Annotated in this window: 57 protein-coding genes (2 of these 57 only partly in view); 39 read left to right on the forward strand and 18 right to left on the reverse strand. The window is 60.6% G+C overall.

The genetic code is table 11. The annotated features are described in order from the left end of the window. Positions 1-470, reverse strand: partial view of a YbjN domain-containing protein gene (locus HMPREF3048_RS01020; protein WP_224212667.1) — the 5' portion only. The gene continues 13 nt to the left of window position 1, outside the view; 470 of the gene's 483 nt are visible here — the first part of the coding sequence; it begins with the start codon at positions 468-470; its stop codon lies off the left edge, out of view. Between the two features lie 157 nt (positions 471-627). Here HMPREF3048_RS01020 and pyrR point away from each other — a divergent pair, with 157 nt between their 5' ends. The 11 genes from pyrR (at position 628) to metK (ending at position 12,154) form a co-directional block, all read left to right on the forward strand. Continuing rightward, positions 628-1,188, forward strand: a complete 561-nt coding sequence (pyrR, locus tag HMPREF3048_RS01025; protein WP_070423098.1) for a bifunctional pyr operon transcriptional regulator/uracil phosphoribosyltransferase PyrR — start codon at positions 628-630, stop codon at positions 1,186-1,188. Next, the gene (locus tag HMPREF3048_RS01030; RefSeq protein WP_070423099.1) at positions 1,189-2,127 is read left to right on the forward strand and encodes an aspartate carbamoyltransferase catalytic subunit; all 939 of its coding nucleotides are present in this window, start codon (positions 1,189-1,191) and stop codon (positions 2,125-2,127) included. After that, on the forward strand, positions 2,124-3,407 hold the full coding sequence (locus HMPREF3048_RS01035; RefSeq protein ID WP_070451380.1) for a dihydroorotase: 1,284 nt from the start codon (positions 2,124-2,126) through the stop codon (positions 3,405-3,407). Before HMPREF3048_RS01030 ends, HMPREF3048_RS01035 begins: the two co-directional genes overlap by 4 nt. 4 nt (positions 3,408-3,411) lie before the next feature. Next, positions 3,412-3,873 carry a carbamoyl-phosphate synthase domain-containing protein gene (locus HMPREF3048_RS01040; protein WP_070451382.1) on the forward strand — a complete coding sequence of 154 codons (462 nt, stop codon included), beginning with the start codon at positions 3,412-3,414 and terminating at the stop codon, positions 3,871-3,873. A gap of 22 nt (positions 3,874-3,895) precedes the next feature. Then, a complete protein-coding gene (gene carB, locus HMPREF3048_RS01045) occupies positions 3,896-7,270 on the forward strand; it encodes a carbamoyl-phosphate synthase large subunit (RefSeq protein ID WP_246815432.1) in 3,375 nt (1,124 codons plus the stop codon). Beyond that, on the forward strand, positions 7,270-8,088 hold the full coding sequence (pyrF, locus tag HMPREF3048_RS01050) for an orotidine-5'-phosphate decarboxylase (protein ID WP_070770976.1): 819 nt from the start codon (positions 7,270-7,272) through the stop codon (positions 8,086-8,088). The genes carB and pyrF overlap by 1 nt, the downstream gene beginning before the upstream one ends. Before the next feature lie 231 nt (positions 8,089-8,319). Beyond that, positions 8,320-8,643: an integration host factor, actinobacterial type gene (gene mihF / locus HMPREF3048_RS01055; protein WP_070423240.1), complete on the forward strand. Its 324-nt coding sequence runs from the start codon at positions 8,320-8,322 to the stop codon at positions 8,641-8,643. A 2-nt stretch (positions 8,644-8,645) separates the two neighbouring features. Then, positions 8,646-9,233, forward strand: coding sequence for a guanylate kinase (gene gmk, locus HMPREF3048_RS01060; RefSeq protein WP_070423104.1), 588 nt, complete (start codon positions 8,646-8,648; stop codon positions 9,231-9,233). Between the two features lie 13 nt (positions 9,234-9,246). Further along, on the forward strand, positions 9,247-9,561 hold the full coding sequence (gene rpoZ, locus HMPREF3048_RS01065; RefSeq protein WP_371325710.1) for a DNA-directed RNA polymerase subunit omega: 315 nt from the start codon (positions 9,247-9,249) through the stop codon (positions 9,559-9,561). 73 nt (positions 9,562-9,634) lie between these two features. Then, a complete protein-coding gene (gene coaBC / locus HMPREF3048_RS01070; protein ID WP_141758815.1) occupies positions 9,635-10,864 on the forward strand; it encodes a bifunctional phosphopantothenoylcysteine decarboxylase/phosphopantothenate--cysteine ligase CoaBC in 1,230 nt (409 codons plus the stop codon). 72 nt (positions 10,865-10,936) lie between these two features. Beyond that, entirely contained in the window at positions 10,937-12,154 is a 1,218-nt protein-coding gene (gene metK, locus HMPREF3048_RS01075; RefSeq protein ID WP_070423106.1) for a methionine adenosyltransferase, read from the forward strand. Here the strand turns inward: metK and HMPREF3048_RS01080 are convergent. From HMPREF3048_RS01080 to HMPREF3048_RS01090, 3 genes are read right to left on the reverse strand one after another with little or no spacing between them, the layout of a single operon-like run. Beyond that, on the reverse strand, positions 12,151-12,999 hold the full coding sequence (locus HMPREF3048_RS01080) for a hypothetical protein (RefSeq protein WP_070770978.1): 849 nt from the start codon (positions 12,997-12,999) through the stop codon (positions 12,151-12,153). The genes metK and HMPREF3048_RS01080 overlap by 4 nt on opposite strands. 3 nt (positions 13,000-13,002) lie before the next feature. After that, a complete protein-coding gene (locus tag HMPREF3048_RS01085) occupies positions 13,003-13,398 on the reverse strand; it encodes a hypothetical protein (RefSeq protein ID WP_070770979.1) in 396 nt (131 codons plus the stop codon). A gap of 18 nt (positions 13,399-13,416) precedes the next feature. Next, positions 13,417-14,346, reverse strand: a complete 930-nt coding sequence (locus HMPREF3048_RS01090; protein ID WP_070770980.1) for a polysaccharide deacetylase family protein — start codon at positions 14,344-14,346, stop codon at positions 13,417-13,419. 187 nt (positions 14,347-14,533) lie between these two features. Between HMPREF3048_RS01090 and HMPREF3048_RS01095 the strand changes: the two genes are divergently transcribed. The 18 genes from HMPREF3048_RS01095 to secG all read left to right on the forward strand — a co-directional run bounded on the left by HMPREF3048_RS01095 (position 14,534) and on the right by secG (position 32,921). Continuing rightward, complete coding sequence (locus tag HMPREF3048_RS01095) at positions 14,534-16,543, forward strand: primosomal protein N' (protein ID WP_070770981.1); 2,010 nt, start codon at positions 14,534-14,536, stop codon at positions 16,541-16,543. A 39-nt stretch (positions 16,544-16,582) separates the two neighbouring features. Next, positions 16,583-17,083, forward strand: coding sequence for a peptide deformylase (gene def, locus HMPREF3048_RS01100; protein WP_070423242.1), 501 nt, complete (start codon positions 16,583-16,585; stop codon positions 17,081-17,083). Between the two features lie 2 nt (positions 17,084-17,085). Then, positions 17,086-18,012: a methionyl-tRNA formyltransferase gene (gene fmt / locus HMPREF3048_RS01105; RefSeq protein WP_070423111.1), complete on the forward strand. Its 927-nt coding sequence runs from the start codon at positions 17,086-17,088 to the stop codon at positions 18,010-18,012. Then, on the forward strand, positions 18,009-19,487 hold the full coding sequence (locus HMPREF3048_RS01110) for an RsmB/NOP family class I SAM-dependent RNA methyltransferase (RefSeq protein ID WP_070570384.1): 1,479 nt from the start codon (positions 18,009-18,011) through the stop codon (positions 19,485-19,487). Before fmt ends, HMPREF3048_RS01110 begins: the two co-directional genes overlap by 4 nt. Before the next feature lie 9 nt (positions 19,488-19,496). Then, positions 19,497-20,159: a ribulose-phosphate 3-epimerase gene (gene rpe, locus HMPREF3048_RS01115; RefSeq protein ID WP_070423113.1), complete on the forward strand. Its 663-nt coding sequence runs from the start codon at positions 19,497-19,499 to the stop codon at positions 20,157-20,159. Continuing rightward, the gene (gene ribD / locus HMPREF3048_RS01120) at positions 20,156-21,151 is read left to right on the forward strand and encodes a bifunctional diaminohydroxyphosphoribosylaminopyrimidine deaminase/5-amino-6-(5-phosphoribosylamino)uracil reductase RibD (protein ID WP_070770982.1); all 996 of its coding nucleotides are present in this window, start codon (positions 20,156-20,158) and stop codon (positions 21,149-21,151) included. Before rpe ends, ribD begins: the two co-directional genes overlap by 4 nt. 3 nt (positions 21,152-21,154) lie before the next feature. Beyond that, positions 21,155-21,742 (forward strand): riboflavin synthase, encoded by a 588-nt coding sequence (locus HMPREF3048_RS01125; RefSeq protein ID WP_070423115.1) that lies wholly within the window; start codon positions 21,155-21,157, stop codon positions 21,740-21,742. An 11-nt stretch (positions 21,743-21,753) separates the two neighbouring features. Next, a complete protein-coding gene (locus tag HMPREF3048_RS01130) occupies positions 21,754-23,070 on the forward strand; it encodes a bifunctional 3,4-dihydroxy-2-butanone-4-phosphate synthase/GTP cyclohydrolase II (protein WP_070770983.1) in 1,317 nt (438 codons plus the stop codon). 19 nt (positions 23,071-23,089) lie between these two features. Next, a complete protein-coding gene (ribH, locus tag HMPREF3048_RS01135) occupies positions 23,090-23,575 on the forward strand; it encodes a 6,7-dimethyl-8-ribityllumazine synthase (protein ID WP_070423117.1) in 486 nt (161 codons plus the stop codon). Positions 23,576-23,647: 72 nt separating this feature from the next. Beyond that, positions 23,648-24,181, forward strand: a complete 534-nt coding sequence (locus HMPREF3048_RS01140; RefSeq protein ID WP_224212675.1) for a PH domain-containing protein — start codon at positions 23,648-23,650, stop codon at positions 24,179-24,181. 3 nt (positions 24,182-24,184) lie between these two features. Further along, the gene (uvrC, locus tag HMPREF3048_RS01145) at positions 24,185-26,245 is read left to right on the forward strand and encodes an excinuclease ABC subunit UvrC (protein WP_070451404.1); all 2,061 of its coding nucleotides are present in this window, start codon (positions 24,185-24,187) and stop codon (positions 26,243-26,245) included. A gap of 77 nt (positions 26,246-26,322) precedes the next feature. Further along, positions 26,323-27,231 carry an RNase adapter RapZ gene (gene rapZ, locus HMPREF3048_RS01150; RefSeq protein ID WP_070423120.1) on the forward strand — a complete coding sequence of 303 codons (909 nt, stop codon included), beginning with the start codon at positions 26,323-26,325 and terminating at the stop codon, positions 27,229-27,231. Then, positions 27,231-28,211, forward strand: a complete 981-nt coding sequence (gene yvcK / locus HMPREF3048_RS01155) for a gluconeogenesis factor YvcK family protein (RefSeq protein ID WP_070423121.1) — start codon at positions 27,231-27,233, stop codon at positions 28,209-28,211. The genes rapZ and yvcK overlap by 1 nt, the downstream gene beginning before the upstream one ends. 54 nt (positions 28,212-28,265) lie before the next feature. Further along, positions 28,266-29,255 carry a DNA-binding protein WhiA gene (whiA, locus tag HMPREF3048_RS01160; RefSeq protein WP_070570378.1) on the forward strand — a complete coding sequence of 330 codons (990 nt, stop codon included), beginning with the start codon at positions 28,266-28,268 and terminating at the stop codon, positions 29,253-29,255. Between the two features lie 260 nt (positions 29,256-29,515). Continuing rightward, on the forward strand, positions 29,516-30,526 hold the full coding sequence (gap, locus tag HMPREF3048_RS01165; RefSeq protein WP_070451412.1) for a type I glyceraldehyde-3-phosphate dehydrogenase: 1,011 nt from the start codon (positions 29,516-29,518) through the stop codon (positions 30,524-30,526). A gap of 93 nt (positions 30,527-30,619) precedes the next feature. After that, complete coding sequence (gene pgk / locus HMPREF3048_RS01170) at positions 30,620-31,831, forward strand: phosphoglycerate kinase (protein ID WP_070770984.1); 1,212 nt, start codon at positions 30,620-30,622, stop codon at positions 31,829-31,831. 12 nt (positions 31,832-31,843) lie between these two features. Beyond that, positions 31,844-32,617, forward strand: a complete 774-nt coding sequence (tpiA, locus tag HMPREF3048_RS01175) for a triose-phosphate isomerase (protein WP_070770985.1) — start codon at positions 31,844-31,846, stop codon at positions 32,615-32,617. 67 nt (positions 32,618-32,684) lie between these two features. Continuing rightward, on the forward strand, positions 32,685-32,921 hold the full coding sequence (gene secG / locus HMPREF3048_RS01180; RefSeq protein ID WP_070423126.1) for a preprotein translocase subunit SecG: 237 nt from the start codon (positions 32,685-32,687) through the stop codon (positions 32,919-32,921). A gap of 7 nt (positions 32,922-32,928) precedes the next feature. On the opposite strand, the gene pgl is transcribed toward secG, so the two are convergent. From pgl to tkt, 5 genes are read right to left on the reverse strand one after another with little or no spacing between them, the layout of a single operon-like run. Then, a complete protein-coding gene (gene pgl / locus HMPREF3048_RS01185; protein ID WP_070423127.1) occupies positions 32,929-33,627 on the reverse strand; it encodes a 6-phosphogluconolactonase in 699 nt (232 codons plus the stop codon). Further along, the gene (locus HMPREF3048_RS01190) at positions 33,624-34,544 is read right to left on the reverse strand and encodes a glucose-6-phosphate dehydrogenase assembly protein OpcA (protein ID WP_070770986.1); all 921 of its coding nucleotides are present in this window, start codon (positions 34,542-34,544) and stop codon (positions 33,624-33,626) included. Before HMPREF3048_RS01190 ends, pgl begins: the two co-directional genes overlap by 4 nt. Positions 34,545-34,566: 22 nt before the next feature. Beyond that, the gene (gene zwf, locus HMPREF3048_RS01195; protein ID WP_070423129.1) at positions 34,567-36,084 is read right to left on the reverse strand and encodes a glucose-6-phosphate dehydrogenase; all 1,518 of its coding nucleotides are present in this window, start codon (positions 36,082-36,084) and stop codon (positions 34,567-34,569) included. A 1-nt stretch (position 36,085) separates the two neighbouring features. Further along, complete coding sequence (gene tal, locus HMPREF3048_RS01200) at positions 36,086-37,177, reverse strand: transaldolase (RefSeq protein WP_070451418.1); 1,092 nt, start codon at positions 37,175-37,177, stop codon at positions 36,086-36,088. A 6-nt stretch (positions 37,178-37,183) separates the two neighbouring features. Beyond that, positions 37,184-39,328, reverse strand: coding sequence for a transketolase (gene tkt / locus HMPREF3048_RS01205; protein WP_083316644.1), 2,145 nt, complete (start codon positions 39,326-39,328; stop codon positions 37,184-37,186). A gap of 182 nt (positions 39,329-39,510) precedes the next feature. Here tkt and HMPREF3048_RS01210 point away from each other — a divergent pair, with 182 nt between their 5' ends. Next, positions 39,511-40,428 carry a heme o synthase gene (locus tag HMPREF3048_RS01210; protein ID WP_288870091.1) on the forward strand — a complete coding sequence of 306 codons (918 nt, stop codon included), beginning with the start codon at positions 39,511-39,513 and terminating at the stop codon, positions 40,426-40,428. Between the two features lie 10 nt (positions 40,429-40,438). On the opposite strand, the gene HMPREF3048_RS01215 is transcribed toward HMPREF3048_RS01210, so the two are convergent. Genes HMPREF3048_RS01215 through mptB form a run of 5 tightly spaced genes read right to left on the reverse strand, consistent with a single transcriptional unit; the run spans position 40,439 to position 45,747 of the window. Continuing rightward, positions 40,439-41,416, reverse strand: a complete 978-nt coding sequence (locus HMPREF3048_RS01215; RefSeq protein WP_070484822.1) for a quinone oxidoreductase family protein — start codon at positions 41,414-41,416, stop codon at positions 40,439-40,441. 1 nt (position 41,417) lies between these two features. Continuing rightward, a complete protein-coding gene (locus HMPREF3048_RS01220; protein ID WP_070770987.1) occupies positions 41,418-42,371 on the reverse strand; it encodes a COX15/CtaA family protein in 954 nt (317 codons plus the stop codon). 45 nt (positions 42,372-42,416) lie between these two features. Next, entirely contained in the window at positions 42,417-43,205 is a 789-nt protein-coding gene (locus HMPREF3048_RS01225) for an ABC transporter permease (protein WP_070423134.1), read from the reverse strand. 4 nt (positions 43,206-43,209) lie between these two features. Then, positions 43,210-44,136 carry an ABC transporter ATP-binding protein gene (locus HMPREF3048_RS01230; RefSeq protein WP_070615017.1) on the reverse strand — a complete coding sequence of 309 codons (927 nt, stop codon included), beginning with the start codon at positions 44,134-44,136 and terminating at the stop codon, positions 43,210-43,212. A 6-nt stretch (positions 44,137-44,142) separates the two neighbouring features. Then, positions 44,143-45,747, reverse strand: a complete 1,605-nt coding sequence (mptB, locus tag HMPREF3048_RS01235) for a polyprenol phosphomannose-dependent alpha 1,6 mannosyltransferase MptB (protein WP_141758819.1) — start codon at positions 45,745-45,747, stop codon at positions 44,143-44,145. Between the two features lie 194 nt (positions 45,748-45,941). On the opposite strand from mptB, the gene HMPREF3048_RS01240 reads away from it, so the two are divergent. From HMPREF3048_RS01240 to HMPREF3048_RS01270, 7 genes are read left to right on the forward strand one after another with little or no spacing between them, the layout of a single operon-like run. Continuing rightward, positions 45,942-46,646, forward strand: a complete 705-nt coding sequence (locus tag HMPREF3048_RS01240; RefSeq protein ID WP_070770989.1) for a helix-turn-helix transcriptional regulator — start codon at positions 45,942-45,944, stop codon at positions 46,644-46,646. Beyond that, a complete protein-coding gene (gene sufB / locus HMPREF3048_RS01245) occupies positions 46,639-48,084 on the forward strand; it encodes a Fe-S cluster assembly protein SufB (protein ID WP_070770990.1) in 1,446 nt (481 codons plus the stop codon). Before HMPREF3048_RS01240 ends, sufB begins: the two co-directional genes overlap by 8 nt. Next, positions 48,085-49,248, forward strand: coding sequence for a Fe-S cluster assembly protein SufD (gene sufD / locus HMPREF3048_RS01250; RefSeq protein WP_070770991.1), 1,164 nt, complete (start codon positions 48,085-48,087; stop codon positions 49,246-49,248). A gap of 11 nt (positions 49,249-49,259) precedes the next feature. Next, positions 49,260-50,015, forward strand: coding sequence for a Fe-S cluster assembly ATPase SufC (sufC, locus tag HMPREF3048_RS01255; protein ID WP_070484815.1), 756 nt, complete (start codon positions 49,260-49,262; stop codon positions 50,013-50,015). Then, entirely contained in the window at positions 50,015-51,247 is a 1,233-nt protein-coding gene (locus HMPREF3048_RS01260) for a cysteine desulfurase (RefSeq protein WP_070770992.1), read from the forward strand. The genes sufC and HMPREF3048_RS01260 overlap by 1 nt, the downstream gene beginning before the upstream one ends. Beyond that, positions 51,244-51,693 carry a Fe-S cluster assembly sulfur transfer protein SufU gene (gene sufU, locus HMPREF3048_RS01265; RefSeq protein WP_070770993.1) on the forward strand — a complete coding sequence of 150 codons (450 nt, stop codon included), beginning with the start codon at positions 51,244-51,246 and terminating at the stop codon, positions 51,691-51,693. Before HMPREF3048_RS01260 ends, sufU begins: the two co-directional genes overlap by 4 nt. Before the next feature lie 2 nt (positions 51,694-51,695). After that, on the forward strand, positions 51,696-52,070 hold the full coding sequence (locus tag HMPREF3048_RS01270) for a metal-sulfur cluster assembly factor (RefSeq protein ID WP_083316633.1): 375 nt from the start codon (positions 51,696-51,698) through the stop codon (positions 52,068-52,070). 77 nt (positions 52,071-52,147) lie between these two features. Here the strand turns inward: HMPREF3048_RS01270 and HMPREF3048_RS01275 are convergent, their stop codons facing one another. Beyond that, positions 52,148-52,438, reverse strand: a complete 291-nt coding sequence (locus HMPREF3048_RS01275) for a hypothetical protein (protein WP_141758816.1) — start codon at positions 52,436-52,438, stop codon at positions 52,148-52,150. A gap of 23 nt (positions 52,439-52,461) precedes the next feature. Further along, the gene (locus HMPREF3048_RS01280) at positions 52,462-52,788 is read right to left on the reverse strand and encodes a hypothetical protein (protein WP_070770995.1); all 327 of its coding nucleotides are present in this window, start codon (positions 52,786-52,788) and stop codon (positions 52,462-52,464) included. A 176-nt stretch (positions 52,789-52,964) separates the two neighbouring features. Here HMPREF3048_RS01280 and HMPREF3048_RS01285 point away from each other — a divergent pair, with 176 nt between their 5' ends. After that, positions 52,965-54,593, forward strand: coding sequence for an ABC-F family ATP-binding cassette domain-containing protein (locus tag HMPREF3048_RS01285; protein WP_070484812.1), 1,629 nt, complete (start codon positions 52,965-52,967; stop codon positions 54,591-54,593). A gap of 71 nt (positions 54,594-54,664) precedes the next feature. Here the strand turns inward: HMPREF3048_RS01285 and HMPREF3048_RS01290 are convergent, their stop codons facing one another. Both HMPREF3048_RS01290 and HMPREF3048_RS01295 read right to left on the reverse strand, forming a co-directional pair. Beyond that, positions 54,665-56,203 (reverse strand): HNH endonuclease signature motif containing protein, encoded by a 1,539-nt coding sequence (locus tag HMPREF3048_RS01290; protein ID WP_070770996.1) that lies wholly within the window; start codon positions 56,201-56,203, stop codon positions 54,665-54,667. 33 nt (positions 56,204-56,236) lie between these two features. Continuing rightward, the gene (locus HMPREF3048_RS01295) at positions 56,237-56,896 is read right to left on the reverse strand and encodes a hypothetical protein (RefSeq protein WP_141758817.1); all 660 of its coding nucleotides are present in this window, start codon (positions 56,894-56,896) and stop codon (positions 56,237-56,239) included. A gap of 388 nt (positions 56,897-57,284) precedes the next feature. Here HMPREF3048_RS01295 and HMPREF3048_RS01300 point away from each other — a divergent pair, with 388 nt between their 5' ends. Further along, a protein-coding gene (locus tag HMPREF3048_RS01300; RefSeq protein WP_083279521.1) for a PLDc N-terminal domain-containing protein crosses the window boundary here: on the forward strand, positions 57,285-57,523 show its 5' portion. It continues 7 nt past the right edge of the window; 239 of the gene's 246 nt are visible here — the first part of the coding sequence; the start codon lies at positions 57,285-57,287; the stop codon falls past the right edge of the window.

Here is a 57,523-nt window from a genome sequence, read left to right on the forward strand (position 1 = left end):
TCCTCCCAGTTCACGACGGTCGGGAAAGTGGTTTTGAGGTAGTCGAATGCCTGAAGCGTGGCGTCGATAGACGTCACAATGAAAGAGCCGAGCTGGTTGAATGAGGCTCCATCGGCGATGTTCATCGAGCGAATGGCGCTCACAGCCAGGTTGTCCTCACCGCGTTCGAAGAAACGCAGGGTCGGTGCAAAATGCGTCTGGTTGTGCTCGTTGCAGGCAAACAGCACCTGCGATGCGCTATCGCGGGGAAACTCGCCACGCCACAGGGCCTCGAAGATGAGGTGATCGCCGTCGAGGGCAATGACGATTGCTGCGTTGATAAAACCAGAGCGCACGGCTTGATCTTCGACGCGGTATTCAAGGTTTTCTTCCTCAAAAATCGCGGCGATTGCTTCGGTAGTCACCGGTTCCGGAACGTTGCGTTCTGGGTGCTCGTTGGGCTGGATGGCTTCAGTCTCTTCTGTAGTCACACTTGCGAGAATACCCATCTGGGTGAAACTCCTCGCGATGGCGCGGTGCTGGTGCTAATGTGAAGCGCAGTCTCCGAGACTTCACACGGCCCCGATAGGCGGGACCGCGTCGATATTTCCTTTAAATGCCGCACAGAGAGGCGGGGAAGGAGGTTCGATGAGTGGAAACGAACGGTCGACGGTTGAGCTGCTGAACGCTCAGGACGTCGGTCGCACTGTTGCACGCATCGCGCACCAGATCATCGAGAAGACAACGCTGGACGACAGCGACGGACCGCAGGTCATTCTGCTGGGGATCCCGTCCGGTGGTGTTCCGTTAGCGCAGCGTATTGCGGAAGCGGTTGAAGAATTTTCAGGCGTGAGCGTGCCAGTAGGCAGTCTCGACGTCACTTTGTACCGCGACGATCTCCGCGACAAGCCACATCGGGCACTGCGCCCAACCCACATTCCGGTCGACATCGACGGGGCAATTGTCGTGCTTGTCGACGATGTCTTGTACTCCGGCCGAACCATTCGCGCCGCCCTTGATTCGCTGCGCGACATCGGTAGGCCAGCCGCGATCCAGCTCGCAGTGCTGGTCGATCGTGGCCACCGGGAACTGCCAATCCGCGCGGATTACGTAGGCAAGAACATCCCCACATCGAAGGACGAAGATGTCACTGTCGCGATCGCCCAGCTCGACGGTGAAGATCGCGTGACCCTGGAACGGGAGGCGTAAATGAGGCACCTCATCGATATTGCAGATCTCAGCCGCGAAGAGATCATCGAGCTGATGGATGAAGCGGACCGCTTCCGGGAAGCTCTGGATGGTCGTGAGATCAAGAAGCTTCCGACCCTGCGTGGTCGCACTGTGATGACGTTGTTCTACGAGAACTCGACGCGTACCCGCTCGTCGTTTGAGACAGCGGGCAAGTGGATGAGCGCCGATGTGATCAATCTGTCTGCGTCTTCATCTTCGGTGAAGAAGGGTGAATCGCTCAAAGACACCGCTGCAACCTTGGAGGCAATCGGTGCAGACGCGATCATCATGCGCCACCCTGCTTCGGGTGCGGCACAGCTTCTGGCCAAGTGGTTGCCGAATACAAGCATCGTGAACGCAGGTGACGGCCAGCACCAGCACCCGACACAGGCTTTGCTGGATGCGGTGACCATGCGCCAGCACATTGGCGATGTCGCTGGAAAGCGCGTCCTGATCGTCGGCGATATTTTGCACTCCCGTGTTGCTCGCTCGAACGTGGACCTGCTGCACATCTTGGGCGCAGAGGTTGTGTTGGTTGCGCCGCCGACGCTGCTGCCTACCGGTGTGGAGTTCTGGCCGGCACGTGTCTCGTATGACTTCGATGCCGAGATTGAGCACGCAGATGTCGTGATGATGCTGCGCGTGCAGGCCGAGCGCATGAACGGCGGGTTCTTCCCGTCGCACCGCGAGTACGCCACCTTGTACGGCTTGAGCGTTGATCGAGCCGACCGCATGAAGGATTCGGCGTTGATCATGCACCCGGGTCCGATGCTGCGTGGCATGGAAATTAACTACGACGTGGCTGATCGCGACAATGCTGTCGTCCTTGGCCAGGTCTCTAACGGCGTGTACACCCGCATGGCCGTGTTGTTCACACTGCTCGCCGGCACTGGCGGCGAAGAAGGAGCGATCAAGTGACCAAGCTTGCACTCAACAACGTTCGTCCATATGGCGAGGACGTGACCAGCATTCTCATTGACGTGGAAGACGGTGTCATCGACTCCATTGGGGACAACCCGTTTGACGATGCTGATGAAACCATCGACTGTGGTGGCAACGTGTTGCTTCCTGGTCTCGTCGATATGCACGTGCACCTGCGTGAGCCGGGCCGCGAGGACACCGAAACCATCGCTACCGGCTCGGATGCTGCCGCCAAGGGAGGCTTCACCGCTGTATTCACCATGGCGAATACCAACCCGGTGATCGACCAGCCGTTCCTCGCCGAGGCGGTCTGGGAGAAGGGCCAGACGTACGGTAAATGCGATGTCTACCCGGTGGGCTCGATTACCAAGGGACTCGAGGGCAAGACGCTCACCGAGATCGGTCTGATGGCCCGCAGCGGTGTGCGCATGTTTTCCGACGATGGCAAGTGCGTCAACGACCCGCAGCTCATGCGCCGCGCTATCGAATACGCCAAGGCACACGACGTGATTCTTGCCCAGCATGCGGAAGACCACCGCATGACCGAGGGCGCTGTAGCCCACGAAGGCGAGCAGGCAGCGCGCCTGGGGCTTCGAGGTTGGCCGCGTGTCGCGGAGGAATCCATCGTCGCACGCGACGCGATCATGACTCGTGACTACGGTGGTCGTTACCACCTCTGCCACGCGTCGACCGAAGGCACGGTCGAGCTGCTTCGGTTCGCCAAAGCGCAGGGCATCAACGTTACGGCAGAGGTCACCCCGCACCACCTGCTGCTTACCGACGAAATGCTGTCCACCTACGACGGCCTGTTCCGCGTCAACCCGCCGCTGCGCGAAAAGCGCGACGCTGAAGCGCTCAAGCAAGCGCTTCTCGACGGCACCGTGGACGTCATCGCCACCGACCACGCTCCTCACGGATCTGAAGACAAGTGCGTGGAGTTCGAGCACGCCAAGCCAGGCATGCTCGGCCTAGAAACGTCCATGGCGATCGTGCACCGAGTCTTCGTCGAATCGGGTCTTGCTGACTGGCGCTTCGTGGCCAAGGTCATGAGCGAGCGCCCTGCCGAAATTCTGCGGCTTGAGGACCAGGGCCGTCCGATCGCGGTTGGCGAGCCAGCAAACCTCACCTTGATTGATCCACAGGACACCTGGACCGCAAAGGGCAAGGATATGGCGTCGAAGGCGTCGAACACTCCCTACGAAGGCATCGAATTTAACGCACGCGTAGTTGGCACCTGGCTGCGCGGCACCCAAACCTACTCTGCAAAGAAGGCCTAAACCCATGACACAAACACAGCAGCAGCGCACCCGCGCACAACTCGTCCTCGACACAGGCGAGAAATTCACCGGCTTCGTCTTCGGCGCAGCACCGGAAGGTGACATTGAAGGCGATCTCAAGAGCATCATCGATATGTTCGGTTACGAGCGCGAAATGTGCTCTGCCGATAACGACGGCAAGATCCTGGTGTTCGCTACACCGCACATCGGCAATGTTGGCTGGACAGGTGAAGGAGCAGGGGAGGGACGTACGGCAATCACGGCAAAAGCCGTGGTGATCCGCGATCTCGCTCGCATCGCATCGAACCAGGAAGCAAAGCACAGCCTGGAAGAAGAAATGAAGGCGCAGGGCATTACCGGCATCTGGGGTGTAGACACCCGCAGGCTGGTCCGCCACGTCTCTCAGGCGCAGCACGAGGGTAAGTCGGTGCGCGTGCAGGTAATCGTCGAAAAGCAAGAAGCTTAAAAGAAAGACCAGGAGAAACATTATGAAGCGAGAAGATCTCAACCACGTCCTGGTCATCGGCTCCGGGCCGATCGTCATCGGACAGGCGTGCGAGTTTGACTATTCCGGCACCCAGGCGTGCCGCGTGCTCAAAGAAGAAGGCCTGCGCGTCACCCTGGTGAACTCGAACCCGGCAACGATCATGACCGACCCTGAGTTCGCCGACCACACGTACGTAGAGCCGATCCAGCCGGAGTACATCGACCGCATCCTCGCCCGCGAGGCTGAGCAAGGCCACCCGGTTGATGCGATTCTGCCGACGCTCGGTGGTCAGACTGCACTCAACACGGCCATCAAGCTGGACCGGCTTGGCATTCTGGAAAAGCACGGCGTTGAACTCATCGGCGCAGACATCGACGCGATTGAGCGCGGCGAAGACCGCCAAAAGTTCAAGGACATTGTTGAAAAGATCGGCGGCGAGTCCGCCCGTTCCCGTGTCTGCTACACCATGGAAGAAGTGGAAGAAACCGTCGCGGAGCTCGGCTTCCCAGTCGTCGTGCGCCCGTCGTTCACCATGGGTGGTCTCGGTTCCGGCCTTGCCTACGACATGGACGACTTGCACCGCATCGCCGGCGACGGCTTGACCGCATCGCCAGAAGCGAACGTGCTCATTGAAGAATCCATCCTCGGTTGGAAAGAAATCGAGCTCGAGCTCATTCGTGACTCGGATGACAACTGCATTACGGTTGCGACGATTGAGAACGTGGATGCCATGGGTGTCCACACGGGCGACTCTGTCACGGTGGCGCCGGTGTTGACGATGACCGAGCCCGAGGTCACCAAGATGATCGAACAAGGCAAGGCCATCATCCGTGAAGTCGGTGTCAGGACCGGTGGCTGCAATATCCAGTTCGCCATCAACCCCAAAGACGGCCGCATGATCACGATCGAGATGAACCCGCGCGTGTCGCGTTCGTCTGCACTTGCGTCGAAGGCGACCGGCTACCCGATTGCAAAGGTGGCAACCCGACTAGCTATTGGCTACACGCTCGACGAGATTGCCAACGACATGACCGGTGGCGCGACCACTGCGCTTGAGGAGCCGTCCCTCGACTACGTCATCGTCAAGATGCCACGCTTTACCTTTGAGAAGTTCCCGGGCTCGGACGAGACTCTGGGCACCTCCATGAAGGCGGTTGGCGAGGCCATGGGTATTGGCCGCAACTACATCCAGGGCCTGAACAAGGTCATGCGCTCGATGGAAGACAAGCCAAACGGCTTCTGGACTCGTTCCGACGAGTACGTCGCAGGAGAGCGTGCAAATGACGTCGCAGCGGTGCTCGAAGACCTTAAGGTGCCGACCGACAAGCGTCTCTACGATGTCGAGCTTGCGCTTCGCCTCGGCGCGAGCGTTGATGAGGTCTACGCAGCCTCCGGTATCGATCCGTGGTTCCTCGAGGAAGTCGCTGGGCTGGTCGAGTTCCGCCAGGTGCTTATCGACGCCCCTGTGCTTGACGCAGGTCTCCTGTGTGAGGCAAAGGCTCAAGGCTTGTCCGACGCCCAGATTGCTACGCTGCGCCCAGAACTCGCGGGCGAAGACGGCGTGCGTCAACTGCGATGGACGCTGGGTATCCACCCGACCTTCAAGACCGTGGACACCTGCTCGGGCCAGTACGAGGCGAAGGTTCCGTACCTGTACTCGGCGTACGAACTCGACCCGGCTGCCGAGTCTGAGGTTGACCAGTTCACCGGTGCAAAGGAAAACAGCAAGGGCAAGGTCGTCATCCTGGGCTCTGGTCCGAACCGCATTGGTCAGGGCATCGAGTTCGACTACTCCTGTGTCCACGCCGCCCTGGAACTGTCCCGCGTTGGCTACGAGACCGTGATGGTCAACTGCAACCCGGAGACCGTTTCTACCGACTACGACACCGCGGACCGTCTCTACTTCGAACCGTTGACGTTCGAAGACGTGATGGAGATCTACCGTGCGGAAGCCGCTACCGGTGAGGTCGCTGGCGTTATTGTGCAGCTCGGCGGTCAGACCCCGCTGGGCCTCGCGCAGCGTCTCGCGGATGCGGGCGTGCCGGTCGTCGGTACGAGCCCCGAGGCAATCGATCTGGCGGAGGACCGCGGCGAGTTTGGCAAGGTGCTCGAAGCAGCCAAGCTTCCAGCTCCCGCATTTGGCACCGCAACCTCCTTCGAAGAGGCTCGCGAAGTGGCCAACAAGGTTGGTTACCCCGTCCTCGTGCGCCCGTCTTACGTGCTCGGAGGCCGTGGCATGGAGATCGTTTATGACGAAGACTCCCTGCGCAACTACATCGAGCGCGCAACCGAGCTCAGCCCGGACCACCCAGTGCTTGTGGACCGCTTCCTTGACAACGCCATCGAAATTGACGTCGATGTGTTGTCTGACGGCAACGAGGTCTACCTCGGTGGTCTGATGGAACACATCGAGGAAGCCGGCATTCACTCTGGCGACTCCGCCTGTGCGCTTCCGCCGATGACGCTCGGCCCCGACGACATTGAAAAGGTCCGTCGCTCCGCTGAGGCACTCGCTCACGGTATCGGGGTGAAGGGTCTGATGAACGTCCAGTTCGCATTGAAGGACGACATCCTCTACGTCATCGAGGCAAACCCGCGCGCATCGCGTACGGTGCCGTTCGTCTCCAAGGCGACCGGCGTCCACCTTGCGAAGGCTGCAGCACGCGTCATGCTCGGCGCGACGATCGCTGAACTTCGCGACGAGGGCCTCATCCCGTCCGACTACGATGGCGGATCCTTGCCGCTGAACCACCCGATCGCTGTGAAGGAAGCGGTACTGCCGTTTAGCCGCTTCCGCCGCCCAGACGGGTCGATTCTGGACACCATCCTCGGCCCGGAAATGAAGTCCACCGGTGAGGTCATGGGGCTTGCCCCGTCGTTCGGTGTGGCATTTGCTAAGACCCAGGCCGCCGCTTACGGCGAACTGCCGACGGAAGGCACGGTCTTTGTCTCCCTGGCTAACCACGACAAGCGCACCCTGATCTTCCCGATCCAGCGTTTGTCCACCATGGGGTTCAAGGTGATCGCGACGGCAGGTACAGCGCAAATGCTGCGCCGCAACGGCATCGAATGCGAAGTAGCACTCAAGGGCTCCGAGGTCCGCGAAGGTGCGAAGGGTCGTTCCATCGTGGAGCGGATCTTGGACGGTGAGATCGACCTCATCTTGAACACTCCGGCGGGCTCGACAACCGCGCGCCACGATGGCTACGACATCCGTGCCGCAGCCGTGATCGCGGATGTACCGATCATGACCGATGTGCAGGGTGTTACCGCCACAGTCCAAGGCATCGAAGCAGTGCGCAGCAACTCCATTGATGTGACCAGCCTCCAGGAGCTCGAGCACAGCGTCTCCAAGAACGCAGAGGGTGGCCAGTAGTGGTACAGCCCCATGCCTCCTTCGGGGAGCGTCTCGTTGTCGCTGGTAACGAATATGGCCGACTGTGTGTAGGCATCGACCCGCACGCGGCGCTGCTAGACAAGTGGGGTCTTCCGGACACCATTGATGGTCTGCAACGGTTTTCCTCGGCGTGTGTCGAGGCCTTTGCAGGATCAGTTGCGTTGGTCAAGCCACAGGTTGCCTTCTACGAGCGGTTCGGCTCTGCGGGTTTCGCGGTACTCGAGGAGACCCTCGCCGCACTCCGTGAGAGCGGGACGCTCGTCGTCGCGGACGCCAAGCGCGGCGATATCGGCTCCACGATGGCTGGATACGCCGCCGCGTGGCTGCAACCAGGCTCACCGTTGGAAGCGGACGCGCTCACGCTGACACCGTATCTGGGTGTCGGGTCGCTGGAACCTGCCATCTCACTTGCTGCAGCGCACGGTAAGGGCGTGTTCGTGATGTCTGCGAACTCCAACCCTGAAGCTGAAGCGTTCCAGACGAGTGAAATCGATGGACGCATGGTGTCGCAGTGGATGGTCGATGAATGCGCCACGTACAACCAGGGCGCTGCAGTAGGCCACGTTGGTGTCGTTGTCGGTGCAACTGTGGCGAAGCCGCCGGTGCTCGACGCGCTCAATGCTCCAGTGCTTATGCCTGGGGTCGGAGCGCAGGGAGCGACGATGGAAGACGCGGCGCAGATTGCAGGTGCAAACGCACACCTGGTGTTCCCGAATGTTTCCCGTTCCGTCTTGTCTGCTGGACCGGACGTTACTGAGCTGCGGAAACGTGTCGCTGAACTGGTAAAACAGCCATAACTAGCGGGTCCATTTCATCGGCTGAGAAAAACCCTGGTAGTTTAGGTGCGTCGCAACGGTGACATGGAGAAATGCAGCAAGAATGCGCTCCATTTTCCCGGTGCCAACCAGATGCAGTGTTAGACTGTGTCGGATGCGGTGCGCCTTCTGAAACGCAGAGTGTGGAGGAGGCCCCGCGCCGGCACGAGTCGGCCTGAACATATTGAATGAACTACCTACATGGAGGAACCCGTGGCACTTCCACAGTTGACCGATGAACAGCGCAAGGCAGCCCTCGAGAAGGCGGCTGAGGCTCGCAAGAAGCGCGCTGAGCTGAAGGCCTCCCTGAAGCGCGGCGAGACCACGCTCAAGGACGTGCTGGAGAAGGCTGACACCGACGAGATCATCGGCAAGACCAAGGTTTCCGCTTTGCTCGAGGCCATGCCGAAGGTTGGCAAGGTCAAGGCTCGCGAGATCATGGAGGAGCTGGAGATCGCTCAGACCCGTCGCCTGCGTGGCCTGGGTGAGCGTCAGCGTCGTGCTCTGCTCGAGCGCTTCGGCTTCGAAGAGAACTAAACATGGCTGAGGTGGCGCCCCGCGGGCAGCTGGTCGTTTTGGCCGGACCGTCTGCCGTAGGTAAGTCAACGGTGGTTAGCCGCCTGCGCGGCGAGGTGCCGGACCTCTACTTTTCTGTCTCGATGACAACTCGGGCTCCACGCCCGGGCGAAGTCGACGGCAGGGATTACTACTTCGTCTCCTCGAATGATTTTCAACAGCGCATCGATGCTGGTGAGATGCTGGAATGGGCTGACATTCACGGAGGCCTTCAGCGCTCGGGCACGCCTGCGGGTCCGGTCCGTGAAGCTCTTGCAGACGGGCGCCCGGTACTCGTAGAGGTGGACCTCGCAGGTGCTCGCAACATCAAGCAGCTCATGCCTGAAGCGCGTACAGTGTTCCTTGCACCCCCGTCGTGGGAAGTCCTCGTTGAACGTCTCACGGGTCGTGGGACCGAGACGGAAGCTGTGATTGAGCGCAGGCTCACCACCGCGCGCGAGGAGCTCGATGCGCAAGGGGAGTTCGACACCGTTGTTGTGAATGACGATGTCGACGATGCCGTTGCACACATTGCGCGCATCCTTCTAGGCGCAACATCCGACAACAATTAGCGAGTGGGTTTTAGTGACTGAATCAACCAATGACCTGTCGCAGGACACCGCTGTTGAGGAGACTCAGCAGGAACGTGTCTACGACACCCCGGACGGCATTACCGCGCCCCCGATCGATGAACTGCTGACGAAGGTCTCGTCGAAGTACGCTCTGGTGATCTTTGCAGCCAAGCGTGCACGTCAGATCAACAGCTTCTACCAGAACTCCGAAGATGGTGTTTTCGAGTTCATCGGCCCGCTGGTAACGCCAGAGCCTGGTGAGAAGCCGCTGTCGATCGCGCTGCGTGAGATCGAGGCAGGTCTCCTCGAGCACGAGGAAGGCCAGTAAACGCTTCTGCTAATGACGCCGTTGTGCGAGCCATTGGGGCTTCCGCAACGGCGTTTTTGTATGCTTGGCCCACATGAACGAAGCCACGTCTGCCCCCAAGAACGTTGTGATCGGTGTATCCGGCGGAATTGCTGCGTATAAGGCATGCCACTTAGTCCGTGACTTTAAAGAGCATGGCGATAATGTGCGCGTTATCCCTACGGAAAGCGCGTTGTCGTTCGTGGGCGCAGCAACATTTGAAGCGCTGAGCGGAAACCCAGTTGATACCGGGGTATTCAAGCGTGTCGACGAAGTCCAGCACGTCCGTCTCGGTCAAGAGGCCGATCTCATCGTTGTCGCACCTGCAACCGCTGATCTCATGGCCCGTGTCGCAGCAGGCCGAGCAGATGACCTGTTGGCTGCAACCATTCTTGTGGCCACATGCCCCGTCGTGCTTGCGCCTGCAATGCACACCGAAATGTGGCATAACCTAGCGACGCAACACAATGTAGAGGTGCTTCGTTCGCGTGGGATTACGGTTCTTGAGCCGGCGCATGGGCGCCTGACGGGAAAGGACACGGGTCCGGGTCGTTTGCCGGACCCTGAGGCGATTGCGCAGCTAGCCCGTACGGTGTTGGCAACCGGTCCAATGAAGCAGACGCTCGCAGGAACCCGCGTACTTATTAGCGCGGGAGGAACGCAAGAAAATATTGATCCTGTGCGTTTCATTGGTAACCGATCCTCTGGCAAGCAGGGGTTTGCGCTCGGGGACATCGCAGCGCAGCGGGGAGCACAGGTCACGATCGTGGCTGGAGCAACCGCGGAACTATCTGTGCCCTCAGGGGCGGAGGTGGTGCGTGTGCAATCCACACGTGAGATGAAAGACGCGATGGATGAGCGTGCCGCAGACGCAGACATTATCGTGATGGCGGCCGCCGTGGCCGATTACCGTCCAGAATCGGAAGCTACGACGAAACTGAAGAAGGGCAAGAGCGATGACGCGCTCTCCGTTGTTCGCTTGACCGAGAACCCGGACATCCTTAAAGGTCTCGTCGAAAAGCGAGATGCTGGCGAGACTCATGCCACGATCGTCGGGTTTGCAGCTGAGACGGACAACGAACTTGAGAATGGTCGCGCGAAACTCAAGCGTAAGGGCGCGGATTTGCTCATGCTGAACTCGGTTGCTGGTGGCAATGTGTTTGGCCAGTCAACTAACCGCGGTTGGTTGTTGAGTGCGTCTGGCGAAGAACTGGAAATTGAGGACGGAACGAAACACGAGGTAGCTGCTCGGATCTGGAATGCGATTGAAAAGCTTCGCGCTTAGCTTTGCGTACTTAGACCGCTTGGTCTAGTGTGTTGGAGAATCAGCCTCAAGGCCACGTAAAGGAAAGATCCGTTGTCACTCGACACTTACTACCGACTGTTCACCAGTGAGTCCGTCACTGAAGGGCACCCAGACAAAATCTGCGATGCGATCTCGGACGCGATTTTGGACGACATGCTCGCGCAGGACCCACAGTCCCGCGTTGCAGTGGAAACGCTCGTTACCACTGGACAGGTTCACGTTGTTGGAGAGGTGCGCACGTCTGCGTACTCCAATATTGCGAAGATCGTGCGCGACAAATTGGTGGAAATCGGGTTCACCTCTTCCGAGGTTGGTTTCGACGGCAACAGCTGTGGCGTCAACATCGCAATCGGTGATCAGTCGCAGGAGATTGCGGATGGCGTGACCACCTCCCAGGAGGTGCGCGAACAGGCCTCCACTGAAGAGACTGACCAGTCTGGTGCGGGTGACCAGGGGCTAATGTTTGGGTACGCCTCCAACGAGACCCCTGAGTACATGCCGTTGCCGATTGCGACTGCGCACCGCCTTTCACGCCGACTGTCCCAAGTGCGCCACGAGGGCATCGTCGACGGCCTTCGCCCAGACGGCAAGACTCAGGTCACGTTTGCGTACGACGGTGATACCCCGGCGTTTATCGACACGATCGTGATCTCCACGCAGCACGACCCACACTTCACTGGTGAGGCACTTGAGAAGGCGCTGCGAGAGCACGTTATCGCTTGGGTCATGGAAGATGCCGGTCTGGAGAAGTTCTACCGCGAGGACACCAAGGTCCTGATCAATCCGTCTGGCTCGTTTATCTCCGGTGGTCCGATGGCGGACGCAGGCCTGACTGGACGCAAGATCATTGTGGATACCTACGGCGGTATGGCACGCCATGGCGGTGGCGCGTTCTCTGGCAAGGATCCCTCAAAGGTGGACCGCTCCGGCGCGTATGCGACACGTTGGGTGGCGAAGAACATTGTCGCTGCGGGCCTCGCAGACCGTGTTGAGGTTCAGGTTGCGTACGCAATTGGTCGTGCAACCCCGGTTGGCCTGTACGTGGAGACGTTCGGTACCGCCGCTGAGGGGCAGACCAACGAGTCGATCCAGCAGGCGGTGGAGAAGGTCTTCGATCTGCGACCGGATGCGATCATCCGCGATTTGGATTTGAAGCGCCCGATCTACAGCCAAACCGCTGCCTACGGCCACTTTGGTCGCACAGACATCGATGTGCCTTGGGAGCACACCGACAAGGTGGACGACTTGCGCGCAGCCGCAGGCGTTTAAGTTTCCTTCGAAGCCGCTTGGGGTTTGTCCCAGGCGGCTTTTTGCTGTTCAGACTTCTTGTGGTCGCGCAAGGCCACGATTCCGACAACCACGCCAATGAGGATTGGCAGCCAGATCTTGGAGTATTCGAGCGCAACAAGAACCCACTCGGGCAAGTCCGGGAGGTCTAATTCAGGCCAGTTGATCTGGGGGAGCGGAAGATCCATTTGGGGAAGGTGCGGGACCGGAAGATCCATGTGCGGCAAGGTGATGTCGGGGAGTTCCCAGTCCGGAAGGTAGCGCAGAAGTCGGTCGATGATTCGGCTTACGATCGGACCGAGGACAATCACCGCCAGCGCCCAGCCACCTTTGCCCAAGCCTTCGGCCATAGGGATGAGTGTGCGCTTGAGCGAACTCGATTCCATTGTCCGACGCCGTTTCGCACCGCGTGAGCCTTCTGGAGGGTCGAACTCGACGATGGTGTCGCCCTCCCGAAACTCGACACTGAGCAGTTCGTCGAAGCCACTTGCACGCAGTTTAAGGTGAGGCTTTTGGCGGTCAACGCCGATCCCCATTGGAGTCTCGAGTTTTGCCCCGCCGTTTCCAAAAAGGGGGAGTCGCCCGCTGTTCACGTCGTTGTAGCGGTGCTGCACGGTGCCGTCGACACGCACTTCCATGCGCTCACTCGGATTCTTTGCCCAGAGTTCGACGCGTTCGGGCAGCGTGTGTTTGTCTGTGGCCAGGGTGCCTTCCTTGTCAGTCTCATCTCCGGGCCACTCAGGGTCCTCTGCCGCGAAGTCGCGGTCGAATCCCACACGCAGTTCGATAAGCCCATACTTCGGGTGGTTGAGGCTCCAGGTTTCCATCGGCTACACCTGCGCACTGCTTGTCGACGACACCGGGGCCGGCTGCTTGCGCACCAAAGACATCAGCCATGCGCAAAGTGCCGACACGACAGCCACGCCGAGTGCATAGATGAAGGTGCCGTCATTGAAGTAAAGGATCTTCGCCACCCAGAAACCGCCAGCGGCGGATAGTGGCAATGTCCAAGAGGGACGGAAGCAGTAGCCGTCGACAAGCCCCGCGATGGCAGCGACAGCAAAGATGAAACCAACGAGGAGCCATGGCGTGCCAGCGACGGGAATGAGGAGTGCAGGTGCGATCACATACAGTGCAAAAACGGCATAGGGAAGTGCCTTGAGCCAACCTTCGCGGTCTGCAGTGTCTTCCGATTGCTCGTCTGTATGCTCGCCTGGATCAGTCATGGCGACGAAGTCTAACGGCTAATTCGCGTGGGTGTACACACGCCCCGGGACGGGGTCCTTAATCATCTCGTCGAGGCTTACCGGACGCAGCCCCTTGGCGCGCAGACCATCGATGATGCATTCCGCTGCGTTGATGGTCGGCTCGTGGATGTCGTGCATGAGCACAATCGATCCAGCTTGCGCCTGATTGACCGCTATGGAGCAGGTGCGTGCGGTGTCACGGTGGCTCCAATCCATCGTGTCAACGTCCCAAATTGCCAGCGATAGGCCACGGGCCTTGGAAGCATTGATTACACGGCCGTCGTAGGAACCATAGGGCGGGCGCACCCAGTGCACCTTCACTCCCGATTGCTTCTCAATGGCAGCACTCGTGTCGCTGAGCTGTGACCCGATCGTCGCGTCGGATTGGCGCGCCAGGTCCGGGTGTGAATACGAGTGGTTGCCAATCGTGTGGCCCTCGTCGCGGATGCGGCGCAGGATCTTCGGGTTTGCATTGACGTTGTTACCGACGACGAAGAACGTCGCATGCGCATTCTTGCGCTTGAAGATGTCGAGCAGGCGCTCCGTACCGGGAACCGGGCCGTCGTCGTACGTAATTGCTACGCAATTGCTGCAGTTGGTTGCGTTAGGAGACAACGTTGGCTCCGCTGCCGGGACCACGGTTACCGGCACAGTCTCTTCTTCCTGCGGTGCAGGGCGCAGGTGAGGTGGCACGCTATCTCGAACTTGTTGGGGGAGTTGGTTGTATGCCTTGCGCCAGTTGTCCTGTACGGCTTGCTGTGCGCCTTGCGACGAGCCGTGGATGTAGGCGGATACGTTGTCGATCGGCGAGCCGTTACCTGGACTAAGTATCGGGCCAAGGGAGGAGCCTGCAAAAAGCTGTTGTGTCTGCTTGCTTCCTAGCGAAAGATTTGTGACGTCAACCGCATGTGCTTGGGGAGCAGTCATGGCTCCTGCGGCAACTGCAGCGGATATACAGACGGATAAGACTGCGGGAAGCAGACGTTTCATGGCGGAAGCGGGTCCCTCATCGGCGCGATTGATTTGTGATGCATCTATTACTACCGCACTGTTTCGCACAGCTGAGCCTTAGGCCCGGAGTGTCGTGTCGTGGCGTGGTTTAGAATGCTGCACCATGTCGAACACGCGAGCTGCCAACCTGCCTGTGGCCCGCGTGCTGCCTATGTTGGGGCTCGCGCACCTTGATCGGGCCTTCGATTATCTTGTCGACGAGCAGGATGCCGATGCCGCACAGCCAGGCGTCCGCGTGCGGGTTCGGTTTGCAGGCAGGCTCGTGGATGCGATCGTGCTGGAGCGGGTGTCGTCGACAAGCCATGAAGGCTCACTGCGCTTCATCGAACGCGTTATCTCACCCGAGGTCGTGGCCCCGGAGCACACGCGCATGCTTATCGACGCACTCGCGGACCGGTACGCAGGCATCCGATCCGACATTTATCGCTCTGCAATACCCGCACGACATGCGAAAGCGGAAGAAACGGATACCTCCACACCATGGGTGGAGCTCGGGGAGGTCGCCGAGCCGGACCTTTCCGCATGGACGACGTACACACACGGTGAGTCCTTCGTCGATGCCGTAGTAGAGGGAAAGCTGGCTCGTGCCGCGTGGCAGTTGGTGCCGGGCGAGGATTGGCCTGCCGCGCTTGCCGCACTCGCTGTCAAGGTGGCAAAGGACGGCGGTGGCGCGCTCATCGTGGTTCCGGACCAAGATGCTGTTGACCGTTGCGAGGAAGCGCTACGCGAGCTCGTTGCGGCAAAACAAGTGACGACTTTGACCGCCTCCCAGGGACCCCAAGCACGGTATTCCCGCTACCTGTCCGTTCTGCACGGCCAAGGGCGCATCGTGGTAGGGACCCGCTCCGCCGCGTTCGCGCCGGTCCAGAACTTGCGGTTGATGGTCGTCATGTTCGACGGCGATGACAACCTCGTGGATCCTCGCGCGCCCTACGTTCACGCCAGGGAGGTGCTCACGACGCGCTCGAGCCTTGAGCGCGCATGTTTGGTCATCGGTGGATTCTCACGCACAGCAGAGGCGCAACTGTTGGTGGAATCTGGCTGGATGCACGAACTGGTCGCACCCCGCCAAACGCTTCGTACACGTTCGCCTTACATTCACGCCGCGGGCGATTCTGACTTTGAGCTTGAACGGGACCCGAGGGCTAAACAGGCGCGTCTGCCTTCGTCAGCATTTGCAGCCGCGACGAAAGCCCTTGAGCGAGGCACTCCTGTGTTGTTCCAGGTGCCACGCACCGGCTATATCCAATCTCTTGCGTGTGGGCAGTGTCGTACACCGTCGCGTTGCCGTTGGTGCAACGGACCGCTGGGGTTGCCGTCCGGTGGTGAAGCAGCGGCACCGACATGCCGGTGGTGTGGCCGAATGGACCCTGCACATGTGTGTCCGGCATGCGGTTCCCGGCGTGTGCGGGCTGTCGTACTGGGCACCGAACGCACCGCAGAAGAGCTTGGCCGTGCGTTTGCGAAATATAGGGTCAAAACGTCCGGGGGCGATCGTATTTCGCGCACGATTGACGCGGGGCCTGCGATTGTCGTCGCCACGCCAGGTGCAGAACCTCGAATACCAGGCGGATACGGTGCTGCTGTGCTGCTTGACGCGTGGGCGCTCGTGCAACGCCCTGACTTAAGGGCAGTGGAGGACACGCTGTCGAAATGGATGGCTGCTGCCACGCTTGTCCAACCGCATGCCGATGGCGGAGAAGTCGTAGTGGTAGCGGAGCCGAGCATGCCGGTCGTGCAGCATCTCATTCGCTGGGATGCGCCAGGGTTCGCGGCGGCAGAGCTGGCGCTGCGTCGGGAGGCAAGGTTTCCACCGGCGGTCCACGTTGCCGTGGTTGACGCGCCCCGAGACGCGCTAGAGCCGTTCTTTGAGCGCACCGACCTGCCGGACTACGCGGAGATCCTGGGGCCTGTGGATTTGCCCCCGGGTGTGCGTTTGCCCGGCGAGTGGGATCAGCGTGAGTACGGTCCGGCGCAGCGCATGCTGGTGCGCGCGCCGTTAACTGGGCGGTCTGCGCTGGGCAAGGCGCTGCGGGCAGGGGCAGTCGCGTGGACGACGTCGAAGCAGGAGCTGCCACTGCGTATCCAGGTCAATCCGGTGGATATCGGGTAAGCGAAATTTCGCTTGTCCAGGTCAGTACACTTGGCGTTCATGGCCATACGCGACATTCGTCTATTCGGGGATCCGGTGCTCAACACGGCAGCGGAGGAGGTGGATGTGTTCGACGAACGCCTGCACAGGCTCGTGGGCGACATGCTTGAAACGATGGATGCGGCTGGGGGTGTTGGCCTAGCGGCAAACCAGGTCGGTGTCGCACAGCGAGTGTTTGTGTTCGATTGTCAGGGCCTTCGGGGACACATCGTGAACCCGGTGTGGACGCCGTTGGGCGAAGATACCCAAATTGGTGTGGAGGGATGTCTTTCGGTGCCTGATGTTCGCGGGACTGTTGAGCGGCACAACACCGTGGTTGCCCATGGCGCCGACATGTGTGGGCGCCCGCTGACACTACGCGGCAGCGGATTGCTCGCACGCTGCATTCAGCACGAAGCAGACCATCTCGACGGCGTGATGTTTACGGCCCGAATGTCGCCAGCTGACCGCAAAGCGGCACTCGATGCGATTGCCGCGGCGGAGTGGAATAAGGAGAACTAACTGTGAGACTTGTATTTGCAGGTACCCCTGAGCCGGCGGCAGTGGCACTGGAGCGGCTGCTGGCATCGGAACATGAGGTAGTGGCCGTGCTGACGCGACCCGATGCACGCAAAGGCAGGGGGCGCACGTTGCATCCGTCGCCGGTGAAGGCAGTTGCACTCGAGCATGGCATTGAAGTGCTCACACCCGAGAAACTTGACGACGACACCGCGGCCCGACTGCGCGACATCGCCCCAGACGCGATCCCGGTCGTTGCGTACGGCAACCTGATTCCTGCTGGCATGCTCGATATTCCGACGCACGGTTGGGTGAACTTGCACTTCTCGCTGCTGCCGCAGTGGCGCGGTGCTGCGCCGGTACAGGCCGCGATCCGCGAGGGCGATGCCTCCACCGGTGCGACGACGTTCCGGATCAACGAAGGGTTGGACACCGGCGACATTTTGGACACGCTCACAGACACAATTTCCGACGACGACACCGCCGGTGTTCTTCTCGAGCGTTTGGCGTACTCCGGCGCAGACCTGCTCGTTCGCACCATGGATGGTCTTGAATCCGGCACACTGACGCCGAAAGCACAGCCTGAAGAGGGAACCTATGCGCCAAAGATTCTCACTGCAGATGCGCGCGTTGACTGGGCCGCCGATTCCACGGTCATCGATCGGGCAATTCGTGCGCATACTCCAGCGCCTGGTGCATGGACTATGCGAGGCGAGGAGCGATTCAAGCTCGGGCCAGTAACGTCTGTCGATTCAACCGAGCTCGCCCCGGGCCAGGTTGCATTTGGCAAGAACGAGGTGCGAGTGGGAACCGGCACTCGTGACGTCGTGCTCAGCACGATTCAGGCACCCGGCAAGAAAATGATGAACGCAGCTGATTGGGCTCGAGGCTTGGCCAACGATGTCCGGGCGGAAGGGATGACGTTCGAATGAGTGGTGGATTCCGGTCACGCGCAGCAGGGCGCCGTGAACACCAGCCGAAGCGAAACGGGCGAGCAAACACGCGGCAGGCGCCGAGGCGTCGCAAAGAAGCAGCACCTGTGAACGCAACCGCACGCATCGGTGACCCGGCGCGCGAGGCGGCATTTGAGGTGTTGGTACGCGTCGAGCGCGACGCGGCGTTTGCAAACCTCACCCTGCCGACGGTCTTGCGTGAGCGAAAGATCACCGGTCGTGACGCTGCGTTTGCAACCGAGCTGACTTACGGCACGCTGCGCAGCCTTGGTGTTCTTGACGCTGTGATTGCAGACAACGCATCCCGCGGCCTGGACCGAATGGCTGTTGAAGTGCTGACTTCGTTGCGGCTCGGCACCTACCAGTTGCTGTACACGCGAGTGGAGGACCATGCGGCCGTCGACACCTCCGTACGTTTGGTTGAAGCGGCCGGTCAATTCAAGGCCAAGGGCTTTGTCAACGGCGTGTTGCGCTCGATTACGCGGACTCCAGCGGAGGAGTGGCTCCGCAAGCTTGAACCGGAGGACCCGCTTGCTGCGGTGGCGTTCCGCCATGCGCACCCGGTGTGGATCGCGGAATCGATCCGTGCTGCACTGGGCTCGAGAGACGACGAGCTTGAGGCTGCGCTTGAGGCTGATTCAGCCCGCCCGGTCGTACATCTTGTTGCTCGACCAGGCGAGATGAGTGCGGAGGAGTTAGCGCTGGTCACTGGCGGAGAAGAGGGGCGCTACTCACCGTACGCCGTCTACCTCCCTGAAGGTGATCCAGGACAGTTGCAGCCGGTACGCGAGGGGCTCGCCGCAGTTCAGGACGAGGGCTCGCAGGTGATTGCGCGTGCAGTAGTGGACGTGCCGGTCGAAGACGACCAAGGCCGATGGCTCGACTTGTGCGCTGGGCCGGGAGGTAAGGCGGCGCTCATGGGGGCGCTGGCTGCTATCGATGGCGCAGTAGTTGATGCCGTCGAAGTGAGTCCGCACCGTGCTGAACTCATTCGGAAAACCGTGCGTGATCTTCCTGTGCGCGTCCATACTGCCGATGGTCGTCGTTCTGGCCTTGAGCCGGGCTACGACCGTGCTCTCGTCGACGCACCCTGTTCCGGTCTCGGAGCGCTTCGCCGCCGCCCAGAGGCGCGTTGGACCAAGCGTGAGGAAGACATCGCGGAACTCAACGTGCTTCAGCGCGAATTGCTCTCGGCTGCAATCGAGCTAGTTAAGTCCGGCGGTATTGTCGTCTACTCCACGTGCTCACCCGATGTGCGAGAAACCAGGGGAATCGTCGACACGATCCTCGCTGATGGCAAGGTCGAGGAGCTCGATGCGAGCCAGTACGCAGCGGGCATGGATGACGTTGGCGACTTGCCAAGCGTCCAGATGTGGCCGCACCGACACGGAACAGACGCTATGTTTTTCGCTGTACTGCGAAAACTCGGACCCGAGCCGACCACCGAAGTTTAAGGACACCTCATGATTTACATCGCACCATCAATTCTTGCCGCTAATTATGCAGCGCTTGGCGACGACGTCCGCAAGGTCCCCAACGCAGACCTGATCCACGTTGACATCATGGACGGCCACTTTGTGCCCAACTTGTCCTTTGGTCCCGACGTGACCAAGGCGGTTGACGGCGTGACGGACCAATTCCTGGATATGCATTTGATGATCGAGGAGCCGGAGCGGTGGTTTGAAACCTACGTCAAGGCCGGCGGCGACCGCCTCGTGTTCCATGTCGAAGCGACCGACGACCATGTAGCTGCTGCGAAGCAGTGCCGCGAACTCGGTGTACAGTCCGGCTTCGCCATCAAGCCAGGGACCGCAATCGAGCCGTACCTCGATGACCTCGAGCATTTTGATCAGGTCATGGTCATGAGTGTCGAGCCAGGATTTGGCGGCCAGAAGTTCATGCCCGAGGTCCTGGGCAAGGTGATGACGCTTCGCGATCGCATTGCGGAAGCGGGCCTGGACACAATCATTGGTATCGACGGTGGCATTGCCAACAGCACTATCGCACAAGCGGCAGCGGCCGGTGTGGACGCATTCGTTGCTGGTTCCGCCGTATTCGGCGCTGATGACCCAGCCCAGGCGGTAGAGCGCCTCCGCGAGTTGGCAACTGAGGCTGCGCAGGCGTGACACGTGACAACCCCGCGTTAGCCAACGCGGTTTCTGCGGCCATAGCGGCGGGTGACGCAGTGCGCGGGACGACCTCGCCGAACCCGCCAGTGGGCTGCGCAATCGTGACCGCATCCGGGGAAGTTATCGCGACTGGCGGGACCTCTCCCGCGGGCGGGCCCCATGCTGAGGTCAACGCCCTGCGTGAAGCGGGACCACGGACGAAGGGCGCGACAGCCGTTGTCACTTTGGAACCGTGCAACCACACTGGCAGGACAGGTCCGTGCACCCAAGCGTTGGTGGATGCCGGAATTGCGAGGGTGGTGTATCTGACCGCTGATCCGTTTGAGCCTGCATCCGGCGGCGCGGATTGGCTGCGAACACATGGATTGGATGTGGCCCTACTTCACACCCGTGTGGAGGCACTGCAGCCCTGGCTTCGCTCGGTGCGCAACAACCGCCCGAGTGTGACGCTGAAGTTTGCGTCGACGCTGGACGGGTTTACGGCAGCGGCCGATAAGACGAGCAAGTGGATCACTTGCGACGAAGCCCGCGCCGCTGTGCACGCAGATCGCACGAAACGTGACGCGATTGTCATTGGCACGGGGACCGCGCTTGCTGACAACCCATCGTTGACCGCCCGCCACAGCGATGGCGCTCTGTATGAGCACCAGCCGCGACGTGTGGTCGTCGGTAAGCGGGCTGTTCCCAGCGGCAACCTGACCGAGCTCGGGTTTGAGCAATACGACACTCCACAGGCCGCGCTGACAGCGCTGTGGGATAGCGGCGCGAGAGATGTGCTTGTAGAAGGCGGGGCAACATTGGCGGCGAGTTTCCTGGAACTCGACCTGGTCGACGCGGTGCAGGCCTACATTGCCCCTGCACTGCTGGGGGCCGGACGGGGAGTGCTCGACCGCGAAATCGCGGGAACGATTGGCGACGCTAAACGTTTCCGCACCACTGATGTGCGCCGGATCGGCAACGATGTGCTTATAGAAATGGAGAAGGACTGAACTGTGTTTACGGGACTCGTTGAGGAGATTGGTGTCGTCGACACGCTTGAGCAGCTCGAGGATGCCGTTCGGATCGCGGTACGTGCGCCGAAGGTCACCGAGGATGCATCACCGGGGGACTCCATCGCGGTCGACGGCGTGTGTCTGACGGTGGTTGACAACGTTGCTGGCGTATTCACCGCTGACGTGATGCGCGAAACGCTGGATCGCTCGCGTCTCGGCACCTATAGCGAGGGGAGCAAGGTCAACCTAGAGCGCGCATTGGCTGCTGGCCAGCGCATGGGCGGACATATCGTGCAGGGCCACGTCGATGGTGTCGCGGAAGTAGTCTCTCGTACGCCGTCCCAGCACTGGGAGGTAGTGCGCTTCACCCTGCCCGCGAATCTTGGTCGGTATGTGGTGGAGAAAGGATCCATTACGGTCAACGGAACATCGCTGACGGTTTCCGCAGTCGGAGACGACTTTTTCGAGGTGTCGCTGATCCCCACCACGCTGCGCGATACCACTGCTGGTGACCTTACGGTCGGTGATCCAGTGAACCTCGAGGTGGATATCGTGGCCAAGTACGTTGAGAAAATGGTGCAGGGCTAGGGTTGAACGGTATGACAGCATCCGCCGGTAGCGCCGGTAATCACACCACCGACTTGGACACCGAGTTGAACACTGTGGAGGAGGCGATTGCCGCCATCCGCGAGGGCAAAGCAGTCGTCGTCGTGGACAGTGAGGATCGCGAAAACGAGGGCGATCTCATCTTCGCTGCACAAGACGCCACGCCGGAGTTGGTGGCGTTTATGGTGAGGTACACCTCTGGCTACATTTGCGTGTCCATGTCGGACGAGCGGGCTACTGCCCTAGATCTGCCCCCGATGGTTGCGCAAAACCAGGATCTGCACGGGACTGCCTACGCCGTGACCGTTGATGCAGCAACCGGCACCACCGGTATTTCCGCACGTTCGCGCGCCACGACGATCGCATTGCTTGCCGACGATTCCGCGACCCCAGAGTCGTTTACGAGGCCCGGACACGTTGTGCCCCTGCGGGCGCGTGACGGGGGAGTACTTGTCCGGGATGGACACACGGAGGCAGCGGTAGACCTTGCGACGCTTGCGGGTAAGGCCCCTGTCGGTGCCCTGTGCGAGATCGTTTCTGAAGATGACCCTGCAGACATGGCTCGATTCGACGAGCTCCGCAGGTTCGCGAATACGCACGGGCTTCCGATGATTTCGATCGAGCAGCTCGCTGCGTACCGTCGCCAGCATGAACGATTTGTCGAACGCAGCACTGCTACTCGTTTACCAACGGAGTTCGGTGAATTCACTGCGGTTGGCTACCTGGATACGTTGACTGAGACCGAGCATGTTGCGCTGATCGCTGGGGAACTTGATGCACTGCGCGACGCCGAGGACGTTCTCGTCCGCGTGCATTCGGAATGTCTCACCGGCGATGTGTTTAGCTCCCGGCGTTGTGACTGTGGTCCGCAGCTTCAGGAATCAATGCGCCGCGTTCAACAGGAAGGCCGCGGCGTTATCGTCTACTTGCGTGGACATGAGGGACGCGGAATCGGGTTACTCGCCAAGCTGCGCGCCTACCGTTTACAGGACGACGGGCTCGACACCGTTGATGCAAACCTTGAACAAGGCCTGCCAGTCGACGCACGCGACTATTCCGCAGCAAGCGACATCCTTGCAGACCTGGGTATCGGTTCGGTCGATCTGATGACCAACAATCCCCAAAAAGTCGATGCCTTTGCCGGTCTGATCCCCAAGGTTGCTCACCGCAGTAGGATCGAAGTGGTTCCTAACCACGACAACATCGCCTATTTGCGGACGAAGCGCGACAGGATGGGACACGACCTGCCCGGCATTCTCGGTTGGGCTGAAGAACACAACACACAACACCCACAACACCACACCAACTAGGTATCAAGGAGACCCACCAGTGGCAGCTACTGGAGCACCCGAGGACTATTCCCTGCAAGCGGAGGGGCTTACCGTCGCCGTCGTTTACACCCGCTGGAATGAAAAGATCGTCGAGATGCTGCGCGCTGGCGCACGAGATGAGGCCCGAGAACTGGGCGTTAAAGTCGATGAATATGCGGTAGCAGGCGCGTTGGAGTTGCCAGTTGTGGTGCAGGCATGCGCAAAGCGCTACGACGCGGTAGTGGCCCTCGGCTGCGTCATCCGTGGCGAAACTGCCCACTTTGATTACGTTTGCGACTCTGTCACCGCTGGCCTCACCCGTATTGCATTGGATGAGGAAACGCCGGTAGGCAACGGCGTGCTCACGGTTGAAGAAGAAGACCAGGCTTACGAGCGTGCCGGTGGGGAAGACGCGAAAGAAGACAAAGGCGCCGAAGCGATGCGTGCGGCCGCTGGGGCCTTAGTTGAACTGCAGAAAGTTCGCGCTTTGCCGCTAAAGGGTTAAAGTAGCCGGAGCGAGCGCGGCACGGAGTCGTCGAGAAGCAAGAGCGTTTTCAAGTTGACAAGGAGTGCGGAAGTGACTGATCAACCAGCAGGCACACACATAACGAACGAGCAGGAAGCTGCTTATCTGACTGCGCTTGATCCGCACGCCAACACCTCGACGAAGCCGTGGGAGCTTGAGATTTCGTCGAGGTACCTGCGAACCGTGGCGATCGGCTGGATCATCCTTGTCATGGCCGTGCATTTCTTCATGGCGTGGGCCGTGGACGCGCAATTCTCGGGCATCGCGATTACCAGCGTGGATAAGTTTGCGTTCGTTGGCGTTGGCCTGATTATTTCCGTCCTGTCCTGGATCGCACTGACTCGCCCTCGGGTGCGCGTCAACGAAGACGGTGTCCAGGTAGCCAACATCATCGGCACCCGTTTCTACCCCTGGACCGTCATTTACGGTTTGAGCTTTCCCAAGGGCTCCCGCATGGCGCGACTCGAACTTCCGGAATTCGAGTACGTCACCCTGTGGGCGATCCAATCAGGCGATAAAGAGCGCGCGATTCAGGCTGTCGAGCAATTCCGCAAGCTCGAAGCCAAATACATGCCTAAGGATTAACCCTTGGCTGACCCCCAGTCTTACCGCCCAGCGCCCGGAACGATCCCAACCGATCCGGGCGTGTATAAGTTCCGGGACCGCGACGGGCGTGTCATCTACGTTGGCAAAGCCAAAAATCTTCGTGCGCGCCTGAGCAACTACTTTCAGCCACCGGAGACTCTGCACCCGCGGACCCGGCAGATGGTCTACACCGGCGCTTCAGTCGAATGGACCGTTGTCGCATCCGAGGTAGAGGCGCTCCAGCTCGAATACACATGGATCAAGCGCTTCGACCCATGGTTTAACGTCATGTACCGCGACGACAAGACATACCCAATGCTTGCCGTCAGCGTGCGCGAACGCTACCCGCGCGCGTTCTTCTACCGTGGCCCCAAACGTAAGGGCGTGCGCTATTTCGGCCCGTACTCGCACGCGTGGGCGGTGCGCGAGACCCTCGATCTGCTCACGCGCGTGTTCCCGATTCGGACGTGTTCCAACGGTGTGTTTAACCGTCACGAATCCCTTGGACGCCCTTGCTTGCTTGGGTACATCGACAAGTGTGCGGCACCCTGCGTCGGTCGTGTCGACGAAGCCGAGTACGACGAGATCGTCCAAGGCTTCCTTGGCTTCATGGCAGGTCGTTCTGAGAAGCTTGTCCGTGGCATCACCGCACAGATGGAGGAGGCCGCGGAGAATCTCGAGTTTGAAAAGGCGGCGCGGCTTCGCGACGACCTCGGTGCCGTCGAAAAGGTAATGGAGCGCCAGACGGTCGTCCTCAGCCAAGACACCGACGCGGACATCATCGCCTTTGATACCGACGAGCTTGAAGCAGCGGTACAGATCTTCAACGTCCGTGATGGACGCATCCGCGCACAGCGGGGCTGGGTTGTCGAAAAAACGGGCGATGAGCCCGGAGCAGCAGAACGCCTGGAGGAAGGCCAGACCGACCCAACGTTGCCAACGTTGATGCAGAACTTCCTGGTCCAGTACTACTCGGATGCGGTCGAGCGAGTGAAGCAAGAGCGTGAAGAGGACCGCAAGATCGAAGCGCAGAAGGTTCGTCGCCGAGGCGTAGATCAGGAGTCACGTGCGCAAGCGGCGGCACCGATGCCGGTGCCGCGTGAGATTCTCGTCGAGACGCTGCCTGCGGAACTGCCGGAAGTGACCCAACTGCTCGAAGAACTACGTGGCGGGCCTGTGGACCTTCGCGTGCCGCAGCGTGGGGACAAGCGCGCACTGATGGAAACAGTGCACAAAAACGCCGCCGAAGCGCTCCACCAGCACAAGTTGAAGCGGGTCGGTGACCTGACCGCACGATCGCAGGCCCTGCAAGATATCCAGGACGCGCTCGGGATGGACGAAGCGCCGCTGCGTATTGAATGCACCGATATTTCCCACATCCAAGGCACCGACGTTGTAGCCTCCCTCGTGGTGTTCGAGGACGGTTTGCCCAAAAAGAACGACTACCGTCGATACCGCATCAAGGAGGCAGCCGGCGATGGTCGATCCGACGACGTCGGGTCCATCGCCGAGGTCACACGCCGGCGCTTCAAGCGCTACAACGAGGACAAACTCGCCAACCCTGATGAGGTCGCTGAGGCGCAGACCTTCGAGGACGAGGCCGACGAATCGACCGGTGCGAAACGCTTCGCTTACCCTCCTCAGTTGTTCATCGTCGACGGTGGCAAACCCCAGGTTAATGCCGCACAGGCTGTGTTCGACGACCTCGGCATCGTCGATGTACAACTCATCGGATTGGCCAAACGCCTCGAGGAAGTGTGGGTGCCGGACGACGACGAGCCGGTGATCCTGCCGCGAAACTCCGAAGGCATGTATCTGCTCCAGCAGGTGCGTGATGAGGCCCACCGGTTCGCCATCACCTACCACCGCCAGCAACGCTCGAAGCGCATGCGAGCGTCCGCCCTCGACGCAGTCCCGGGACTAGGCCCCGCGCGGAGAACCGATTTGGTGAAGCACTTTGGCTCGGTGAAGAAGATCAAAGAGGCTTCTATCGAGGAGATCCAGGAGGTTAAAGGCGTCGGTCCGAAACTCGCTGCGACGATCTACGAGCACCTTCATACGTAGCTGGTTGTGAGGCTGGTTGTGAGGCAGCTTTTGCGGAACCGCGACGCGGCTCGCTGCGCTTCGTTAGGATGAGCGCCATGTCGACAGCTTCTGCTCAAGCATTGCCACACGATTTGCGTTCCGCCAGTTGGCGTCCGGTGATCATCACCGGCTTGTCCGGTGGCGGATTGTCCACTGCAGCGAAAGTATTCGAGGACAAAGGTTTCTTCGTTTCTCAGAATCTGCCACCCCAGTTAATTCTGGAGCTTGTGGACCTTGCAGCAGCGGACGATTCCCCAGTGGAACGGCTGGCGGTCGTGTCGGACGTGCGCGCAGACCGGTTCAACGGTTCATTGGCCGACACCCTTGAGGGGCTCCGTCGACGTGGTTACTCACCGTTCGTGCTGTTTCTTGAGGCGCGTGACGATGTGCTGATCCGCCGATTCGACTCCGTGCGGCGCACGCACCCGCTGCAGGGCGATGGTACCTTGCAGGACGGCATCGATCGCGAACGCGAGGAAATGGAAGGCATCCGTTCGGCCGCAGATGTCATCATCGACACGTCCAATTTGTCTGTGCACGACCTACGCCGCGCTGTTGAGGCATCGGTCGGCGAGCTGCCGGTGGAGCGTCAACACGTCACTATTGAGTCTTTCGGATTCAAGCATGGTTCGCCACGTGACGCTGATCTGATCATTGATGTGCGATTCCTACCCAACCCATACTGGGTTGAGGAGCTGCGCGACTTCCGCGGTATCGACGCACCTGTAGCAGACTATGTCCTGTCGCAGGATGGTGCGAAGGAATACGTGGATCATTTCGTTGATCTGTTGTCGAGCACGTTGAAGGGCTACCGCCACGAAGGTAAGGACTTCATCACTGTGGGCGTTGGTTGCACAGGTGGGCACCACCGCTCGGTTGCGGTCGCAGAAGCGATCGGGAGGCGACTGCGACAGCAGGGCCAAGTTGATGTCAATGTCATCCACCGTGATTTGGAGAAGCACTAATGCGCGCGACTGATCCCGCGGCGATGACGTACACATGCCTCGGGGGAGGGCATGGGCTCTACCAGACGCTCACGGCCGCGCGCGTTGCCGGCGCAGCTCGTATTAACGCTGTGGTGACAGTTGCCGATGACGGCGGCTCGTCGGGCCGCCTGCGTCGCGAGATGGAGATTGTTCCTCCGGGAGATCTCCGCATGGCGCTGGCAGCGCTTACCGACGACAGCGGGGACGGCGCAATGTGGCGCGACACGCTCCAGCACCGCTTCGGTGGGCATGGCGCAATGGCTGGACACGCCTTGGGAAACTTGATCATCGCCGGACTTGCGGAGCGCCTTGGTGACACACAAGCGGCGCTGGACCAGGTTGGCAAATGGACCGGCTCCCAGGGACGAGTCATTCCAGTGAGCCCACAACCCCTCGACATTGAAGCTGATGTTGCAGGGCTTGACGACGACCCACGGGTGCTGCGCTCTGTACACGGCCAAGTCGCCGTTGCGACGACACCGGGCACTGTGCGCCGTGTGCGGCTGACTCCGTCCGAACCGCCAGCGAGCCGGGACGCCATCCAGGCGATTATGGACGCGGATCTGGTCACCATTGGGCCTGGTTCGTGGTTTTCCTCTGTGATCCCGCACCTGTTGGTGCCTCAAGTGTGTGATGCGCTGAACGAGACCGAAGCGAAGGTGGTTGTGGTACTCAACCTCTCCCCAGAAGCAGGGGAGACCCATGGGTTTACCACCGAGCGTCATATCCATGTCTTTGCGCAACACGCCCCCAACCTGCGGGTTGATTGCTTCCTGGCGGACAGTGACATGGTGACTACGCACGGTGAACGTGAAAACGTCCGCCGTGCGGCGGAACGGCTCGGCGCGGACGTCGAGTACCGCTCCTTACGCGTCGAAGGCGACGATGGTGTGAAGCGCAATCTTCATGATCCGTTGAAGCTTGCTGCTGCGCTCAAGGACCTCTCGACGAGCAGCTAACAGCTGCAAGCTAGACTGCTCCGGGTTGAAGGGGGCGATGAAAGGACGGAAACATTGGCGCTTACGGGCAAGGTGAAAGAAGAGCTACTCGCCGTATCTTGTGGTACCACCGAGGCTCGGGCGGCGGAAGCCACCGCGCTTATTCGTTTCGCCGGCTCGATCCAGCCTTCCGATAACGGTCTGGCCATCGTCGCAGAATTCGGCGAGAAGCCGGTGGCGGTGAGGCTCGCGGAATCCATTCAAGAACTCTGCGCAGTCCAGCCTGCCATCGAGACCGTACCCCCTGTCCAAGGCAGTAAAGACACCACGTATGTCGTTCGGGTGGAACGTGACGTGGCTGATGTCATCCGCCGGCTGAGGCTTGTGACAGCGTCTGGTCACCCGGTGGTTGGTATGCCGCGACAGGTGATTTCAGGATCAATGGCCGGCGTTGAGGCAGCTTGGCGTGGCGCGTTTCTCGCGCGAGGAAAGCTGATGGAGCCTGGCCGTACCGCGACCCTTGAAGTGGCGTGCCCGGGCCAGGAAGCTGCGCTCGCACTCGTTGGGTTGGCCCGTCGTCTGTCGGTGACCGCGAAGACCCGTGAAACCCGAGGTGTGGAGCGAGTGACTATCCGCGACGGCGAGACCATCGGAATCCTGCTGAGTCGTATGGGGGCACCACTGACCCGCCTGGAGTGGGACCGCAAGCGCGCGGCGAAGGCTGTGACAGCGAAGGTAAACAACCGCTTGGCTACCTTCGATGACGCCAATACGCGCCGTTCGGCGCAGGCTGCAGCAGCTGCTGCAGCACGGGTGGAGCGTGCGATGGACATTCTTGGCGACGATGTTCCTGAGCACCTTGCGGAAGCGGGCTACCTCCGCGTGGAACACCGCCATGCTTCACTCGAGGAACTTGGTCGTTTGGCTGACCCGCAGATGACCAAGGACGCCGTTGCAGGACGTATTCGACGACTGCTGTCGCTCGCTGATCGTCGAGCAGCCGAGATGGGGATCCCGGACACACACGGAGTGGAAACGGCTCCGAATCCTGTGAATTCAGATTAACGCCCAGAACGTGTTCGGAATCACAGTTTCCTCTGGGGTACATGAGATGCCCTGAGCGGGCGGTATTTTCCCCAGGGGGAGTGGGGGTGCTGAGGTGTCGTGGTGTGGGAAACCACATTCAGAATCGGCACGGCGGGGGAATGCTCCCCCTGGTTGCGGGGAGGGGGCCTTGGGGCGAATTTGCGCCCTGCAGGCTGTGAGAGGCGCAGATACACTGGCTTGCGTACGAGGTTTTCTACAACCATCGAGGAGAAAATACAGTGACTACGCGCATTGGCATTAACGGTTTCGGTCGTATCGGACGTTCCGCGCTCCGCATCATCGAGGACGAGTACAAGGGCGAGCTCGAAGTCGTCAAGATCAATGACTTGACGAACAATGAGACTCTCGCACACTTGCTGAAGTACGACACGGCCTACGGCCAGTTCAAGCACGACATCGAGTACGACGACCACTCGATCTCTATCGATGGCCGCCGTATTGAGGTCTCCGCTGAGAAGGACCCGGCAAACCTCGCCTGGGGTGACCTGGATGTTGACATTGTGCTGGAGTGCACCGGCGTATTCCGCAAGGGGCCGGAGGCTCAGGCGCACATCGACGCCGGCGCGAAGAAGGTCATCATCTCCGCACCGGGCAAGGAAGTTGACGGCACCTACGTGTGGGGCGTGAACCACGCCGACTACACGGGCAAGGAGAACATCATCTCCGCGGCATCGTGCACCACGAACTCGCTCGCGCCGGTTGCGAAGGTCCTCGACGAGGCGTTCGGTATCGAGCGTGGCCTGATGACCACCATCCACGCTTACACAGGTGACCAGCGGATCCAGGATGCTCCGCACAAGGACCTGCGTCGCGCCCGCGCGGCAGCGCAGAACATCGTTCCGACGACCACCGGTGCAGCTAAGGCTGTGGCGCTCGTGCTCCCGAGCCTTGAGGGCAAGCTCGATGGCTTCGCAATGCGTGTGCCGACCATCACCGGTTCCGCCACCGACCTCACCGTGACCCTGGGCAAGGATGTCACTGTCGAGGAGGTCAATGCGGCAGTGAAGAAGGCTGTGGAGGACAGCGAGTTCGGCCAGGCGCTGAAGTACACCGAGGACCCGATTGTCTCTTCCGACATCATCGGTGACCCGCACGGCGCTATCTTCGACGCTGGCATGACTCGCGTCATCGACGGCAACCTAGTCAAGATCATCTCGTGGTACGACAACGAGTGGTCTTACACCGCCCAGTACATCCGTCTGACCAAGCTGGTTGCGGACAAGCTCTAAGTTATGGCACCCCCGGGTCCGTGGCGCTTCCAGCGCGGCGGACCCGTTTTTATTAGGTTGGGATGCGTTCACCGAACTAAAAGGAGAGACCCCTTGACTAAGAACTTGCAGCAGCTTCTCGACGAAGGCGTCGACGGCCGCCACGTCCTCGTTCGTTCCGACTTCAACGTTCCGCTCGACGAGAACGGCAACATCACCGATGCCGGTCGCATTGACGCGTCGCTGCCTACGCTGAAGGCGCTTCTCGACGGCGGCGCGAAGGTCATCGTTATGGCACACCTCGGCCGCCCGAAGGGCGAGGTGAACCCGAAGTTTTCTCTCGCACCGGTTGCAGAGGCACTGTCGGAACGTCTCGGGCAGTTTGTCCCGCTGGCAGGCGACGTCAGTGGCGAGGACGCCCACGAGCGTGCCAACGGCCTGACCGAGGGCGAGATTCTGCTCCTGGAGAACGTCCGTTTCGATCCGCGCGAGACTTCAAAGGACGAGGCGGAGCGCGCGGAGTTCGCAGCTGAGCTCGCTGCGTTGGCGGCTGACAACGGCGCGTTCGTCTCTGACGGTTTCGGCGTTGTGCACCGTGCCCAGGCGTCTGTGTACGACGTTGCGAAGAAGCTGCCGGCGTACGCCGGCTTCCTCGTCGATAAGGAAGTAGAGATCCTGTCTGCGGTCAAGGACAAGCCGGAGAACCCCTACATTGTGGTGCTCGGTGGCTCGAAGGTGTCCGACAAGCTCGGTGTGATCGAGGCGCTTGCAGAGAAGGCAGACAAGATCATCATCGGTGGTGGCATGTGCTTTACCTTCCTTGCGGCCCAGGGCCACAACGTGCAGAAGTCGCTGCTGCAGGACGACATGATCGATACCTGCAAGGAGCTCATCGCACGTTTCGGCGAGAAGCTGCTTCTGCCGGTTGATGTCGCTGCGGGTGCTGGCTTTGACAAGGACACCGAGAAGAAGGTCGTCGGCCTGGATGAGATTCCGGAGGGCTGGATGGGCCTGGATATCGGACCGGAGACCGCAAAGAACTACGCCGAGGCAATCAAGGGCTCCAAGACGGTGTTCTGGAACGGCCCCATGGGTGTGTTTGAGTTCCCGAACTTCGCCGACGGCACCAAGGCAGTGGCTGAGGCAATGATCGCAGCGACGAAGGACAACGGTTCCTTCACGGTTGTCGGCGGCGGCGACTCGGCGGCATCCGTGCGCACTCTGGGCCTCGACGAAGAGGGCTTCTCCCACATTTCGACCGGCGGTGGCGCTTCCCTCGAATTGATTGAGGGTAAGGACCTGCCTGGCGTTTCTGTTCTGCAGTAAGGAGGTCTATCCATGGCACGTACACCACTCATCGCGGGCAACTGGAAGATGAACCACGATCACCTTGAGGCGATCCAGAGCGCGCAGAAGCTTGTCTTCGCGTTCCCGAAGGATGGTTACGAGGTAGTCGATATCGCCCTGACCGCCCCGTTCACAGACCTTCGTTCAATCCAGACGTTGGTGGAAGGCGACAAGCTCCAGATCACCTACGGCGCGCAGGACGTGTCTGAGCACGACAACGGCGCGTACACCGGCGACATTTCTGCCGCGATGCTGGAGAAGCTCGGCTGCACCTGGGTGGTCGTCGGCCACTCGGAGCGTCGCGAGTACCACGGCGAAACCAATGAGCAGGTCGCTGCCAAGGCGAAGAAGGCCCTTGAACACGGCATCACGCCAATCGTCTGCGTCGGCGAGCCACTCGAGGTCCGCGAGGCGGGCGACCACCTCGACTTCGTGGTCAAGCAAACGCGTGAGTCGTTAGCTGGTGTGGATGCGTCCAAGGTCGTCATCGCCTACGAGCCCGTCTGGGCAATCGGTACTGGCAAGGTAGCCTCCGCCGCGGACGCCCAAGAGGTCTGCCACGGCATCCGTGAACTTGTCCGTGAGCTTGCGGGCGACGACGCAGCCGATCAGGTCCGCATCCTCTACGGCGGTTCGGTGAAAACGGACACCGTCGCAGAGATCGTGGGCCAGCCCGACGTCGACGGTGGACTCGTCGGCGGCGCCTCCCTGGATGGCCAGGAGTTTGCGAAGCTTGCCGCCGCTGCCGCGAACGCGTCGATGTAAGGTCCCACCAGAAAGTGGTGTAGGCTCAACAGAGTTTGCACCAATGTGATTTGGAAAGGTATCGCAGATGGCTCTTGCTCTCGAGATCGTGCTGGTGATTTCGGCGATCCTCATGACCGTGTTCGTCTTGCTGCACAAAGGCAAGGGCGGCGGTCTGTCCAGCCTCTTCGGTGGCGGTGTTCAGGCGAACCTGTCCGGCTCCACCACCGTGGAGCGCAACCTGGACCGCGTGACCGTGCTGATGGCGATCATCTGGATCGCCTGCATCATCGGTCTGAATCTGATCCAGACGTTCGCGTCCTAACAGCGAATTAGTTCAACGGTCCTGCTGCATCCTCGGTGATGCGCAGGACCGTTTCTTTACGCCCAACTGCGCCGGCGACCGGCCAATCCTGAGCTGCCGTAACACCGTCACCTGCGTGGGAGGCAGCCTCGGCTTTCTCTGCGCCGGAAACGAGCAACCACACACGGTCGGCTGACTGGACCGCAGGCAGGGTCAGGGTTGCCCGCTCGGCTGGTGGCTTGGGGGAGTCAGTAACCGTGACGACCATGGCATCATGTTCGCGCACGGCGCTGGTGTGAGGGAACAGCGAGTTGATGTGACCCTCGCCGCCCATACCGAGCAAGTGGAGGTCGAAGCCATCCGGCGCAAACTCCGCTAAGGCTGCTTCATAACGCGCTACCGCGGCATCCATGGGCCCACCGTCCAACCCGTAGCCGTGGATGTTCGCTTCGGGTATGTCGACATGGTCAAGCAACGCCTCCCGGGCCTGGCCCTCGTTGGACTCGGGGTGGTCTACCGGTACGTTGCGTTCATCGCCGAAAAACACGTCTACGTTTGCCCAGTCGATCGCTTCGGTGCGCAGACGTCGCAGGAGAGCGATGCCCGCGGTTCCGCCGGTCAGTACCACTCGAGCGCGGCCGTCGCCAGAGCGCTGAGCGTCGCGGATGACGGCCGCAACGTCGGCGGCGGTGTCGTCGATAAGAGCCTCGAGATTCGGATAAATCATGCGTGTCGTACCTTTCCTAAGCCGTTCAAAGCGTTGCCGTAGATGGCATCGGGACCGAGGTGGCGAAGTTCTTCGGCAAGACATTCGGCGTCAGTGCGCTCACCCATTGCGACGCGCGAGTCAGCCATGTCTGGTACCGAAATGCGTACCGTGTACTCACCCTCAGCAACGACTTCAACATCGCCGCCGTCAGTGTGGATGATGGTGTGGGCGATGGGGAAGCCGGAGATATGCTCATCGCAACGTATTACCTCCACATCGAGGCTGTCAGCGAGCCAGCCGGCCGCAAGATCCACGCTGGGGTCTCCAGGAGCACCGGCGACCTCTGCACCCGTGATTGTGTGCTCAGGGAACCGGTCAAGCGCCGAAGCGAGAATTCCCCTCCAGGGAGTGATTTGAGACCACAACATATCGGAATCGCCGGGCGTATAGCCTGCCGCCAACTCCGCGAGCGATCCATCGCGGCTCGCACCACGAATGTTGGTAATGCGACGTTGCGCAATGTGTCCCAACTGATCTTCGGCGGGCCGTTTTGGAGCAGCGCCTGGCCAATATGAGACAACGGGGGTGTCGGGAAGCAGAAGGGGTGTCACCACGGCACCGAGGTGCTGCGTCAATTCCCCGCGCAGATGCATGACGACGACCTCGGAGGCGCCTGCGTTAGACGCAACCATCACTTGGGCGTCGAGACGCGATTCCTTAGCCGGGTCGCCGGAGACCAGCACGAGTACACGTGCTGGGTGCTCGAAAGAGGCGTCCCGGAGGGTGGACAAGGTGTCGTCGAGAAGCTCGCTGTCTTCATCTACCGCAACCAAAAGCGTCAGGACGCGACCGGTAGCTAGCGAATGGCTCTCGCGCACGCGTGCGAGTGACGTCTCAATTTGTTTCGTGGTGGTGTTAGGAAGATCGATGATCATACGTCGAACCCTTTCTGTTCCGTTACGGACGACGCCACGCCCGGCCCTCGCGGGCAAGCATCTCATCAGCGGACGCAGGACCCCAGGTGCCTGCCTCATAGTCTTCAGGGGCGCCATGTTCCGCCCAGTAGTCCAACACCGGATCCAGAATCTGCCAACTGCGCTCCACCTCGGCGTTGGTGGGGAACAGGCTGGACTCGTCAAGCAGCGCATCAAGGATGAGACGCTCGTACGCCTCTGGGGACTGTTCCGTGAACGCCTCCGAGTAGTGGAAATCCATGTTCACGTCCCGAAGCTCCATACCCGCACCAGGGACCTTCGAACCGAAGCGCATGAGAACACCTTCGTCGGGCTGGACGCGGATGACCACTGCGTTGTTGGTCAGCAAATCCGTCTGGCCTTCGGTAAACGGCTGGTACGGGGGTTGTTTGAAGACAAGCGCGATTTCGGTCACCCGTCGGCCTAGGCGCTTGCCGGTGCGCAGATAAAACGGCACACCAGCCCAGCGTCGCGACGCGATTTCTAGCGTGCATGCTGCGTACGTCTCAGTTGTCGAATTCGGATCGAACCCGTCTTCCTCCCGCAGCCCTACGACGCGTTCAGAGCCCTGCCAACCCGCGGTGTACTGGCCGCGCGCCGTCGTCTCAGAGAACGGGCCGACAGCGGTGGTGGCACGAAGCACCTTAAGCTTCTCCGCGCGCAGCTGCCGTGGCGAGAACGATGTCGGCTCCTCCATGGCAACCAACGCGAGCAGCTGAATCAGGTGGTTCTGGATAACATCGCGCGCTGCGCCGATGCCGTCGTAGTAGCTCGCCCGACCACCGAGGCCGATGTCCTCGGCCATGGTGATCTGCACATGGTCGATGTAGTGCGAGTTCCACACGGGCTCGAAGAGCTGGTTAGAAAAGCGCAGGGCCAAAATATTTTGGACGGTTTCTTTGCCCAGATAATGGTCGATGCGGAACACGGAGCGCTCGTCGAACACGGCGCCTACCACCTCGTTGAGCTGGTGTGCTGACTGCGCGTTGTGCCCAAATGGCTTCTCGATGATCACGCGCCGCCACTCGCCTTCACCTGCGTGGGCCATACCACTGCGATCAAGTTGGTGGATCACATCCGCGAAAAAATCGGGAGGTACCGACAGGTAGTACGCCCAGTTGCCAGCAGTGCCGCGTTCCGCGTCGCTGCGTTTCAACGTGGCCGCAAGGGCGTCGAAGGCGTCGTCGTCATCAAAGTTGCCCTTGACAAACTGAAGACCTTCAGCGAGGCGCTGCCACACATTCTCGTGAAAGCTAGTGCGCGCGCCCGCATCGATTGCTTCACGGACATAGGCCTGAAAATCAGCCTGTGTCCAGTCCCTCCGCCCGTAGCCGACGAGCGTGAACCCGCCGGGGAGCAGACCGCGATTCGCTAGATCATAGATCGCGGGAAGAAGCTTTTTGCGGGCCAGATCGCCGGTCACACCGAAGATAACCATGCCGGAAGGTCCGGCGATCTTGGGCAGCCGCTTGTCCTCAGGGGAACGGAGTGGGTTAGTCACATTAGGCGAGTTTAGCTGTCATCGAATCGAGCAGCTCCTGCCACGCGTCCACAAACTTCTCTACGCCTTCGCGCTCTAGCGTGGCGACGACATCCTCAACGTCAATGCCAACCTCACGCAGCGCCGCAAACACCTCGCGGGAGACAGCTTCGGTGCCGGTGAGCGTGTCGCCGTGCACACCGCCATCCGCGAGCGCCGCGTCAAGAGTCTTCTCCGGCATCGTGTTTACAGTATCCGGTCCGGCCAGCTCCGTGACGTACATCGTCGCAGGGTACTCAGGGTTCTTCACACCCGTTGACGCCCAGAGCGGACGCTGCTTGTTCGCGCCGTTAGGCAGTTCGTCGATGAGCTCCGCCTCGAACTCCTTTTGGAACAGTGCATACGCCAAGCGGGCGTTCGCAATGCCTGCCTTGCCACGAAGCGCGAGAGCCTCGTCGGTGCCGATGACCTCGAGGCGCTTGTCCACCTCGCTATCCATACGGGATACGAAGAACGATGCCACCGAATGGATAGTGCTGACATCGTGGCCGTTCGCGGCAGCCTGACGGATGCCTTCCTTGTACGCGTCGATGACCTGCTGGTAGCGCTCTACCGAGAAGATCAGCGTCACATTGACCGAAATGCCTTCAGCGAGGGCGGCGGTGACGGCCGGAAGCGACTCGTCGGTCGCGGGAATCTTGATCATCAAGTTCTCCCGGTCGACCTGGTTCCAGAGCTCCTTTGCCTGTTCGATGGTCTTTGCCTCGTCGGCTGCGTAGCGAGGATCTACTTCAATGGACACGCGACCGTCCTTGCCACCCGTTGCCTCGAACGTATCGCGGAACAGGTCGCACGCATCTTGAACGTCCTTGACGCTCATTGCGTAAACCGCTGCATCAGCAGCAGATCCAGCAGCCTTCAACTCGGCGAGTTGCTCGTCGTAGTGTGTGCCCGAGCTCATCGCCGCAGCGAAGATCGCCGGGTTAGTGGTTACGCCGACAATCGATTTCGATGCCTTCACTTCAGCAAGGTTGCCGGTAGCAATGCGTTCACGCGACAGATCATCCAGCCACGTTGACGTGCCTACGTTGTACAGATCGTCGATAGCAGTCATGCACTCCTACTTTCCGTCGCCGCGGGTTGGTTCGGACTCAGTTTCGCCGACACGCTGGCTCGTTGGCACGCTGCGGTTATCTCGCACGCATGCAAGAGTCTCGCGGGCGACGCGAACAACGTTGTCGGTGGTGAAACCAAAGCGTTCGAAGAGCTCCGCGCCCGGGGCAGAAGCACCGAAGTGCTCCAGCGACACAGCGCGGCCGAACTCGCCGAGGAAGCGGAACCACGGCATGGAGGTTGCTGCCTCGACAGACACACGGGCCTTGACCTCGCGAGGCAAAACAGCGTCGATGTAGTCGTCGTCCTGTTCCATGAACCAATCAATGGACGGCACGGAAACCACACGCGTTGCGGTGCCATCTTCCTCGAGCACCTTGGCGGCCTCAACCGCGTACTGCACCTCGGAGCCGGTCGCCATGATGATCAGGTCCGGAGTCTCCTTCGAACCCTCAACCAGGACGTAAGCGCCGCGGGCGACACCGTCGAACGCCTTCTCCTTGGTGCCCTCGAGCACCGGCAGGTTCTGGCGCGACAGGGCCAGGGCCTTCGGCTGTTCCTTCGCCTCGAGTGCCGCGATCCACGCAGCAGAAGTCTCGTTCGCATCTGCCGGACGAATCACTGCAACGTCCGGGATAGCGCGCAGCGCAGCCAGAGTCTCCACCGGCTGGTGAGTTGGGCCGTCCTCGCCGAGGCCGATCGAGTCGTGCGTAAACACGTAGTAGCCATCGATGCCGGACAGTGCGGCAACGCGGATGGCGGGGTAGAGGTATTCAGAGAAGATGAGGAAGGTGCCACCGTATACGCGAGTGCCACCGTGCAAGGCAATGCCGTTCATGACAGCGCCCATCGCGTGCTCACGAATACCGAAGTGGAGGTTGCGGCCGTACGGGTTCGCCGTGAACATCTCCGTAGAGATCGACTCAGGACCGAACGACGGCTCGCCCTTAATGAGGGTGTTGTTGGAACCAGCAAGATCCGCAGAACCGCCCCAGAGCTCAGGCAGCATAGCGGCCGCAGCCTGGATCGCAGCTTCAGAAGCCTTTCGGGTAGCTAGGCCCTTGGCATCCGGTTCCCAAGTGGGGAAGTCCTTCTTCCAATCCGCAGGCAGCTCACGGGCAGTGAGGCGATCCAGCAGCGCCTTGCGTTCCGGGTTTGCCGCAGCCCAGGCGTTGAACTTCTCATCCCACTGGGCACGCTTTTCGGCTGCGCGCTCACGCAGCTTGCGGGTGTGGTTGATCACGTCGGCTTCCTCAGGGAAGTGAACGTCGGTATCGAAGCCGAGTTCAGCCTTCACCGCAGCTACCTCGTCCGCGCCGAGAGCTGCGCCGTGGATAGCACCAGTGTTCATCAGGTTCGGGGCCGGGTAGCCGATGACGGTCTTCACACGGATAATGGTCGGCTTCGTGGTGTCGGCCTTCGCCTCTGCGACGGCTGCTTCGATTGCCACGACATCCTCGCCGGACTCGACGGTCAGCGTCTGCCAACCGTAGGCCTCGTAACGCTTCATCACGTCTTCGGTAAATGCGATTTGGGTGTCGTCCTCAATGGAGATCCGGTTGTCGTCCCAGAACAAGATGAGGTTGCCCAGCTGCTGGGTACCTGCAAGCGAAGATGCCTCTGCGGTAACGCCTTCTTGGAGGCAGCCGTCGCCGGCGATGGCATAGATGTAGTGATCGAACGGGGACTCGCCAGCAGGCGTCTCAGGGTCGAAGAGGCCGCGCTCTCGTCGAGAAGCCATTGCCATGCCCACAGCGGAGGCAAGGCCTTGGCCGAGTGGACCCGTAGTGATCTCCACATGGTCAGTGTGGTTGTACTCCGGGTGCCCCGGCGTCTTTGCACCCCAGGTGCGCAGATCCTTCAAGTCCTGCAGCTCGAGGCCGAAACCGCCGAGATAAAGCTGCACGTACTGGGTCAACGACGAGTGGCCGTTGGATAGCACGAAACGGTCGCGGCCAACCCAATCCTTGTCGGACGGGTCAACATTCATCACACGCTGGAACAGGGTGTAGGCGAGCGGCGCCAGGGACATCGCCGTACCCGGGTGTCCGGACCCGCAGTTTTCCACCGCGTCGGCCGCCAGCACGCGGGCAGTATCAACTGCACGAGTGTCAGTATCGGTCCAATCCGACGGGTAGTTGCGGACAGTCATGGCTTGCAGCTCGGGGGGCAGCGTCACTTCATTCCTCGCTTAAGTTGAGTCTGATGAGGTCTCCCAAGAGCATACTGCGTGACCCTTATGGCGTGTTCGATTCGTGCCTACAGTGGGGGAACGGCTACCATCGTCCAAAGGTATGAGTGCCCTGCGCCACCTGAAGAATAAAAAGGAGAGAGTTGTTGGAGACCATTAAGGCATATTTCGCGTTGACGAAGCCGAGGGTCATTGAACTACTCCTGGTCGCCGCAATCCCGGCGATGCTCCAGGCTGACCGCGGCGAAGTTCACGTTTGGCTCGTCTTCGCAACTCTCCTCGGAGGCTGGATGGGTGCCGGCGCCGCAAACACGTTCAACATGGTGGCCGACTACGACATCGACCAGAAAATGGGGCGTACGCGCGCCCGCCCGCTGGTCCGTCACAAGATCACCAAGCAAAAGGCCGCCATCTTTGCATGGGCACTGCTGATCATCAGTGTGCTGTGGCTTGGTTTGCTCTGTAAGTCCTGGTTGGCGGCGTTCTTCATCATCTTGACCAACGCGTTCTACATCTTCGTCTACACGAAGTGGCTCAAGCGCCGCACGTGGCAAAACGTGATTTGGGGCGGCGCGGCTGGCTGCATGCCGGTGCTCGTCGGCTGGGCCGTGATCCGCGACAACGTCACCGACGGAACGCCAGACCACTGGTGGCAGGCCATCGTGATGTTCCTGATCATCTTCTTCTGGACGCCACCGCACACCTGGGCGCTAGCAATGAAGTACAGGGAAGACTACGCGCGTGCGAATGTGCCGATGCTGCCGGTGGTGGCCTCGCCAGAAGAAACCAGCCGTCAGATCGTGCTGTACTCCTGGCTGACCGTCATTGTCTCGTTTGGCCTCGTGCCGGCTGCGTCGTGGATTTACCTCGTGATTGCCGTGGTATCCGGTGTCGCATTCCTCGTCATGGCGACCAAGCTGCACAACGGCATCGTGCGAGGCGAGAAGGTCAAGCCGCTAAAGCTGTTCATCTTGTCGAACAACTACCTCGCGGCCCTGTTCCTCGGTCTGTCCTTTGACGCCGTGCTTGGCTGGGAGACTATAGGAGAACTGCTCTTCTAATCCCGCTCGATTAATCCCGCTCGATCTTGAGCACTACAGAACCTGTGGTCTTACGCGCCTGCAGATCCTCATGGGCTTTGCGGGCGTTCTTGAGCTCATACGGCGGGTGGACGCGCATCCGGACGGTGCCGTCCTCGATCGCACGGACAACTGCCTGTGCGCGCATGAGGAACTCCTCGTCTGTGGCAACGTAGTGCTTCAGCGAGGGGCGGGTGAGGTACAGTGCTCCGTGCTGGTTCAACTCTTGAATCTTGAACGGCTCCACGTCGCCCGACGCGGAACCGAAGGAGCACACGAGGCCGCGCGGGCCTGTGACCTCAAGGGCGAACTGGAAAGTGTCCCTGCCAACGCCGTCGTAGACCACGTTGACGCCCTTGCCACCGTTGGCTTCCTTGATCTCCTCTGCGAGAGCGGAGCCCTTGTCTCCGTAGCGGAACACCTTGGTCGCTCCGGCTTTGTACGCGAGATCCTCTTTCTCGTCACTAGAAACAATCGAATAAACCGTGGTTTCGAGCGCCGCAGCCATCTGGGTCAGGATAAGGCCGACGCCACCGGCGCCAGCAGTGATGACCATGGTGTCTCCCGGCCTGGTATCTCGAACACCGTGGAGAAGGTAGTGCGAGGTCATCCCCTGTAGAAGCATGGATGCCGCAACCTCGGGCTGCACGCCTTCCGGCACTGCGACGAGACGGTTGCGGTCGACTGCAACCTTTTCTGCGTAGGACCCTGGAGCGTCGTGCCAAGCGACGAGCGTACCCGGCGCGATTTCCCCCAATGGGTCGTCGACCACTCGGCCGCAACCTTCGGTGCCGGGGGTGTAGGGAGGCTCAGAGGCGTACGTTCCGGAGCGGAAGTACGTGTCTATGTAGTTGACGCCGGCATAGTCGACGTCGACAAGCAATTGCCCCTCGCCTGGAACGGGATCGGCGACCTCGGTGTATTCGAGTACCTCCGGGCCGCCATGTTTGGTAACAAGAATTGCCTTCATGTCACACTAGCGTAGGCAAACGACGCTTTCCGTGTGCGAAAAGGAATGCACTAAATGCTACGACCGTTGATGACATGCCGATGTGGGCTGGGATTGTCCAGCGTGGAACACCCATCCTGAACTGGATGACGCCGATGGCCCACTGCACAAAAATCAATGCAATGAGCACCCAGACGGTTCGTTTTGCGTCTGCAGGGGCATCAGAGCGGCGCAAGATGAAAGCGACGACGAAGGTTGCGATTAGGTAGACGTACATGCAGATGGCGTGGACATAGGCGAGCATCCGGGTGTCGAGGTCGAGACGACCTTCCATGCCAACACCGGAATCACCCGAGTGTGGACCCGAGCCGGTAACCATAGTGCCGGTAACGAGGACAAAGCAGAGCGCGACGGCGGCGATGACAGTCCAGGTCTGAGCATGCGCGGGGAAGCGGCGCGTCGGCTCGGCCGCATCGGTTTCTGCGATGCGCATGTAGAGCACTGCCGCAACCCACACGAGCAGCATCGACGGCAGGAAGTGCACCGCGACGGACCACCATTGCAGGTCGAGGCGTACTGAAATGCCGCCGATGACGGCCTGGACAACAACGCCGAGGAAGGAAACCCAAGCCATCGTCTTGATTGCGTCGCTGCGCTTCGCTTTGTATACCGCAATTAGGACAAGGACTGCGGCAGCGGCGACGACGAAGGCGAGCAGGCGGTTACCAAACTCGATTGTCTGGTGAATCCAAGGTGCAGCGCCCGCAACCGGCACGAGTGAGCCCTCGTGGCACAGCGGCCAGGTGTCGCAACCGAGACCGGAACCGGTCACGCGAACAAGCGAGCCGGTGACCGTAATGCCACCTTGGCAGATGAGCAGCACCATGCCGAGAACGCGCTGCAGGTGGAGTGAGGGATCTTCCCAGGCCTCTTTGAAACGGCTTTGGGACTTTGGTTGGGCAGTGGTGGTCGACAAAACTTCTCCAACTTTCGGATGAATAACGGCTTGAGTGTATCGCGGTTAGTCGTCAAAGCGGAACAGGCGCACCGCCCCGATGATCGCTAGGACAGTCCATACTGCGAGCGAGACCCAAGCCGACACGTTAAAACGCAGGTCAACAGCATCTGCCAAAGCGCCGGCTAGCGCGACCGTGGGCACAGCATTCCATACGCCGGCACTAGAAAGGTCCCCGGAATAGACCACCCATCCAACGATGCCCATGAACGCAATCCAGATCAGGTTTGCCAGCGCAAGGACTAGCTCGGAGCTCAACGTGCCGCCCATCAGTAGTCCCATGGCGGTAAACGCCGCCACGCCGAACAGCAGGGTAATCAGGCCGAATCCAGCGCCTGCGACCGAGACCCGCCAGCCCAGGTACAGGGCAATTGCGCCGAGGACGACGATCTGTACCAAAACGGTGGCGAGAACACCGAAGATTTTCCCGGCGACAATGGTCCATGGTGGCACGCCCGAGGCGCCCACGCGCTTGAGCGCTCCGTATCGACGATCAAACGCAAGGGCAATCGCCTGGCCCGTGAAGCCAGCCGAGGTAGCAGCAACAGCAAACACCATCGGAACGAGTGCGTTGAAGTCGGTGTCGTCGCCAAACATCGGCATGTGCGTGGCTGCGATGAGCACCGCAGCAGGGATGATGAGGTTGACGAGGAGCTGCTCGCCGTGGCGCAGCATCAGCCTTGCTTCAACGCGGCCTTGTGCCAGTGCCATCTGTGCAAGTGATGCACGTTGCGGGTTCGGCGTGAAAATACCAGGGGTAAGAGCTCGGTCGGTGGTCTGGGCTTGCGTGGTCATTGCGTTAGCTCCTCAACTCTCGTCCGGTGATATCCAAAAAGACGTCCTCAAGGTCGCGGTGCGACATCGACAAATCCCGGATCAGCACGTTTTGCTGGGCAGCACTTCGCGCAAGCGCTTCGATGACGGCCGGGGAACCGGCGCCAAGAATTCGGTAGCGCTGAGGGCTGACTGCCTCGGCGGTAATGTCGAGCGCTCGGAGTTCGTCGTTAAGCAGGTGCACATCGAGCTTACGGTCCGTGCGGACAGCAACAACCGGGTACTCCTCATGACTGGTCAACTCCGCTGGGGAGCCTTGGGCGACGAGTTTGCCATGGTCAATGATCGCAACGTCGTCGGCGAGCGTTTCCGCTTCGTCCATCAAGTGGGTGGTAAGGAGCACAGTGGTGCCGTCACGCTTCATCGCCTGGATGATGTCCCATACTGCGAGGCGCGACTGGGCATCCATGCCTGCAGTGGGTTCGTCGAGGAAGATTAGTTCTGGGCGACCAATCATCGCGAGCGCGAGCGACAGTCGCTGCTGTTGGCCACCCGACAGGCGGCGGTACGTGGTCTTCGCTACGCCTTCGAGCCCGAGCAGCTCTATAAGCCAGTCCGGGTCGTGAGGATTGGTGTTGTACCGCGCAGCGAGCTGCAGGATCTCGCGAACCTTTAACGACGCATAGGATCCGCCCCCTTGCAGCATGATGCCGATGCGGTCACGGACCTTCTGCGGTTGCGTAACAGGGTCGATGCCAAGCACCCGGATAGACCCGGAGGTTGGTGTGGTAAACCCCTCGCACATCTCAATCGTCGTCGTTTTGCCGGCACCATTCGGGCCGAGCAGTGCCAAAAGTTCACCACGTCGCGCGGTAAACGTCAGCCCGTCGACAGCCCGCTTTTCGCCGTACTCCTTGACGACATTGTCGACTTCAAGAGCAAGATCACTCATGGCCGATCAGTCTAGCCCGCGGCCCCGCCAGTACCGGAAACCCAACCAGGCAACGAGCACCAACGCAGCGAACGCAACAGCAGCAGACCCGTAGATTGTCACCACAGCAAACGGCGGCAGTGCCAGCCCGCGCGGGAGTACAAGGAAACTAAAAACCGCGCTATAAGACGCCACAATCACCCGGAAAAAGAACCGGTTCGCCCAAGCCGCTAGCGGCAAGATCGCCCAGAGCGGATACCAAGGGTGCACCACCGGAAACAGAATCACGAGCACCAGCATGGATACGCCGAGCCCGCCGACGGGGTGGATCGTGCCCTTGAACGTGGCCCACAACATGCGGACCGCGAACGCTGCAGCTACGGCGAGCCCTGCGCCACGCGTAATGACGAGTATCGCCTCGGTCTGATCGCCAAGTCCCAGCAGCATCCCAATGAATCCGCTGATGACGCCGATGTCGGTGGTCAGCGAGAGCCAACTGCGTATCGACGCAGCACCGCCCTGTCCCGTCACCCACCCGAACCCGATGCCGGTACCGAGGGAGACGAGTGTGATCGTCGCTAAGAAAATAAGCGTTTGCACGGCGACTGCCCGCGCAATGGAGCGCACCGTAGAGACTCCCTTGAGGTGAAAACTGCGCGCGAGCGCCATGCCAATAAACCCCAGCGGGATGAACCCGGTCACCTTCACCAACCCCGCACAGGAGAGGAGGGCGCCCGATGCTATCAGGATGATCCAAGTACGGAAGGTTGCATCGCCAGTTCGGATCGGATCGACTGCTCTGAGCCCGAGCTCGAGGCCGACGAGGACGAAGCCGACCAGTAACGCCTCGTTGTGAATACCTCCGACCAGGTGCAGGATGGTCAGTGGGTTGAGCAGGCCGAGCCACAGTGCAGCCGAGGCGTTGACACCGCAACGCTGCGCAAGTGCACGCAACCCCCACGATGCTGCGAGCAATCCCGCGACAGAAAGCACACGGTGCAGGAAGACCCCCCAAAACACTGCATCGGCGGTAACAATGGAAATTAACGCCGCGATGCCGAGTGCAACCGGCCCGTACGGGCTTGGAGAGTGCGCCCAAATGAACGGCACGGACCTGGCCAGTGGGTGGTCGACGCCGAGGATCTCTACTGGCCCGGCGGCGTACGGATCAAGCCCCATGCGCACAATCGCGCCGTTAGCCAAATAAGAATAAATGTCCTGAGTAAACAGGGGCGCGGTCAACATGAGTGGCAGCACCCATGCGACGAACGTGCGCTGCAACGCCGGTGCTCCGATGCGCGGTGCGTGCCCACCTGCGCCGACAAACGGCGCCATAATCAGCCATGACGCGACAAGCATGCCCACGCCGATGAGCACGATGGCGTTAGAAGCCAGCATCATTCGACTCATGGTGGCCCCAAAGGGGAAGGCGAACCACGGATTATCGACGACTGGGAGCGCCCCGCCACCTAAACCACCGAGCGCGATGAGACACGCGCCCAGGGCTCCGAGCCAGCGCAAAATGAAAAACCGGTCCCGCTCCCGGTAAGACGGTTGTGGAATGGACGAACCGCCATCAAACCCGGGTGACGGATTGTGCAGCTCCGAGGAACGCGAACCGGGCCGCCCCATGTGGGGAAACTCCGCAAGGACCGCACGGCCAGGGCGCCGCAGACGCGGCAATCTCGGCGAGCGGGGAGGCTGGGCAGTCACGTCGCTAGAGCTTACTTGGTGCGCGCCACGCCAAGGAGACCCGCTTCGGCGGGAATAATTACGACACACTAGTGTTGTGTAAAGGCGAGCAGAGAGCCAAGGAAAGGGGTTGCATGGTGGCAGAGAAAGACACTGCATACCGCGTGAACGGAACAACCCGTTCGCAGGTGATGTCTATCCTGCTCAAACAAGGGCCCGTTGCGGCGGCCGAAATCGGCACCGAGCTTGGACTTTCGCCCGCCGGCGTACGACGTCATCTGGACAAACTCGTTGAAGAAGGGATGGCAGAAACCTGCCCGCCGCGTGCGGTAGCAGGGGATCAGGCATCCCGCGGCCGTCCGGCAAAGCACTTCCAGCTCACCGTCAAGGGCAGGGAAGAGTTCGGTACGAGCTACGACACCATCGCACTTGAGGCCGTTGATGTGATCGAATCTATCGGCGGCGAGGAAGCAGTGCGTGAATTCGCTCGCAGGAGGGCCGAACGCATCTTCGCAGATGTCCAGACTGGTGCTGACAGTGACGACCCGGAAGCAGCAGTGCAAGCTGTTGCTGCCGCGCTCGAAGCCCACGGATACGAGCCCACCGTCAGGCGTACGCCAGCAGGTATCCAACTGTGCCAACACCACTGTCCAGTCTCCGCGGTAGCGGCTGAGCATCCAGAATTGTGCGAGGCGGAACACGAGGCCATTGCGCGCATCGTCGATACGCATGTGCAACCGCTCGCCCTTATTGTGGACGGACACGGCATCTGCACGACTAACATCCCTCTCGCCCCAAAGGCGGGAAACGAAACGAAAGGAGCGGCTGACAATGACTGAAGCAAAGCCAACGCCAGGTCTTGAAAAGCCGATGAACGACGACGAGATCATCGAGTCCATCGGCGCTTACAACTACGGCTGGCACGACTCCGATGTTGCCGGCGCATCCGCGCGACGCGGCCTCAACGAGGACGTTGTCCGCGACATTTCCGGCATCAAGGAAGAGCCGGAATGGATGCTGAACCAGCGTCTCAAGGCGCTCGAGATCTTTGAAAAGAAGCCGATGCCGACCTGGGGCGCAGACCTCTCCGGCATCGACTTTGACAACATTAAGTACTACGTCCGCTCCACCGAGAAGCAGGCGACCTCCTGGGAAGATCTGCCGGAGGACATCAAGAACACCTACGACAAGCTGGGCATCCCCGAGGCAGAGAAGCAGCGTCTCGTTGCAGGCGTTGCAGCACAGTACGAGTCCGAGGTTGTCTACCACCAGATCCGCGAGGACCTGGAGGAAAAGGGTGTCATCTTCGTCGATACTGACACCGCGCTGCGTGAGCACGAGGACCTGTTCAAGGAGTACTTCGGCTCCGTCATTCCGGCCGGCGACAACAAGTTCTCCGCGCTGAACACCGCAGTGTGGTCTGGTGGCTCCTTCATCTACGTCCCGCCGGGGGTCCACGTGGACATCCCGCTGCAGGCCTACTTCCGCATCAACACCGAGAACATGGGCCAGTTCGAGCGCACGTTGATCATTGTCGACGAGGACGCGTACGTGCACTACGTCGAGGGCTGCACCGCCCCGATCTACAAGTCGGACTCCCTGCACTCCGCGGTGGTGGAAATCATCGTGAAGAAGGGCGGCCGCTGCCGCTACACCACCATTCAGAACTGGTCGAACAACGTCTACAACCTGGTCACCAAGCGTGCCAAGGCTGAAGAGGGCGCGACCATGGAGTGGGTCGATGGCAACATTGGCTCCAAGGTGACCATGAAGTACCCGGCCGTCTGGATGACCGGTGAGCACGCCCGTGGCGAGGTGCTCTCCGTCGCCTTCGCAGGTGAGGGCCAGTTCCAGGACACCGGTGCGAAGATGACGCACATGGCTCCGCACACGTCGTCGTCGATCGTGTCCAAGTCCGTCGCCCGCGGCGGTGGCCGTGCCGCATACCGTGGCTTGGTCCAGGTCAACGCCAACGCGCACGACTCCGCATCCAACGTTGAATGCGACGCGCTTCTGGTCGACAACATTTCCCGCTCGGACACGTACCCATACAACGACATTCGTAACGATCGTGTCACGCTCGGCCACGAGGCGAAGGTGTCCAAGGTTTCCGAGGACCAGCTGTTCTACCTCATGTCCCGCGGCATCGCCGAGGAAGAGGCAATGGCAATGATCGTGCGCGGCTTCGTCGAGCCGATCGCCAAGGAGCTGCCAATGGAGTACGCCCTCGAGCTGAACCGTCTCATCGAGCTGCAAATGGAAGGATCGGTGGGCTAAATGGCTGAAACCGTCAAGAACGCCACCACACACAACAACAAGGGCGACCTGTACTCCTCCTTCAACGTTGAGGATTTCGACATCCCCGGCGGCCGCGACGAGGTCTGGCGCTTCGTCTCCCTACGTCGCCTGCGCGGCCTGCACAACGGCCAGTTCGCGCCGCAGGCTCCCGCCCAGATCACAGTTGACGCTCCGTCTGAGGTCACCGTTGAGCAAGTTGCGCTTGACGACGACCGCGTGACCGCCGCCGGAGCCCCCGTCGACCGCATCGCCGCCCAGGCGTGGACCTCCTCCGAAAACGCCACCCTGGTATCGGTGCCAGCAAACGTCGAGCTCAACGACACAATCACCATCACTGTGACCGGTGCAGGCGCAGACGTCACGACGTTTGGCACCATCGTTGTCGAGACCGGCGCGAACTCCGGCGCAACCGTGCTGGTGCGCTACGAGGGATCCGGCACTCACGCCGACAACGTCAACTGGGTCATCGGTGAGGGCTCCCGCGTCAATGCCGTCATCGACGCCGAATGGGATCTTGATGCAGTACATGTTGGCCAGCAGGCGATCGTCGTCAAGCGCGATGCAACCCTGCGTCACCATGTCGCAACCTTTGGCGGCGAGGTCGTGCGAATCTCCCCACGCGTGTCCTTCGAAGCACCGGGCGGCGACGCTGAGCTGACCGGCGTGTACTTCGCCGATGCGGGCCAGTACATTGAAAACCGCCTGCTCGTCGATCACGGCGTACCGAACTGCCGCTCCAACGTGCTCTACAAGGGCGCCCTCCAAGGCGACAAGGCCTCCGGCTTGCCCGAGGCCCGCACCTGCTGGGTCGGCGACGTGCTCATCCGCGCCGAAGCCCAAGGCACCGACACCTACGAAACCAACCGCAACCTGGTGCTCACCGACGGTGCACGCGCCGACGCAATCCCGAACCTGGAAATCGAAACCGGCGAAATCGCAGGAGCAGGCCACGCAGCAACCGTCGGCCGCTTCGACGACGACCAGCTGTTCTACCTGCGCTCCCGCGGTATCCGCGAGGAAGACGCCACCCGTCTGATTATCCGTGGCTTCTTTAACGAGGTCCTCAACCAGATCCCAATCGAGTCGGTCCGCGAAGACCTGATCGCCCGCGTCGCCGGCGAACTCGAGCGCAACGAAAACTAAAAGGAGCTTCTATGTCCACCCTCGAAATTAAGAACCTGCACGCCAACGTCCTTCCCTCCGAGGAAGGCCAGGAGCCGAAGCCCATCCTCAAGGGCGTCAACCTGACCATTAAGGGCGGCGAAACCCACGCCATCATGGGCCCCAACGGCTCTGGCAAGTCCACCCTTGCCTACACCCTCGCCGGCCACCCGAAGTACGAGGTGACCGAAGGCGAGGTGCTGCTCGACGGCGAAAATATCCTGGAAATGGATATCGACGAGCGCGCACGCGCAGGCCTCTTCCTTGCCATGCAGTACCCGGTCGAGGTCCCAGGCGTGTCCTCCTCGAACTTCATGCGCTCCGCTGTCACCGCAGTGCGCGGTGAGGCTCCGAAGCTGCGCGAGTGGGTTTCCGAGCTCAACGCAGCGCGCGAGGCACTCCAGATGGATGCTTCCTTCTCCGAGCGTTCCGTCAACGAAGGCTTCTCCGGTGGCGAGAAGAAGCGCCACGAGGTCATGCAGCTTTCCCTGATGAAGCCGAAGTTCGCCGTCATGGATGAGACCGACTCCGGCCTCGACGTCGACGCGCTTCGCATCGTCTCCGAGGGCATCAACCGCTACCAGGACGAAACCGGTGGTGGAGTGCTCATGATTACGCACTACAAGCGCATCCTGAACTACGTCAAGCCGGACTTCATCCATGTCTTCGCGGACGGCAAGATCGTCAAGACCGGCGATGCTTCCCTCGCTGATCAGCTCGAGGCCGAAGGCTACGAGAAGTTCATCTAATGCCGCTCGACGTAACTGCAATCCGGCAAGAGTTCCCGATCCTGGGGCGCACCGTGCGCGGCGGAAAGCCGTTGGTGTACCTGGATTCGGGGGCGACGTCGCAACGCCCGCAGCGGGTGTGGGACGCTGAGCGCGACTTCGTGCTCGGCTACAACGCTCCCGTGCACCGCGGTTCATACCTTCTCGCAGAGGAGGCGACCGACGCCTACGAATCGGCCCGCGAGGCGATCGCGGCGTTCGTAGGCGCGCGTAACGACGAGATCGCGTTCACCAAAAACGCCACCGAAGCCCTGAACTTGGTTGCGCACGTCCTGGGTGACTCGCGGGCGGGCTCGCTCGCGGTCGGGCCTGAGGACACGATCGTGATCACCGAGCTTGAGCACCACGCGAACCTGGTGCCCTGGCAGGAGCTTGCCCGTCGCACAGGCGCGACGTTGAAGTGGTACAAGATGACCCCGGACGGGCGCATCGACCTCGACTCGCTCGAGCTCGACAACTCCGTCAAGGTGGTCGCCTTTACCCACCAGTCAAACGTCACCGGTGCGGTTGCAGATGTCGAGGAGATGGTGCGCCGCGCAAAGGCTGTCGGGGCTCTCACCGTGCTCGACGCTTGCCAATCCGTGCCGCACATGCCGGTCGATTTCCACGCCTTGGACGTTGACTTCGCTGCCTTCTCCGGGCACAAGATGTGCGGCCCCAGTGGTGTGGGCGCGGTGTACTCCAAGCACCTCAACGAGCTGCCGCCGTTCTTGACCGGTGGATCCATGATCGAGGTCGTGCGCATGGAGGAATCCACCTTCGCTCCTGCCCCGCAGCGCTTCGAGGCGGGGACCCAAATGACCTCGCAGGTTGTCGGGCTCGGCGAGGCAGTGCGTTTCCTCACGGAGATCGGAATGGACGAGATCCAAGCCCACGAGCATGAGCTCACCGCGTACGCCCTGGAGCAGATGCAGGCGATCGACGGGCTGCGCATCGCTGGCCCGCTGACGGCTGAGAATCGCGGTGGCGCGATCTCGTTCACTGTCGACGGTGTCCACCCGCATGACTTGGGGCAGGTGCTCGACTCTGAAGGCGTTGCGATTCGCACCGGCCACCACTGTGCGTGGCCAGCGCACCGCGGCCTCGACCTGCAGTCGACCTCGCGGGCCAGCTTCTACCTGTACAACACTCTCGACGAGGTAGATACCCTGGTGGCCTCTATTGCCAAAGCGAAGGAGTTTTTCGCACGATGAACCTCGAATCCATGTACCAGGAAGTCATCCTGGACCACTACAAAAACCCGCAGCACGCCGGGCTCCGCGAGCCTTATGAGGCAGAGGTGCACCACGTCAACCCGTCCTGTGGCGACGAGCTGACGCTCCGTGTTCACCTGTCCGAAGATGGCTCCACCGTCGAGGACGTCTCCTACGACGCCGAAGGGTGCTCCATCTCCCAGGCTTCGACCTCGGTGATGGCTGAGGAGGTCATCGGGCTGCCGGTCGCCGAGGCGATGAAGAAGCTCGAAGCTTTCGACGAGATGATCACCTCCCGCGGCACCCTCGAAGGCGACGCGGAGATGATCGGCGACGGGGTCGCCTTTGCGGGCGTTTCCCAGTTTCCGGCTCGTGTGAAGTGCGCGCTGCTCGGCTGGAAGGCATTCCAGGCGGCAACGTCGGATGCATTGGAAGAAAAGGAGTAACTGTGACCGAATCGAACAAGCAGTCCGAGCGACCACAGCAAACCGAAGAGCAACTCAAGTTGGTCGGTGAAGTAGAGGAGTACCTCCACGATGTCATCGACCCGGAGCTGGGCATCAACGTTGTTGACCTCGGCCTGGTCTACGACCTGTGGATCGAGGAGCGCGAGGGCAAGACCGTCGCGGTGCTCAACATGACGCTCACCTCGCCGGCGTGCCCGCTGACTGACGTGATCGAGGAGCAGGCCACCTCAGCCGTGGTTTCGAACACTGCCGTCGACGACCTCGAGCTCAACTGGGTCTGGATGCCGCCGTGGGGCCCACAGTTCATCACGGAAGAGGGACGCGAGCAGTTGCGCGCGCTCGGGTTTGCTGTGTAGAGACCTACAAAAGTCAGAAGCTCCCCCGTACCGTAGAAAAGGTACGCGGGAGCTTCATTCTGCGTTGAGGCTATGTCTTAGAGGTCCTCAATACCGTACTCGGACTTGCCGCCGTATACGACGATGAAGGCATACTTGCCATTACGCTCAGCCACCGCGGTGCCTGCGTAGTGCCAGTGGTAGCCTCCGGGATTGAAGTACTCTTCATTGCCGGCGCGCAGCTTGTCTTCCGTTTCGCTGTGGGGTTTGTCGCTCGTCTCCCAGATTGCGGTGTGGAATTCGAATGGTGCAGGCGTCCGGTAGTTTTCGATTAATCCGTTGATATTTGTGTTGCCGTTGACAGCCTCATTCGCGATTCGCTGTGCCATTGCGTCCAGCTGCGGGCTGCGCTTCATTGTACTCGGACGGGAAAACGCGGCCCCCCTGTTGGCACTGGGTGCGCCCGGTTGTAGGTATCGACGCCCGCATTGATCGCGTTGAAGAGAGAATTTGCGGTGGTCCTCGGTCCTGCGACAGGCTTCCGGGGAGGGAGGAACTGTGCGACCAGCGGATCGAGGACCGGCTTGAGCTGCGGGAAGGTACGAATCAGCTGCTCGTAGGGGCCCCACAGATTCATGAGCGCGTTGCGGGTAGTGGCGTCAATCTGCTTCTGGATCTGTTGGAAATTCGGCGCTGCCGGCTGAGCTTCAGCAGGTGTGACAACCAGCGTGGTAGACATGGCCACGCTCAGCGCGAGCGCGGAAAGGGGGGGTCTTCTTCATGGAAACCTCTCGAAAAGGAGAACAAGACGTGCCGACGACACGTAAAGAAGATTATGAATTGATGCACAGGCTGCGTCAAGCGGTTTTACAGATTCTTTTTCGTGGTTTGACCGGGCTTGTAAGGTAGCAACCCGTGATTGTCACCAATGATCTCGAGGTCCGCGTCGGGGCCCGCACGCTTCTCGACGCCCCAGGCCAGCACCTCCGCGTCCAACCCGGCGACCGCATCGGGCTCGTCGGCCGCAATGGTGCCGGTAAGACGACGACGATGCGCATCCTGGCGGGGGAGACCGAACCCTACGGCGGCTCGGTGACCCGGGCGGGCGAGATCGGCTACCTCCCGCAGGATTCCAAGGAAGGCGACATCGAGCAGACCGCCCGCGACCGTGTGCTCTCCGCCCGTGGGCTTGATCAGATTCAACGCTCCATGGCGAAGCAGCAGAAGATCATGGAGGAGACCGACGGGGCGGAGCGTGACAAGGCGATTGCGAAGTTCTCCCGCCTGGAGGAGCGCTACCAGGCGCTCGGCGGCTACGAGGCCAACGCTGAAGCGGCGCAGATCTGTGACAATTTGGGGCTTCCGGCCAGGGTGCTTGATCAGAAACTTAAGACGCTTTCGGGTGGTCAGCGTCGCCGCGTCGAACTGGCCCAAATTCTCTTTGCTTCTCGCCAGGGATCGGGTAAGTCGAAGACGACGCTGCTCCTCGACGAGCCCACCAACCACCTCGACGCCGACTCCATCACCTGGCTGCGTAACTTCCTGTCCAAGCACGAGGGCGGGTTGATCATGATCTCGCACGACGTTGAGCTTCTCGACGCCGTCTGCAACAAGGTCTGGTTCCTCGACGCCGTCCGCGCGGAGGCCGACGTGTACAACATGGGCTTTTCCAAGTACAAGGACGCACGCGCCCTCGACGAGGCCCGGCGGCGCCGCGAGCGCGCCAACGCGGAGAAGAAGGCCTCGGCCCTGCAGAAGCAGGCCGCCAAGCTCGGCGCGAAAGCCACTAAGGCGGCCGCGGCGAAGCAGATGCTGGCGCGTGCCGAGCGCATGATGGGGGAGCTCGACGAGGTCCGCGTCGCCGACAAGGTCGCCTCCATCTCGTTCCCTGAGCCGGCGCCGTGCGGCAAGACCCCGCTCTTCGGCAAGGGGTTGACAAAGATGTACGGCTCGCTCGAAGTCTTCGCGGGCGTCGATCTTGCGGTGGACAAGGGATCCCGGGTGGTCGTTCTCGGCACGAATGGTGCGGGCAAGACTACTTTGCTCAAGCTGCTCGCCGGGGTGGAGCGCACCGACGGGGAGGGTGGCGTCGTCTCCGGCCATGGCCTCAAGATTGGCTACTTTGCCCAGGAGCACGACACGATCGACGGCTCCAAGTCGGTGTGGGAAAACACGATCGAGGCTTGCCCCGACGCTGGCCAACAGGACCTGCGTGGGCTGCTTGGTGCCTTCATGTTCTCCGGCGACAAGCTCGATCAGCCGGCGGGCACCCTTTCTGGCGGCGAGAAGACTCGCCTAGCGCTGGCGACGCTGGTTTCCTCGCGTGCGAACGTGTTGCTTCTCGACGAGCCCACCAACAACCTCGACCCACAATCCCGCGAACAGGTCCTCGATGCGCTGAAGACGTACACGGGAGCGGTGGTGCTGGTCACCCACGATCCGGGTGCGGTGCGGGCGCTCGAGCCAGAGCGGGTCATCATCATGCCGGAGGGCGATGAAGATATGTGGAGCGACGAGTACATGGAGATCGTCGAGCTGGCTTAGCAATTCGCCATTGGGGCTTGGGCAGGCTAGCGCCCACCAACGTTCGAGGCAGGCGAGTTTCCGGTGGCAGCCTAAAACGGCGGGTAAGGGGATTGGTGTTTAGCCCATGATGGCGGCTCGGCAGGCTCGCGCGGTGGTGGTTTCGCTGTGGCTGTGTTCAGTCGGTGGTTTCGTTTACGGATCCGATTGACGGCTGAGTTTTCTGCCGCATCTGCATGATTGAACCTAATCTTGGTGGATCCGGGTTGCTTCACACCCACGCGGCCAGTTGCGTGGTCCCGTTCGATGTGACTCGTGTTGCCTCTGTGGTCTTTGAAGTCGTTGTTACATCGGTGATGGGTTCTACAGAGGGCCGCGAGATTATCGATGTTGGTGTCGCCGCCCTGCAGCCACGACGTGATGTGGTGGATCTCGGCCTGGGTCAGCGGGGCGGTGCACCCCGTCCAGGCACATACGCCCTGCACCGCGAGCAGTGTGATCCTCTGCGCCAGTGATGCAAGGCGGTTTGTGCGGTAGAGGTTCAACGGCAGTGCGGTGGCGCCATCAACGGTCAGGATGAAGTCAGCGGTACCGTCCATGCCGAGGCGGACGAGGTCGAACGCGGTGAGGTCGATGCCGGTATTGGTTTGAAACCTTGTGGTTGGGGAGGCATCGGCGATCTCGTCGAGCGTCACGGAGACGACGACAGATGCGCAGCCGCCACCTGTTGGCTTTTGGCACGTGTCGTAGTGCTTCAGCATCTTGGCGAATTGGTCGTAGGCCCGTTGTGCTGGGGATCGGTAGTCGTCGACATCCTTCGGCATGTTTGAGTTCGGCGCTAGCCCCTTGTCGGTGAGTGCCTTGAACAATGCGGTGTCGCTAGCAGTGGCGTCGATAGTGATCTTGTGGGTGCCGTCGGCGCGCTGCGGTCCGATGTGGAGTCCACGTTTCTCCATCCCTGCGTTCGGGTTCGCGGGGTCGAGGTGTTCGCGGTTGGCTTCCTCCACCCAACGTCGTACGGTTGCGCGCAGGTCCTTGACGGTACGTCGCGGAGCCTCTGCGAGCGCCTTAGCCTGGAGACGAGCGCGGGCACCTTTGGCGGCCTCAACGAGGCGATCCAGCTCGAGACGAATCACGCGTTGTTTTTCGGCATTGACGCGCTCGGCGTTTCGGCGTGCCGTTTCCTGTTCGCGGCGCGCCTGCTCGCGTGCCGCTTGCTGTGCAGCTGCTTTCGCTGCCGCCTGTGCGGCATCGTCCGCCGTGGAATCTGCGTTGGAGTCGAAGAGGTCAGCATCAGCAGCGTCGTCTGCGGTCTCCTCGACGGCCGGCTCCCCGTAGTAGTCGCGGCCACGGGCGAGACGGTCGTAGGCCTCCTTGGGCTCAAGGCCAAGCTTCTTCTGTAAGTACTGGGTCGGATGTTTCGCGCCGACGGTGCGGCCAGCTTCATCGCGCTCGCAGAGGAATGCGAAGAAGGCGTCGAGGCTTGCCTTGACGTTGAAGGCTGCTTCGAAGCGCTCCATCTCTTTGTGGATGTCGTCGAAGTGCAGCGTTGCTGGGTCGTGAAAGAGGTCCTTGATTGCGAAAAGGGCATGGGAGATGGTGTCGACGTGGCGCGAAAGCTCCGTTGACATGGTTTCTCTCCCTTAACGCAATCGGAATTAGTGTTAGAACGGACCTTTAACAGTTGTAGGGCTGGAGTCAGCCCAGGATGTGTCGGCAAGAAAGTCAACTGTGATGGATTCTCGGCGTGGTTGTGTCAGCCGTTCATGTACGCGCTTCATCGAGTCTTCGTTGACGTCGACTACCATGATCAACCTGCCGGAACTATCGCTCAGGCGCAATGAATTTTCCGGCGAATCAATGGTGAGGAATGGATAGTCGCTCGGGAAGTGTGGCTTCACTACCGTCTCGTATTCGTCGCCAAGCAATGCGTCCTGGAAGGGGCGAATCTGGACGTGTGGTGGCTTCCAGTGGAATAGGTATTGCGCCAAAATCTCCGCAGTAACGGATCCTTCATCCCGGAGTGAAAGCAGATTGGTCAGGATCCTGTCTCCGCCGGCGGGGAGCAGGATATCCATGCCTGAACAGTACTCGCCGTTGCGCTTTGAGATAACGCGTATGACTTTGCGTTCAAGAAGTGGCGGCGGCTGCATATACATGTCCGTGTTGTGAGCACGAGCCAATTCGTAAAGTGGCTTAACGTTCTCATGGTCAAACGTGCAACGGTCCGGCTTATAATTGTCGATCCTGAGCGTCACTTCGCGCCGGGCGTAGTCGAGGATTAGGTAGTCTTCGCACAGCTCGTCGAGGTACGGGGTGTCCACATATTGCGTGGATAGTGGCGCTGGAAATTGGGCGAGAAGATTTGCGATGTCTCCGAGTCCCCGAGTGGGATTTCGTGTGTCGATCCTATATGCGTAAATAGATTCGAGTATGGATGTGAATCCGTCCCCGTGAAGATAGAAAGTTGCGCCAATGGGCTCGCATTCGATGCGTTCGGTTATGACATGTAGTAGCGGTTCTGGGAACATTTTTGCGCTCCTTAGGTCGTAAAAATTGCGTTACCAGTGACTGTAATGAGCTAAACATTGCTCGCACAAGTGTTTGATCACTATATTGTGCATTGGACCCTAGATAAAAGAAATATCCGAAATTTTGCGAGAGGGGCAACACGCTTATCGACGATCAACCCGACCGGCTAAACTTCAAACCATGGCTAAAAACAATGAGTTCATCGACACCATCAAGGACGCATGGAACAGCTTGTCTTCGGATCAGAAGACAATTGCTGGCGTCCTGGCCACGATCGATACGGCAGGCAAGGCCTTTGCGCTTCGCGACCTCGCTCGGACCAATTCCAAGAGGATTCGTGGCCCGAAGTGGCTGTGGACTCCGATTATCGGCGCAGTTAACACGTTTGGCTGGGTTGGCTACTTCATTATCGGGAAGAA

It is taken from the genome of Corynebacterium sp. HMSC075D04 (genome assembly GCF_001815635.1).
GTDB classification, from domain to species: domain Bacteria; phylum Actinomycetota; class Actinomycetes; order Mycobacteriales; family Mycobacteriaceae; genus Corynebacterium; species Corynebacterium coyleae.

Excerpts from the sequence above, each read along its gene's own strand:
- pyrR (WP_070423098.1), top strand. The coding sequence starts at position 628 with ATGAGTGGAAACGAACGGTCGACGGTTGAGCTGCTGAACGCTCAGGAC.
- HMPREF3048_RS01030 (WP_070423099.1), top strand. The coding sequence starts at position 1,189 with ATGAGGCACCTCATCGATATTGCAGATCTCAGCCGCGAAGAGATCATC.
- HMPREF3048_RS01040 (WP_070451382.1), top strand. The coding sequence starts at position 3,412 with ATGACACAAACACAGCAGCAGCGCACCCGCGCACAACTCGTCCTCGAC.
- carB (WP_246815432.1), top strand. The coding sequence starts at position 3,896 with ATGAAGCGAGAAGATCTCAACCACGTCCTGGTCATCGGCTCCGGGCCG.
- gmk (WP_070423104.1), top strand. The coding sequence starts at position 8,646 with ATGGCTGAGGTGGCGCCCCGCGGGCAGCTGGTCGTTTTGGCCGGACCG.
- coaBC (WP_141758815.1), top strand. The coding sequence starts at position 9,635 with ATGAACGAAGCCACGTCTGCCCCCAAGAACGTTGTGATCGGTGTATCC.
- HMPREF3048_RS01080 (WP_070770978.1), bottom strand. The coding sequence starts at position 12,999 with ATGGAAACCTGGAGCCTCAACCACCCGAAGTATGGGCTTATCGAACTG.
- HMPREF3048_RS01085 (WP_070770979.1), bottom strand. The coding sequence starts at position 13,398 with ATGACTGATCCAGGCGAGCATACAGACGAGCAATCGGAAGACACTGCA.
- HMPREF3048_RS01090 (WP_070770980.1), bottom strand. The coding sequence starts at position 14,346 with ATGACTGCTCCCCAAGCACATGCGGTTGACGTCACAAATCTTTCGCTA.
- HMPREF3048_RS01095 (WP_070770981.1), top strand. The coding sequence starts at position 14,534 with ATGTCGAACACGCGAGCTGCCAACCTGCCTGTGGCCCGCGTGCTGCCT.
- def (WP_070423242.1), top strand. The coding sequence starts at position 16,583 with ATGGCCATACGCGACATTCGTCTATTCGGGGATCCGGTGCTCAACACG.
- HMPREF3048_RS01110 (WP_070570384.1), top strand. The coding sequence starts at position 18,009 with ATGAGTGGTGGATTCCGGTCACGCGCAGCAGGGCGCCGTGAACACCAG.
- rpe (WP_070423113.1), top strand. The coding sequence starts at position 19,497 with ATGATTTACATCGCACCATCAATTCTTGCCGCTAATTATGCAGCGCTT.
- HMPREF3048_RS01130 (WP_070770983.1), top strand. The coding sequence starts at position 21,754 with ATGACAGCATCCGCCGGTAGCGCCGGTAATCACACCACCGACTTGGAC.
- rapZ (WP_070423120.1), top strand. The coding sequence starts at position 26,323 with ATGTCGACAGCTTCTGCTCAAGCATTGCCACACGATTTGCGTTCCGCC.
- yvcK (WP_070423121.1), top strand. The coding sequence starts at position 27,231 with ATGCGCGCGACTGATCCCGCGGCGATGACGTACACATGCCTCGGGGGA.
- tpiA (WP_070770985.1), top strand. The coding sequence starts at position 31,844 with ATGGCACGTACACCACTCATCGCGGGCAACTGGAAGATGAACCACGAT.
- secG (WP_070423126.1), top strand. The coding sequence starts at position 32,685 with ATGGCTCTTGCTCTCGAGATCGTGCTGGTGATTTCGGCGATCCTCATG.
- pgl (WP_070423127.1), bottom strand. The coding sequence starts at position 33,627 with ATGATTTATCCGAATCTCGAGGCTCTTATCGACGACACCGCCGCCGAC.
- HMPREF3048_RS01190 (WP_070770986.1), bottom strand. The coding sequence starts at position 34,544 with ATGATCATCGATCTTCCTAACACCACCACGAAACAAATTGAGACGTCA.
- tal (WP_070451418.1), bottom strand. The coding sequence starts at position 37,177 with ATGACTGCTATCGACGATCTGTACAACGTAGGCACGTCAACGTGGCTG.
- tkt (WP_083316644.1), bottom strand. The coding sequence starts at position 39,328 with ATGACTGTCCGCAACTACCCGTCGGATTGGACCGATACTGACACTCGT.
- HMPREF3048_RS01215 (WP_070484822.1), bottom strand. The coding sequence starts at position 41,416 with ATGAAGGCAATTCTTGTTACCAAACATGGCGGCCCGGAGGTACTCGAA.
- HMPREF3048_RS01225 (WP_070423134.1), bottom strand. The coding sequence starts at position 43,205 with ATGACCACGCAAGCCCAGACCACCGACCGAGCTCTTACCCCTGGTATT.
- HMPREF3048_RS01230 (WP_070615017.1), bottom strand. The coding sequence starts at position 44,136 with ATGAGTGATCTTGCTCTTGAAGTCGACAATGTCGTCAAGGAGTACGGC.
- mptB (WP_141758819.1), bottom strand. The coding sequence starts at position 45,747 with ATGGGGCGGCCCGGTTCGCGTTCCTCGGAGCTGCACAATCCGTCACCC.
- HMPREF3048_RS01240 (WP_070770989.1), top strand. The coding sequence starts at position 45,942 with ATGGTGGCAGAGAAAGACACTGCATACCGCGTGAACGGAACAACCCGT.
- sufB (WP_070770990.1), top strand. The coding sequence starts at position 46,639 with ATGACTGAAGCAAAGCCAACGCCAGGTCTTGAAAAGCCGATGAACGAC.
- sufD (WP_070770991.1), top strand. The coding sequence starts at position 48,085 with ATGGCTGAAACCGTCAAGAACGCCACCACACACAACAACAAGGGCGAC.
- sufC (WP_070484815.1), top strand. The coding sequence starts at position 49,260 with ATGTCCACCCTCGAAATTAAGAACCTGCACGCCAACGTCCTTCCCTCC.
- HMPREF3048_RS01260 (WP_070770992.1), top strand. The coding sequence starts at position 50,015 with ATGCCGCTCGACGTAACTGCAATCCGGCAAGAGTTCCCGATCCTGGGG.
- sufU (WP_070770993.1), top strand. The coding sequence starts at position 51,244 with ATGAACCTCGAATCCATGTACCAGGAAGTCATCCTGGACCACTACAAA.
- HMPREF3048_RS01275 (WP_141758816.1), bottom strand. The coding sequence starts at position 52,438 with ATGGCACAGCGAATCGCGAATGAGGCTGTCAACGGCAACACAAATATC.
- HMPREF3048_RS01280 (WP_070770995.1), bottom strand. The coding sequence starts at position 52,788 with ATGTCTACCACGCTGGTTGTCACACCTGCTGAAGCTCAGCCGGCAGCG.
- HMPREF3048_RS01290 (WP_070770996.1), bottom strand. The coding sequence starts at position 56,203 with ATGTCAACGGAGCTTTCGCGCCACGTCGACACCATCTCCCATGCCCTT.